Consider the following 57671-nt stretch of genomic DNA (forward strand, 5'->3'; position numbering starts at 1 on the left):
GCCGCCGCCTCAGAAGATAAAGCTTTAGCTGAAAAAGACCTATTACCTGATTTCAAAATCTCAGCGGCTTATGGTGTAAGACAAGGTCATAATCTGGATGGCTCAGATCGGAGTGACATGTTGTCACTGCAAGTCGGGATTAACGTGCCGTTATTTGCCGATCGAAAACAAAAAATGGCCATTTCACAAAAAAACAGTGAATTAAAACAACAACAATTCGCTTATCAGGATAGCTGGAACCAGGTTCAATCTGAGATTGCTAACTACATTACCCAGTATCAACAGGCGCGTCAGCAATACAGCTTATTGGATACAGGCATCCTGCCTCAGGCCAGACAAACCATAGCGTCCATGTTATCGGGGTATCAAGTGAATAAAGTCGACTTTCTTAACCTAGTTCGAGCACAAATCACACTTTATGACTACGAAACACAATTATGGCTTAGCGTAAAAACCGCAAAAACGGCATTAGCGAATCTCGAGGCCAGTGTAGGTAAGGACACTTTTTATGAATAAAACAACGTCTATATTTATCAGTTTAATCAGCGGCTTACTGATTGGCACTGGCGGTTTAATGGCATATCAGCACTTGACCAGCCCACCAGCCGTGACAGCAGAAACCACACAAAAACCGGCCAAACCACTGTATTACCGTAATCCAATGAACCCGGAAGTCACCTCGCCTGTTCCTGCTAAAGACCATATGGGAATGGACTATATACCGGTTTATGAAGACGAGGCCTCTGCACCAGAAAAAGCTGGTACGGTTAAAATTGATCCAGTCACCGAACAGAATATCGGTGTTCGTACCGCAACGGCGAAACTTTCCAGCTTATCTCACCTTATTCGTACAGTCGGTAAGGTGACCTATGATGAAGAGCGCATATCTAAACTTCACCCCAAAACCGAGGGATGGGTTGAAAAGCTTTTTGTTGATAAGACCGGTACTCAGGTCAATAAAAACACGATGTTATTGAGTGTCTATTCGCCACAACTGGTCACCAGCTCACAGGAATATCTGCTGGCGATCAGCAGTGCAAAAACGCTGGAAAACAGTCCTTTCGATGATATCCGTCGCAGTGCGGAGCAAATGGTCGTTTCAGCACGGGAACGTCTGGCATTGCTGGATGTGCCAGAGCATCAGATTCGCGATATGGTGAAAACCGGCAATATCCCCAAGGCGCTTCATATCCATTCCCCATTCACAGGTACAGTGATAAATATCGGCGCACGTGAGGGTCAATATGTCACACCACAAACCGAGTTATATATGCTGGCTGATCTCAGTAAAGTCTGGGTGATCGCACAGGTCTATGAGTCGGATCTGCCTTGGGTCAGTGAGAATGATACGGTTGACATGCAATTAACTGCCATTCCAGGAAAAACCTTTAAAGGCACACTTTCTTATATATATCCCTATGCTGAAGCTGCAACCAGAACCATTAAAGTGCGTATGGCATTTGATAATCCGGATTTGCTATTAAAACCGGACATGTTTGCCAATGTCACCATTCATACCAAAAATCAGCCTGAAGCCATTACGGTACCGACTGAAGCCATCATTCGATCAGGTGATAAAGAGCAGGTATTTATTATGAGAGCAGCGGGTCAGTTCGAGCCGCGTAAGGTCACTACCGGATTAAGTGCCGATGGCAGGACGCAAATCCTGAACGGAGTGAATGTGGGTGATGAGGTCGTAACGTCTAGTCAGTTTTTGATTGATTCTGAGTCTAAACTTAATGAAACGACGGAGAAAATGCGGGCAATTGACGCACCCGCCTCTGAAGAAATGCAAGATCATCAACAAAACATGCTCGAACAGGACATGCCTGCACCCGCATCATCTTCGTCAATGAACATGCCAGAGATGGAGCATCATAACCATGATTAAGTCCATCATCGATCTGGCATTACGTGAAAAGCTACTGGTTTTACTGGCAGCAAGCTTTCTGGTCGTCGCCGGTATCTGGAGTCTGAAAAATGTTTCTCTGGATGCTATTCCGGATCTATCTGATGTTCAGGTGATTGTCTTTACACAATATCCGGGACAAGCACCACAAGTCGTTGAGGATCAAGTGACATATCCTTTAACGACAGCCATGTTAGCCGTGCCTAAAGCGAAGTCTGTACGCGGCTATTCCTTTTTTGGTCTGTCGTTTGTTTACATTATTTTTGAAGACAATACTGATATGTATTGGGCTAGGTCACGGGTACTGGAATATCTGAATTATGTCAGTAACCGCCTGCCAGAAGCTGTATCGCCAAGTCTTGGACCCGATGCAACAGGGGTTGGCTGGGTGTATGAATATGCTTTAGTCGATACAAGTGGTCGTCATGACTTAGCACAACTACGTTCCATACAGGACTGGTATTTACGTTATCCACTGCAAACCGTAGATGGCGTGGCAGAAGTGGCTTCGATCGGCGGTTATGTCAAACAATATCAAATCGAAGTGGATCCCAATGCCCTGCTGAATTACCACATTCCATTATCCAAAGTGAAAACAGCCATCCAGCGTTCGAATAGTGATGTTGGGGGTAAATTAATTGAAATGGCAGAAACCGAATATATGGTGCGTGGATTGGGTTACATCCAGTCACTTGATGATATTCGCTCAATTGCCGTCAGTGTGACTGAAGATGGCACCCCAATTCGTCTGGCCGATATTGCTAATATTCACTACGGGCCTGACTTACGTCGTGGACTTGCCGAGCTGAATGGTGAAGGTGAAGTCGCCGGCGGTATTGTGGTCATGCGTTATGGCGAAAATGCACTCAGCACCATTAATAATGTGAAGAAGAAGCTTAAGGAACTGGAAAAAAGTCTGCCAGAAGGTGTTGAAATACAGGCGGTTTATGACCGCAGTGATTTGATTCATCGTGGTGTGAATAATCTGAAACATAAGCTGCTGGAAGAATCGCTGATTGTCAGCTTGATTTGTATTGTTTTTCTGTTCCATGCCCGCTCTGCACTGGTCGCGATTGTTACCTTACCTATTGGCATATTGATGGCATTTATTGTGATGCACTGGCAAGGCATTAATGCCAATATCATGTCACTTGGCGGCATTGCGATTGCGATAGGTGCGATGATTGATGGTGCCATCGTGATGATTGAAAATGCACACAAACATCTGGAAAAAGCCGCAACTGACTTAGGCAGAAAACTCTCTTCTTCTGAACGCTGGCAAGCAATAGCGGATGCTTCTAAAGAAGTAGGACCGGCTTTATTTTTCTCGCTTCTGATTATCACGGTGTCCTTTCTGCCGGTATTCACACTTCAGGCTCAGGAAGGTCGTTTATTCAGCCCATTGGCTTTCACCAAAACCTATGCGATGGCAGCAGCAGCTCTGTTGGCCATTAGTTTAGTACCCGTTCTAATGGGCTTACTCATTCGCGGTAATATTCTTGCCGAAGAAAAAAACCCTTTAAATCGCTTATTACATGGACTGCATCGGCCGGTGCTGAAGTTTTGCATTCGTTACCGCTTTGCCGTACTGCTCATCACAGCACTGCTGTTAGCTGTGAGTATTATTCCGATACAACGAACAGGTAGCGAGTTTATGCCACCACTCGATGAGGGTGATATTTTGTATATGCCGACGACCTACCCCGGCCTGTCCATCTCTAAAGCTCGGGAGTTAGTTCAGCAAACGGATAAGATTCTCACTACCTTTCCCGAAGTGGCGTCGGTATTTGGCAAAGCAGGTCGCGCTGAAACCGCCACAGATCCTGCCCCGTTATCCATGTTCGAAACGACCATTCGTTTAAAACCCCGTGAACAATGGCCTGATCCGGCGAAAACCACGCGTGAGCTGATGAATGAGATGGATGACGCCATCCAGTTTCCAGGCCTGACCAACAGCTGGACAATGCCCATTAAAACACGGCTGGACATGTTATCTACCGGCATTAAAACCCCCGTCGGTATTAAAATCAGTGGCCCCAGTTTAACCGAGCTCAATACACTGACGGCCCAAGTTGAACAGTTGGTTAAGACCTTACCGGAAACCTTATCTGCGTTTGGAGATAAAGCCACGGGGGGATATTTTGTTGATATCAACATCAACAGAGATGAAATTGCGCGTTATGGATTGCATATTGCCGATGTACAAGATGTTATCCAGACAGCCATCGGCGGCATGAATGTGACATCTACGGTTGAAGGCCTGGAGCGTTACCCTGTCAATTTGCGTTATCCACGGGATATGCGTGACAACTTGAATGAGCTTAAACGCACCCTGATATCAGCACCAACAGGCGCCCAGATTCCATTATCACAACTGGCCGATTTAAGTCTTAAACGAGGTGCGCCGGTCATCAAGACAGAAAACTCGCGGCCCAATGCCTGGGTATATATTGATATCAAATCCGATGATATTGGCGGTTATGTCGAAAAAGCACGTCAATTGATTGATGAGAGGGTATCGCTGCCACCGGGTTATACCCTCAGCTGGTCGGGACAATTTGAGTATATGCAACGTGCCGCAGAGCGTCTCAAGTTGGTGATTCCTTTGACGCTTTTACTCATCTTTTTATTGTTATATCTCAACTTTCGTAATATTCGCTCCCCGCTCGTCGTCATGCTGTCGATTCCGTTTGCCAGTATTGGCGGTCTATGGCTGCTGTATTGGTTGGGGTTTAACTTCTCTGTTGCCGTTGCCGTCGGCTTTATTGCACTGGCTGGGGTTGCCGCGGAGATCGGCGTGTTAATTCTGACCTTTATCGATCAGAAAATTGATGCAGTGAGACAACAGAACTCACAACAAAAACTAAGCAAAGAGGCTATCTGGCAAGCCGTTTTTTCAGGAAGCGCAGAAAGAGTCAGACCCGTTGCCATGACCGCCACAGCAATCACCGCGGGCTTACTGCCTATTTTATGGAGCAATGGCACTGGCAGTGATGTGATGCAGCGTATTGCCGCGCCAATGGTCGGTGGAATGATTTCCGTTACGCTATTAGCCCTGTTTGTTTTACCGCTAATTTATGGTCTGGTATTGCAGTTTATCGAGAGCAGAAAGTAGATGTGTCATCGCCCACCGCATCAGACGTTAAATGCCGCCAATATTGCACAGGGTTTGCTTTCGCCGCCTGCGGCACAGTTACCCGCCAGACGTTTAAGACTGTCACGGGCTTGCTGCATTTCGGCTATTTTGGCATCCAACTCATGTAATCGTCGCATGGCGAGCTGGTAGGCACGATGATGGTCTTGTGTCGAGTCGAGCCCGATCAACTCTTTAATTTCACGCAAAGTAAACCCGGCTTCCTGGGCTTTGCGAATGAATTTAAGGCGGCGAAGGTCCTGCATGCCATATCGGCGAATACCTCCGCTAGCTTCTGGTATATCAAGCAAACCTTGACGTTGATAATAACGGACGGTTTCCACCGTCACATCGACTTGTTTAGCGAATTGTCCAATGGTCCAACTGTCTTTTTTCATAAGGCTCTTGACTCTGTACTATGGTACGTACTCTATAGTCTAAACAACTCAATGATCATAATCACCACAGTGATAAACCATTGGGTGAATAACAGCGATATCATGTTGATAAAGCAAACTATTTCAGGAGAAGACAATGACGACTGATCCCGTATGCGGTATGCAGGTTGATGGAAAAACGGCGAAATACCAAACCAGCCATAAGCATAAAAATTACGTCTTTTGTTCTCAACACTGCTTAAATAATTTTAAGGCTGACCCACAGTTTTATCTTAATAAACCTGAAACAGATTCAGCTAAAAGCTGTTGCAGTGGCAAACATGATCATCAGCCTAATCACGATCATCACCCGCATGCTCAATCCGGCGCTAAAGGCGACTATATTTGCCCTATGTGTGAAGGTGTACGTAATGATGGTCCGGGCAGCTGCCCGAAATGTGGCATGGCTTTAGAACCTGAAAATCCTGTTTCTTCCAGTCAAAAAACCCAATACACCTGCCCTATGCATCCAGAAATCCAACAAGATGAGCCGGGGGATTGTCCAATCTGTGGTATGGCACTGGAAGCAACAACAGTTGAAGTCGAACCAGATAACAGCGAATACAAAGACATGCTGAAACGCTTCATCGTTGGTGGTTTATTAGCGTTACCTGTGTTTTTTATTGCCATGTTACTAGAGATGGCACCATCACTGTTTCCAGTAGATACCAGTATCCGACAATGGCATTGGGCAGAATTCATACTCGCCACACCTGTTGTTTTCTGGGCTGGGTGGCCATTTCTAGTTCGTGCCGTGCAATCGGTGAAAACGGGTCACTTAAATATGTTCACCCTTATCGGACTCGGCGTCAGTGTCGCCTGGACATATAGTGTCATTGCATTACTCTTTCCCGGCGTATTTCCAGCCAGTATGCAACACGACGGTGTGGTAGCCGTTTACTTTGAAGCCGCAGCAGTCATCACGGTGTTGGTATTACTGGGGCAAGTATTGGAATTACGTGCTCGCAGCCAAACCAATACTGCCATCAAACTATTAATGGGCTTGGCCCCGAAAACTGCACGTAAAGTCACAGATTGTGGCCATGAAAAAGATATTCCACTGGATCAGGTCAAAGTCGGTGACAAATTACGTATCCGTCCCGGTGAGAAAATTCCTGTCGATGGCTTGGTCATCGAAGGTGAAAGTCACATTGATGAATCTATGGTCACAGGCGAACCCATGCCTGTGAATAAAAAAGTCGATGACAAATTAGTCGGTGGTACGGTCAATGGCACTGGAAGTCTGTTAATGCAGGCTGAAAAAGTGGGTAGTGACACCCTACTCTCACAAATCGTGAAAATGGTGGCTGAAGCACAACGTTCTCGTGCCCCGATACAAAAACTGGTTGATAAAGTTGCGGCTTATTTTGTCCCTATCGTTATCGCGGTGGCCATTATGACGTTTATTATCTGGTTTGTAGCCGGCCCCGATCCAAAACTGGCACATGCGTTAATCAATGCCGTGGCGGTATTAATTATTGCCTGCCCTTGTGCCCTAGGCTTAGCTACACCCATGTCAATTATGGTGGGTACTGGCCGTGGTGCCGCTCATGGTGTGTTAATCAAAAATGCAGAAGCATTAGAAAGCATGGAAAAAATCGACACGCTTGTGGTCGATAAAACCGGCACCTTAACGCAAGGTAAACCGGAGCTTTCTACCATTGAAGCCACTGAGGGCTTTGAAAAAAATGCTTTATTGCAGTGGGCTGCCAGCCTGGAGCAACATAGCGAACACCCGCTGGCAACTGCATTAATTGCAGCAGCAAAAAAACAAAATCTCTCACTTGCCGAAGCTAAACAATTCCAGTCTCATACAGGTCAGGGAATCAGTGGCAGCGTTGACGGTAAATCTATTTTGTTTGGCAATAAAGCCTTAATGCAAGCGAATAAAATTGATGTCAGCGCTATCGAAGCTCGGGCAGACAAATTACGCCAGCAAGGCGATAGCGTCATGTTATTAGCTGTCGATAATACCGTTGCCGGCTTAGTGGCAGTGGCTGATCCTATCAAGGAAACAAGCAAGGCAGCGATTGATGCTCTACACAAAGAAGGTATCCGTATTGTGATGCTCACCGGTGACAATCATGTCACAGCCAATGCCGTGGCAAAACAATTGAACATTGATGAAGTCCATGCCGATGTACAACCAGAACAGAAAAATCAGCATATTAAAGACTTGCAACATCAGGGGCGTATTGTCGCCATGGCGGGAGATGGCATTAACGATGCGCCAGCACTTGCTCAGGCAAACATCGGGATCGCGATGGGAACAGGCACCGATGTCGCCGTCGAAAGCGCAGGTATGACATTAGTGAAAGGTGACTTAACCGGTATTCATCAGGCCTTAGTCCTCAGTCGGGCGACCATGAAAAATATCCGACAAAATCTGTTCTTTGCTTTTATCTATAACTCGCTGGGTGTGCCTGTGGCCGCTGGGATTTTATATCCTTTCTTTGGATTATTGCTCTCGCCAATGGTGGCAGCCGCCGCAATGAGCCTCAGTTCAGTGTCAGTCATTGGTAACGCCTTACGCCTACGTAGGCTGAAGTTATAAGCTGATCAAATAGTTAAATTCAAACTCACTACAAGCAGAGTCAAAACAGCATTGGTCTGTTGACTCTGCTTTTTTATCTCATGCACGACCAATCCTCTCTTACCGTGCTTTCTCATGTTAATCTCTGCGGTGTAGATAAGCTTAATAACAATAAAACCATATAACTCAGCACCTATGGAGAGAACTATGCGATTAGAATCACTCGCCTTACATCACGGCTATGAATCTGAACCCACCACCAAGTCGGCTGCCGTTCCGATTTACCAGACAACTTCTTACACTTTTGATAATACTCAGCATGGTGCAGATCTATTTGATCTGAAAGTCCCCGGTAATATTTACACACGTATCATGAACCCAACCAATGACGTGCTGGAAAAACGTCTGGCTGAAATGGAAGGTGGTATTGCTGGTCTGGCGGTAGCATCCGGTATGTCAGCTATTACTTATGCCATTCAGGCTATCGCTGAAGCAGGTGACAACATTGTTAGCAGCACCCAGCTTTACGGCGGCAGCTACAATTTGTTCGCCCATACCTTCCCACGACAAGGTATTACAGTGCGCATGGCATCGTTTGATGACTATGACAAAATCGAAAGCCTGATTGACGATAAAACCAAAGCCTTATTCTGTGAATCTATCGGTAACCCTGCCGGTAATATTGTTGATATACAACGTTGGGCAGAGATTGCTCACCGACATGGTGTGCCATTAATTGTTGATAATACGGTCGCCACACCTTACCTATGTCGTGTCTTTGACCATGGTGCGGATATCGTGGTGCATTCATTAACGAAATATATCGGCGGTCATGGCACAACGGTTGGCGGCATGATTGTCGATTCAGGCCGCTTTGACTGGGTAGCCAATAAAGAACGTTTCCCGATGCTAAACGAACCGGATCCTTCCTACCATGGCGTGATCTACACGGAGGCGTTAGGACCTGCCGCCTATATTGGTCGTTGTCGTGTTATTCCTCTGCGTAATACGGGTTCAGCCTCGTCTCCTCACAGTGCATTTTTATTAATGCAAGGTCTGGAAACCTTAGGCTTGCGTATGGAACGTCACTGTGAGAATGCATTGAAAGTGGCTAACTATTTACAACAGCACCCTAAAGTGGAATGGGTGAACTACGCCGCCTTGGAGAACAGCCCCTATCACGAAGTCTGTCAGAAAATCACCAAAGGTCAGGCCTCAGGCATTCTCAGCTTCGGTATCACTGGTGGCAAAGAAGCGGGTGCCCGCTTTATTGATGCCTTGCAGATGATTTTACGCTTGGTCAATATTGGTGATGCAAAATCACTGGCCTGCCACCCCGCAACCACTACACATCGACAATTAAGTCCGGAAGAGCTGGCAACCGCAGGCGTATCAGAAGACTTAGTGCGGATTTCGGTGGGTATTGAGCATATTGACGATATTATTGCCGACATTGCTCAAGCACTGGAAAAAGCATAAAAACAGTCTTGATTGATCTATCTCAACCTGATCTCACGGTCAGGTTGAGAAGATTCATTTCCTCTACCACCTCCCAAGACTTATAATGGCACCTCTTCAAACTGAGTACGTTCTCCGTGTCATCACCCAATTCCCATCAAAAAACGGCTGAACGTTCACCTCACAAACGTTTACACCCAAGAAATCATCATAATCAGGGGTATGACTTTCCGAGCTTGATAGCGAGCCACCCAACATTAACACCATTTGTTTTTAACAATGCTTTTGGCAATCTGTCTATCGACTATAGCCATGCTGAAGCCGTCAAGCACTTAAATGCAGCTTTATTGACATACCATTATCAAATCCAAGGCTGGGATATCCCCGAAGGAGCTCTCTGCCCACCGATTCCAGGGCGTGTTGACTACATCCATCACATTGCCGATTTATTAGGCGTTTCAGACCAAAATAACAATATCCGCATGCTGGATATCGGTATTGGCGCCAGTGGCATTTATTCACTGCTAGCCAGTCACTGTTATGATTGGCAATGTGTGGGAAGTGATATCAATCAGACCTCGCTGAATAATGTCGCTACCATACTCAATAAAAACAAAACCTTAGAGAGGCTTGTAACACTTCGTCATCAGCCAAACCCACATCAGATATTTGAAGGCATTATCAATCAAGGTGAGATGTTCGATGTCAGCGTATGTAACCCACCTTTCCATGCTTCTGCTGAGGAAGCATCAAAAGCGCATCAACAGAAACAACATAATTTGAAGCTGAAAACCAATACAAACTCACTGAATTTTGGTGGTTCAGCAGCAGAATTATGGTGCAATGGCGGTGAGAAATTGTTTCTCAAAAAGATGATTCGTGAGAGTCAGGTGTTTGCTGAACAATGTCGCTGGTTTACCAGTCTAGTGTCAAAAATTGAAAACCTGACCCCATCAATCAAGTTAATCAAAAAACTGGGCGCCTCAGACATAAAGCAAATAGACATGCATCAAGGTAACAAAATCACACGCATCCTGGCATGGACGTTTCAGTAAAACGGCCAACTGTAGCTAACGAACCTTCACCAGGTTGCGGCCAGCGGCTTTCGCCTGGTACATGGCCTCATCAACTTTGTTTATCGCGTCGTCAACACTATAGGCAGGATCAAGGGATGTCACACCAATAGAGGCCGTAACCTGTAATGTGTTACCTTCTTTATCGTAAATAATTTGCTGTTGTGCAATCATGCTGCGAATGCGCTCGGCAACCCGTTCAGCTTGTTCTAATGTGGTATTGGGCATGCAAATCAGGAACTCTTCTCCACCATAGCGATAAAGCTGATCGTAAGGTCGCAATACCTGCTGTAAACACGCTACTGTTTTAATTAATACGTCATCGCCCACGGAGTGACCATAGTTATCATTCACCTGCTTAAAATGGTCCAGATCAAGCATAGCCAATGCACTGGGTTGCAGGCTTCGCTTTGCCATAGCATGTTCTTTATTTAACTCAGCCTGCATACCGGCACGGGTCTGAGCCCCCGTTAAAGGATCTAAGTTTTGTACCAAGTTGGCGAATTCATGACGTAATGCTTGGAATTGTGTGCGCATTTTTTCCAGGTCATGGTTAAATTCATCAAACATAGTGACTGGTATCGCTTGTTCAGACACAACAAGTTCGATAAGTTGTTTAGCGCTTTTATGCATATTCTCATGGGCATGCCCTAACGACACAAAGGTGGGATGGTCCTGAATCAGCTCGACATGAGATGTGTAGAACCACTCACCAAACTCACACAATTTATAAGCATCGTTTCTTAGATCTTTTTCATCAGGTGGCACGCGAGACACTAAGACTCGTAAAAGATCTTGGTACCATTTCTGATGACTTTCTATCGCTTTATCAATCTCATCAATAACAAAGCGTAATTGTTGGTGAATCACCGCGGCCATGCCTGCCCATCCAAATTGGAAATAAATATGGAGTCATCGATGTTTGACCCTCTTTTGACTATTCCATATTAGTGTTTGCTAAACAAGCCTTATTTGATTTATCCAATCATGACGCGTTTAATGCGTTCAGCCGCTGCTACCAGCAAAGACTCGTCTCGTGTATAGGCAAAACGGCAATGTGACTCTGCTTGATAATGACCAAAATCTAAGCCTGGTGTGATAGCCACACCAGCTTGTTTAAGCAGGAACTGAGATAAGGCCATACTATCGGGTATCTGCTCACTCAGTAGTGCTGAACAATCTGCGTAAAGATAAAAAGCCCCCTGCGGTGTGACGGGTATGGAGAAGCCAATATCTTTTAATAATGGCAGCAAGGTATTGCGGCGTCGCTCGAAAGCCTGGCGACGCTGTTCCAGTATCGATAAAGTATCAGTCTGGAAAGCCGCCAGTGCAGCATATTGCGACATGGTAGCGGGTGCAAGAAACAAGTTCTGGGCTAACTTATCCATCACCTCTGTGTACCCTTCCGGCACCACTAACCAACCCAGGCGCCATCCAGTCATGCCAAAGAATTTGGAAAAGCTGTTCACCACGAAGACTTGATCACTCACTGATAATGCAGTCGGGGCATGAAAACCATCGTAAGTGAGACCATGATAGATTTCATCCACAACCAGATGCCCGGATTTTTTGGCTACAGCTGCTGCTAATCCACTAAGTTCTTGTTGAGTTAATACCGTACCGGTTGGGTTAGATGGCGAAGCGACTAAAGCCATCGCCGTGTTATCATCCCAATATTGTTCAATATGCTGAGCCGTAAGTTGATATTGGTGATTTGCATCAACAGGAATACTGTTGACGCGTCCTTCAACAAATCTGGCAAAGTGTTTATTGCAGGGATAACCGGGATCCGCCAACAAGACTTGCTTCTGTTTCTCGAGTAACGCCCCCATCACTAGAAGTAATGCACCAGACGCGCCTGGCGTAACAATAATACGCTCAGCGTTTACCTTTACCTGATACTGCTGTTCATACCAGCCAGCAATCGCTTCTCTTAATTCAGGTAAACCACATGCGGGTGTGTAATGTGTTTTGCCTTGCTTTAAGGCATTCATTCCAGCTTCGATAATCGGTTGAGGTGTTTCAAAATCAGGCTCACCGACTTCCATATGAATGATATTCTGCCCCGCCGCTTCCAGCTGTTTAGCCTGAGCCAAAATATCCATAACATGGAAAGGAGAAATAGCGTTTGCGCGACTGGCGACTTTTTTGGTCATGCCGTATCCGTTTGAGTTTTAAGGTGAAATAACAGGCGGCTAGTTTAACAAATCCAGATGCTTTAACAGCAGCTATTGAAAAGGCTTGCCAATGCACATACATAGGCGTACTAATCAACTGTTGAAAAAGATAGACAGGTGCGCGTTTCAGTGCCATGCTCTCTGGTTTTTAATCAGACTGATGTCGAAACGAACAGAAAAAGTAATAATTTTTTATTGTTTAATAATCAATTATCAGCACACCTGTAAATCGACGTTGATTTTAATTTTGCACAAGCTGGGCGCATCTGGTATAGATTCGCCCTTGGTTTTAGAAAGTATGAGGTTTCAAGATGGAAAACACTCAAGTCGACACTAAGATTGCTCCTTATCAGGAGAAAGCAGGCGAAGAGTACATGAACGACGCTCAGATTGAGCATTTTCGCCATATTTTAGAAAACTGGAGAGCACAGCTTCGTGCTGAGGTCGACCGTACGGTTCATCATATGCAGGATGAAGCAGCCAACTTCCCTGACCCGAATGATCGTGCTACTCAGGAAGAAGAGTTCACGCTTGAACTTCGCACGCGTGACCGTGAACGTAAATTAATCAAGAAGATTGATGAGTCACTGGTTGATTTGGACAAAGGTGATTACGGTTATTGCGAATCTTGCGGTACTGAAATTGGCATTCGTCGTTTAGAAGCCCGTCCTACAGCAACGCTATGCATTGACTGTAAAACTCTGGATGAAATCAGAGAGAAAAACCGTATCTGATTCGTCTGATATTAAGGCGTTGTTCTAGGCATCAGGATTGATGCTCCAAGACCTCATACGCAAAAAAAAGCCCCGTTAACCGGGGCTTTTTTGTCTCTAGTCTTTTTTAGGTTCATAGGTATAAAGTAAATCTACCCCACTTTCTGTGCCTGACTCGGCTTTTAACGACCATATTTTACTAAGTTGATAACGCAGCTCGACACTACTGACGGAATCGAACACACCAATACCGTAACTCAGATAAAGTTTTGGTGATAAATACTTACCAATGGTCAGTGCTGCATTTTCCTTGCTGTCACCAGTAATAGAAAACTCATCCAGACCAAAGGTATTGGCAATATCATCCCCTATCATCGCCCCATTTTGCAGGCCAATTCCCGTTGCTGCGGAAGCGAGTAAGGCGGCATCGGTTGCACTTGCTTGTTCTATGGGTTTGCCCAAAATCAAATACGATAAAATATTATCCTGACTCATATCTGGGTCAGAGAACAAGGTCGCCTGAGGTGAGCTGACATTACCTTCGATGTATAAACCAGCGGTGACCTCTTTTCCTTGCCTGACGGCTTTAATATCCAGTTCAGGATTATCAATGGGACCAGAAAAGCGGATTTTGCCATTATCCACTTTTAACAACTGACCATAAGCGACATAACTGCCGTCTTTAATCGTAATCTGACCATTGCCGATTAATACATCACTCGGATTACCTGAAACGTGCAGATCGCCAGTTAATCGTCCTTGGAAACCCAACGCTTTTAGCTGAACCCTATCTCCCAGACTGACGGTGAGATCTACCTGCGTTTGTGATTCGGGCTGCTCTTCTGTGGTGTTATTTGAAATAACACGGACATCCGCACTCGGGCTCACTGATGAATTAAACCGGGTGGGTTCAATTAATGCTCTTGGAATAGCCACTTTACCGGTAACCTTGGTCAGCTCGGGGGTAACCAGAATAGTCATATCAGGTTCAGCAATGACTAACGCTTCGGGGGTATTCATCACTTCCAGTTGCTTACCACTGACGTTCGCCTTGAGCTCCCAACCGGTTTCATTTAAGGCATAGCTACCGGTAGCATTCAGTTTACCTTCACCTGAATCGGCCGTTAATGTCATATCCACCTTATTCAGATTACCGTTAATCTCAGCCTGAATATTCTTTAATAGGATGCCGGCATCAATAATACTGACCTCACCCTGTTCTAACTGTGCCTTACCTAAAATTTCAGGCTGAGCAATGGTGCCGCCGATATCGATATTGAGCTTAAACTTTCCCTTAAGCCCTTCTATCGCCGGATGCGTTAATTGCAGAGCAGCCAGGCTTTCTATATTCGTTCTTACTTCACCTGTTAAAGCTGCCTGGCTGGCATCAGCCATTAAGACATCGATACTTGCCGTTTCAACATGGGCGTTGATAGCGGACACACCATCGATTTGCGGCTCCAGATTAAGTGTTGCTGTGGTGTGCGTTTTATCTAATTGGTACTCAATAAAAGTATTTTTCAATACAATAGCTTGTTTCTGATTGAGCTCAGACTGATTCAGTTGAACAGAGGCATTTTCCAGTTGAATTTTGCCATTCCCGGTTATGACATTATGGTTATCTCCTGCGAGTGCAAACTGCCCTTTGAGCTGGCCTTTTATTTGCTCTAACTCAGCAGAAAATTGTTCAAATAAACTCAATGGTAATTCTGCAAAGTCACCTGAGGTTTGCCATTGATCCTGAGAGTGACTGGCTGCAATACATAAATTGCCTTTCTCAGACTGCCAGCAATGACGAGGAATATCTTGCTGTTTCGCATTCAGCATTAACTTGCCTTGTTGAGTCAGATGCCAAACACCTGCCTGGTCATTACCAAAGTCAAACTGGCGGAATTGTCCTGTCCAAGTGGATTGATTTAGCTGCCCATCAGCAGCGACATCAATATTTATCGCTTTCGATGCCAGGTTCAGTTGTATCTGATGTGATTGCTGTTTCCCCGTGACATCAAGATCAACCCGATCAATCAACAGCTCTGATAAGGTCAGTCCTGTGAGCGTAACGCGGCTATCAATATTGGCATTCGCTTGCAGAGTGAAGTCAATATCCCCATTAATAGCTTCGACTTTTGTCGTATCAAAAGCTAACGACTTTCCGTCAACATTAGCAAGAATACGTGGTTGCTCAAGACTGCCTGTCAAACTGCCTGAGCCATTAAGACGTCCTTTCAGGGTCGGGTAAAAATCTTGTAAGTCAGGTGAGTTCAGTGTCCAGTTAACGTTCATCAGATCTTGCTGAAGCTTTCCTTTCACTGAAAGTGTGGATTCTGCCGATCTCGCAGAAAAATGTTCAATCAACACATCGTTGGCCTTAGAGCTGAGTTTTGCTTCAATAGCCAAAGGTTTCTGTCTTAAAGAACCTGATAATTCTAAAGTATCCAGTACCACATTCAGCTGATTATCTGTTTGACTAACGATAAGTGGTGCCTGACCAGATAACGATCCAGGCCATTCTGGCAAAATAATGCCCGGATTAAATTGATTTACCGTCAAATGACCATCCACTAGTGATTCACCAGCCCAGGCGAGTCTGCCCTGATAATCAATTTCGCCTTTACCTAATTGAATATGTAACTGACTTTGCTCAAAACCAATATCTGTTTTGCCATCACCGCTGGCATTGATTGTCATCGCGACATCATTCACCGTTAGATCGGTTTCTGAGCGTAACGTCATTGTGTCGGTATTGCCCAACAAGCTTAACTGGCCTTGTTTTATATAAACGGCCACTTCAGATAATGATGCTGGCAGTCTTAAATGCTGCCAATTTGCAGCGAGATCATAATTTATCGGACTTGATGACCAGTCAACTTGGCCGTGAGTAGTTATCTTACCGTCAAAGCCGTCAATATTCAGTTGCTTGAGCGAGGCGGATGTGTCATTTCCCTGTATCATAGCCATCAGTGTTACAGGTGCATTTTCATAGGTCACTACAGTGTTAATACTGGCCTGATAATCCTTCATCGACCCTGTGATATTGACTTCTCCATGCTCGCTTTTGACCAGAACCTTATCCCCTTGTAATGGCCACTGTAGTTGCTGCCATAGGGCCTTAAGATCAAAGGCTATGTCAGGGGTGTCCGTATTGACCTTGCCTGACAGCGTGATTATTTTTTCGTTATCTGGCTGTGCTTTTGCTTGAATATACCATTCAGCCATATCTTCACTGTCAGCACTCACATCAATATCGATAGCCGGTATATCCGCTCGTTTCACCGTCGCTTGCAGCGAACTTTTCAGCCTTGTCAGCGTACCTTCGGCGTGTAGGTTGACATTATCAAGCTGCAATTCCTGTTCAGGCACCAGCTTACTGACATCAATGGCTTGTGCTGATGTTGTCAAAATCCAGCTCAGAGAAGAGGTCAGATCATTAACGACCAGTGTTTGTTCTGATCTGAGTGGTTGCTGAATCTGTTGAGTCAGTACAAGTTGCTGTTGGTTACCCGTTATTTGACCGTTTATCGTCAACTTTTCAGGCAAAACCTTCAACAAATCGACATGGTAATTCAGATTAACAGCATGCCGACCAGCTAAGCCAATACGACCATCAAGCTGGAACTGCCCATCTTGCTGCGATAGCGATAAGGTCTGTATCACCAATTCATCAGATATCGTTTCTGCTTTGAGTTGAGCCTCTTCAACTAAGGTCGTTTTTGCTGAGGCATTATCTAACGTCACATCTCGGATGATAAGTTGGTCCAGCGTGATTCGAACTGGTAAGACAATATCCGGTAAGATAATCTCAGCATTTACATCACTGGCTTTCTCAACCTGCTCAACCGGGCTTATCGTTATCCCCTGGACAGCTAATCGTTGGATATGTAAATGGCGCTTAACTAATTCAGCAGGCCTCCAACTAAATTGCAGTTGTTCAATAGCAATAGCTGTTGCCTGTTCTGGCTGATACTCAATATCTGACAAAACAAGCTCGCCAAATAATTCGCCTTTGGCTTCACCCACTTTTAAAGCCGGAACCATTTTGTTAACGATATTGAGTGTAGTATTCAGACCCGACTGGGTGGTGAGCAACCAGACCATCCCTGCAAGGAAAGCCACAAAGACAAAAATGATGGCGAAAACAATTTTCTTGCGCATGATTATAAATCCGGCCCAATCACAATATGCAGAGCAATCGGTTCATCTTTCTCTGACAGGCCTTTCGCCAAATCAACCCGAATCAATCCTACTGGGGAGCGCCAGCGAATACCGACACCCAGACTATATTCAATGGGATCACTAAAACTATTAAACGCATTACCAAAATCAGAAAAAACAGCCGCCCCCCAATCCTTTAGAAACATATGCTCAAGTTCGACACTACCCACAGCCAGATAGCGTCCACCAACCACATCACCTTCTGAATTCTCAGGCCCCAGTGACTGGTAATCGAACCCTCTGATACTGTTGTCACCGCCAGTAAAGAAACGTAGAGAGCTGGGTAATCGTTCAAAGTCACTCACTTCGGTTGCCCCAATTGAGCCCCGGGTGATAAAGCGACTGTTCTCACCAAAAGCCTGAATCAGTTTGCCTCTGACCACAATCTGACCAAAGGTAATATCAGATAATAATGATTCAGATGCACCAGAGAGTGTCAGGGATAAACGCGCACCATGTTTTGTATAAATGGTATTGTCAGCCCAGGTACGGCTCCAGGATATGCCGGGAATAAGTAAAAAAGTCGACTCACTTTCATCGGAAATATCAAAATCTTCTTGTAAGAATTTAATTGAGCCGGTTTCATCCCAGCCCCATCTTTCACGTTTATAGTAGCTACCAACCGCAAAGGATTCACTTTCACTGGTGTCGGTATCTTGCTGTTTATATTCTGTATTGAAGCCAACAGTATTAATCGTTTCACTCCAGAATGGCATCACATAATCTGCACTTAATGTATTGGTGACTTGGGATAAACGTGCATCGGCTTGTAATCGGTGTCCACGTTTATTCACATAACGATTTTCCCAGCCAAGACTTAATCTTGCTCCAGTATCAGTGCCATAACCAAGACCAGCCGTATACAATTGTTTTGGTTTTTCTTCCAATGAGATATCGATGGGTACTTGTCCATCTTGTCTTTCAGCGCGCTGGGTACGAACTGACACAGAATCAAAGTAACCACTATTAGTGAGATTTTTTCTCAGTGTTAATGCTTTGTTATCCAAATAGGGTTCACCTTCCTTATAAGGTAATAACCTGTCTAATAATGGCTCGCCAACAACGGTATCCGGGAATAAGGTCTTACCAAAGCGATAACGCACACCAGAGTCATAATGCAGATAAACATTGGCGATATGATTTGGTACATCGACTTCAACTGATGCTTGGGTCAACTTTCCATCAAAATAGCCCCGGCTCATAGCCAAGGTTAATATTGATTTTTTCGCGGCTTCATACTGTTGGTGATTGAGTTGCTGATCTTTTTGAAGTGGGAACGCTTTCTTTAGTTTTATAAACTCTGCATCCTCTGCAGCTTCGCCATTAAACGCGATGTCAACCAATGCCAGCTTAACCGGTTCACCTAAATCGATGGTGTAAGTAGCTTGCCAATTGTCTTTATCGAGCGAGAGTTCACTGCTGATTTCTGGCTGGTAATAACCAAATACAGTTAACATCGTGCGTAATTCTTCAGGTGCCGATTTATGTAATTTTTCCAGATAACGTTTATTCAGGCGTTCACTTTCTTTTTGTTTTTCGATAGAGAGCCCGTTGAGCAGGGTCTTTGCCATTGAAGCATCCACACCATTGATTTTTACAGTTAATTTAATGGGATCAGCAAGAAGTACTGAACTGAAGAACAGTAAGAAAATAAAGAATAGTCTGTGAATAAAGGCTATTGCAGGCAAAGTAATCTCGTGCTGGAAGTAAAAATGATGGACAACTATTATGACAGCAATAATTGCTTGTCATTCACTAACAAAGAGGTGTTTTATTTATTTTGGATAAATTTTTGACGGTAAACACTTGGTGCGCAACCGAAGAAACCAGTGAATCGACGACTAAAGTGGCTCAGGTCACTAAAACCAAAACTATAACAGGCATCGGTCACACTTTTGCCGGACTGAATTGCCTCAGCAGCGGCTTTTAAACGAATTTGTTGTTGAAACTCACCCGGCGTACAACCCAACTGCTTTTTAAACTCAACGTATAAACGGCTGCGACTCATACACGCTTTACGGCATAGCTGGTCAACATCCAGTGGATTGGCGATATTTTGCTCAAGATAGTGAATCGCTGCGGTGACACCTGTAGCATCTGGGGACTGTTGACAATAACTTAATAAAACATCACGCCCCTGCTCCCTGAGCAGTCTGATCACTAACTCTGTCACACTCAGATCCAACATGATTTCTTTGTCTGGATCGTTACGTGTATATAAGGAAACCATTTTTTCCAGCAAATACTGGGTATCACCTGTGTGATGCTTATGGATGATTTTAGGTTGATATTCCCATTCGTGATTCGGGGCATCCAGCACAATAAGATCACGCATTCGTTCGGACAACCGTTCAATTCTGTCTTTGGATATTTCAATGGTCAGACAGGTGGTTGGTGCAGTCTCATTGGCATCAGGAAAATCAATTTCTACGTGTTCACCTGGCGGGACAACATAAGATTCATGCGGAAGAAAAAGTTCGCCATCGTTATTGTGCGGACTATGCATGACTTTGCGTCCACTCACCATGCCACAGTAGAGTAATTGTTGTGCTTCAAGGCCCACTCTGCTGGCTGCGCGATACGTGTCATAAATGCTCAGTTCTGACTCCGGGCCAGCGAACTGAACTTTATTTTCCGTCAATAATTGTCGTTTTTCACGCCGTTTTACCAGCGAGAGTTTCTCAATTTTCATTAGGATATCTTATACCAAATTACAAAATATTTTTGGAATGGTTCTGGACTCTCAGTCAAGTGATTGAGATTTTCAGTCAAACACACTTGCCAGTCATGGAATTATCCTGTATCTTTATGTTCATACTATAACCATAAGCAAAGAGAGAAAGACTATGATCTATGCAAAACCCGGTACTGAAGGCGCTGTCGTCAGTTTTGAATCGCGTTATGAAAACTTTATTGGGGGCAAATGGGTTGCGCCCGTAAAAGGTCAATATTTTACGAATACCACACCTGTAACAGGTGAAGTCATCTGTGAGATTCCAGAATCGACTGCAGAAGATATTGATTTGGCATTAGATGCTGCGCATGCAGCGAAAGATGCCTGGGGGAAAACGTCTGTTCAACAACGTTCCAACATTCTGTTAAAAATCGCCGATCGCATTGAAGAAAACCTTGAAATGCTCGCCGTGGCTGAAACCTGGGACAACGGTAAAGCTGTCCGTGAAACACTAAATGCTGATATTCCACTCGCCGCTGATCACTTCCGTTATTTTGCCGGCTGTATTCGTGCTCAAGAAGGCACCATGGGGGAAATCGACGAAACGACCGTGGCCTATCACTTCCACGAACCTCTGGGTGTGGTTGGTCAAATTATTCCGTGGAACTTCCCACTGTTAATGGCTGCATGGAAACTGGCGCCAGCATTAGCTGCTGGCAACTGCATCGTCATGAAACCAGCAGAATCAACCCCTGTTTCCATTCTTAAATTGATGGAAGTGATTGGTGATTTATTACCTCCAGGCGTACTGAATATCGTTAACGGTATGGGCCGCGTTGCTGGTGAAGCATTAGCTTCAAGCACACGTATTGCCAAAATTGCTTTCACAGGTTCAACACCGGTTGGCTCGCATATCATGAAACGTGCAGCGGAAAACATTATTCCATCAACAACTGAATTAGGTGGTAAATCACCGAACATCTTCTTCGAAGATATTATGCAGCAAGAAGAAGACTACATTAATAAGTGTGCTGAAGGTTTAGTACTGGCCTTCTTTAACCAGGGTGAAGTCTGCACATGCCCATCTCGTGCTGTTATTCAAGAAAGCATCTATGACGATTTCATCAAGATTGTTATGGATCGTGCTAAGAAGATTAAGCGTGGTAATCCATTAGATACTGAAGTTCAGGTCGGTGCTCAGGCTTCACAAATGCAATTTGATAAGATTCTGAGCTATGTAGATATTGGTCGTCAGGAAGGCGCTGAAGTATTAATGGGTGGCGCTGTAGAGCAACTGGGTGCCGAATTTGAGAATGGCTACTACATCCAGCCTACATTGATGAAAGGCCACAACAAGATGCGTATCTTCCAGGAAGAAATCTTTGGCCCGGTTGTCTCTGTGACCACATTCAAAGATGAAGCGGAAGCACTAGAAATCGCTAACGACACAGAGTTTGGTCTTGGTGCAGGTTTATGGACCCGAGATATGAATCTGGCTTATCGCATGGGGCGTGGCATCCAGGCGGGTCGTGTATGGACTAACTGCTACCACATGTACCCTGCTCACGCGGCATTCGGTGGTTATAAAAAATCTGGCGTTGGTCGTGAAACCCACAAAATGGTGCTTGAGCATTATCAACAAACGAAAAACTTGTTGGTTAGCTACAGCACCAGCCCGCTCGGTTTCTTCTAGAAGCCTTACCACTCCCAAAAACTCTCCCTCGATAAATATTGAGGGAGAGTTTTTTATGTCTGCTTAACACACATTGATAATCATTGTATTGTGTTAATTTAGCTAAAGAATACTTATAAAGGTGTCGCATATGGCTCAAGATAATATCGAATCAACCTTACATGAAGACCGTCAGTTTCCACCCAGTGAAGCCTTTCTAAAAACGGCATCATTACTTTCAGAACAACTTGATGCGTTATACAAAAAAGCGGAACAGGATCATGAAACCTTCTGGGCTGACATAGCAAGACAGGAAATTGATTGGAAACAAGCTTTTACTCAAACACTGGACGACAGTAATGCACCTCATTACCGCTGGTTTGCCGATGGCAAACTTAATGTCTCCTATAACTGCCTTGATCGTCAGCTTGAAAAAAATGCCGAAAAAACGGCGGTTATTTTTGAGGGTGAAAAAGGTGATGTAGAACATATCAGTTATCGCGAACTCCACCGTCGCGTGAGTATCTTTGCCAATGCATTGAAAGCACAAGGTATTGGTAAAGGTGACCGCGTCATTATCTACATGCCAATGATCACTGAAGCTGTAATCGCTATGCAGGCTTGCGCACGTATTGGCGCCATTCACTCCGTGGTGTTCGGTGGCTTTTCTGCGTCATCATTAAAAGACCGCATCGAAGATACCCAAGCGAAATTGGTCATCACAGCGGATGGTGGTTTCCGTGGTGGTAAAACAGTTGAACTGAAAAAAACAGCCGATCAAGCCTTAGCATCAGGCTGTGACACTGTTGAAAAAGTCATTGTCTACCAAAGAACAAAACATGACGTTTCCATGCAAGCAGGCAGAGATATCTGGTGGTCAGATGCTATCGCAGACCAACCTGCTGAGTGTGAACCGGAATGGATGGATGCGGCAGATCCATTGTTTCTTCTCTACACGTCAGGCTCTACAGGTAAACCTAAAGGTATTCAACATAGCTGTGGTGGCTACCTATTAAATGCGATCACCACGATGCGCTGGGTCTTTGATATCCAGGACTCAGATGTTTTCTGGTGCACGGCAGATGTAGGCTGGATTACAGGCCACACTTATGTCGCGTATGGCCCGCTTGCCACCGGCGCAACACAAGTTATCTATGAAGGTGTTCCTACTGTGCCTGATGCCGGCCGTTTCTGGGATATCTGTCAACGTCATGGCGTCACTATATTCTACACAGCCCCCACCGCTATTCGTGCATTAATGAAAGTGGGTGATGACATTCCAAAAAGCTATGATTTATCAAAACTACGCTTATTGGGTACAGTCGGCGAACCCATCAATCCTGAAGCCTGGATGTGGTATTACAACGTTATTGGTCAAGGGCGTTGCCCGATTGTTGATACCTGGTGGCAGACAGAAACCGGCGCGCATATGATTGCACCTATACCAGGTGTCACTCATGCAAAACCAGGCTCTTGTACTCGTCCTCTTCCAGGTATTGATGCCGCTATCGTCAATGATGAAGGCGAAGAAATTACCACTGCCAATCAGGGTGGCTATCTGGTGATCCGTAAACCATGGCCATCGATGATTCAAACCATCTGGGGCGATGATCAGCGCTATAAAGATACCTACTGGCCTTATTTCGGTGGTAAGTATTACTTAGCCGGTGATAGCGCCAGACGAGATAATAACGGCTTTTTCTGGATCATGGGCCGTATTGATGACGTACTGAATGTATCTGGTCACCGCCTGGGTACCATGGAAATTGAATCTGCCCTTGTTGCTCATCCGCGTGTGGCAGAAGCTGCCGTAGTTGGTCGTCCTCATGATGTGAAAGGTGAAGCTGTATTTGCCTACGTTGTGTTAAAAGGAGATCGTCCTGAAGGTGGTGAGGATAAAGAGCTGACAAAAGAACTGCGTAATTGGGTCGGTGAACAAATTGGCCCTATCGCTAAACCAGATGATATTCGTTATTCAGATAATTTACCTAAGACCCGCTCAGGTAAAATCATGCGTCGTTTACTTCGTACTATTGCCAAAGGTGAAGAAATTACGCAAGACACCTCCACTCTGGAAAATGAGTCTATCCTGTTACAACTGCAAGGTAAGGCTTGATGGCACAACAGGACGCTCGTTCTGAGTCTCAGCGATTAGATAAATGGTTATGGGCCGCGCGTTTTTATAAAACGCGTGGTCTCGCCGTTGAAGCCATCTCAGGTGGCAAAGTCCACGTCAATGGACAACGTGTTAAACCCAGTCGAACAGTTCGTATTGAAGACACGCTGACCATTTCCAAACCACCCTATGAATTTGAAGTGATTATTCAGGGGTTAAATCTGCAACGTCGCCCCGCTTCCGAAGCGGAACAGCTTTATGAAGAAACACCTCAAAGCCGTGATAAACGCGAATTATTGCGTGAACAAATAAAAAACGAACCGTTGGGTTTCCGACAACAGAAAGGTCGGCCCAGTAAACGTGATCGTCGTAATATCATCAAATTTACCCGTGACTCTTGATAGTTATGTCAGAACAAGACTTCATCCTTAGCTCGATAATAAAAACACAGAAAGATGTGTTTAAATTAGCGATAGAAATGCAAAAAAGAGCGTCTGAAGTCGGGTTTGACTGGCCCAATCCTGATGGCGTATTAGACAAAATCCATGAAGAAATTGATGAGCTAGGTCAGGAAATCAAACATCATTCTGACAAATCAGTGCTTTTAGCTGAACTAGGTGACATCTTATTTGCCTGCTGTAACCTGGCAAGACATTTGGATATTGATCCTGCAGAAGCACTCAACAGTAGCAACACCAAGTTTTACCGACGCTTTAATTATGTGGAAACAGCGGTTACAGCTCAGGGTAAACAGTTTGAAGATTTTTCGCTGGAAGAGTTAGATAGTCTATGGAACTCAGCTAAACAATTAGAGCGATCTGAAGATTAAGACTAGCCGCCCGTGACGCTCATATGCCGAAAAATAATTGGCTGAGCCTTGATATCAAAATCATGACCTTTCGGTTTAATGTCCATGGAATCAACAATCGCCTGTTTCAATGCCTGCATATCGCCAGGATACCGCCGTATGACTTCACGTAAATCCATGGAGTGCTCCTGCCCCAAACACAGCAGCAAACGACCTTCTGTCGTCACCCTGACACGATTACAGCTATCACAGAAGTTATGACTGTGTGGTGAGATAAAACCAATTTTGCTTGTCGTGCCAGCTACCTGATAATAACGTGATGGACCGCCAGTAGAAGCGATACTGGCTTGTAAATCAAATACGGTTTTTAACGTGGCTAATACCTCATCGCTGGAACAATAACTCTCTTCACGAGCATGCGAGACATGACCTAAAGGCATTTCTTCAATGTAGGAAATATCCAGATCGTTATCAATAGCAAACTGGGCTAAATCAATGATTTCATCTTCATTGCGCCCTTTCATGATGACAGCGTTTAATTTAATACGTTTGAAGTTGGCTTTTTTTGCTGCGGCGATGCCCGTCAGAACCGTGTCCAGATCACCAGTTCTTGTTAATGCCTTAAATTTTTCAGCATTTAAAGAGTCAAGACTGATATTGATACGATCTAAGCCCGAATCGGCTAAGGTCTGGGCATACTTTTCCAGCTTGGAGCCATTGGTGGTTAATGTCAGCTCTTTAAGCGAGGTCGAAGCTTTAAGCTGACCTAGTTCATTAAAGAGCCAATCCACATCACGTCTTACCAGCGGTTCACCACCGGTAATACGTACTTTTTCCACACCAAGTTCACAGAAAGCGCGCAACAGAAAAACGATTTCTTCCAGGCTAAGCAATTGTTGCCGAGGCATGAAAGTCATTTCTTCATCCATGCAATACACACAACGAAAGTCACATCTATCCGTAATAGACATACGCACATACGTCACCTTACGTCCAAAGCGATCAATCAATTGTGTGGGTAATTTAGCCATGTTGTTTATGTACTCTTTTTGCTCTCTTTATCGACCTGACATGATGTTTCACATGTAGATAATCCAAACATCCCGTAAGCAAGACAACGACCAGTGAATGCGTTTATTAATAAACCAACACCCAACAGCCACCACCAATTACCGTCATAGATGGCGTAGGCTATTATAGCTGTGCCGACAATAATTCGACACCAACGATCCCAATTAGCCAGATTTTTCTTCACCATTCCACCATAAAAATAAACCCCGCAGTGCGGGGTTTATTAGAAAGTAAATGAACCAGATAGTTCAATTAGTCATCGCCAGAGAAGGCACCAATTAATTGCAGCAAGCTGACAAACAAGTTGTAGATACTGACATACAGTGTGATGGTCGCCATGATGTAGTTGGTTTCACCACCATTAACGATTTGGCTTGTTTCGAAAAGAATCAGACCCGCCATCAATAATACAAACATCGCTGACACAGCTAAAGACAGACCTGGCATTTCAAAGAAGAACGCGGCTAAACTGGCTAGAAAAGCAACCAGAATACCGACGAATAAGAAGCCGCCCATAAAGCTGAAGTCTTTTTCACTTTTTACAGCATAAGCCGATAAAGCGATAAAGATAATGCCTGTACCACCAAGAGCTTGCATCACAATTTGTGGACCATTAGGTAAACCTAAGTAGGCATTGACAATCGGACCTAGCGTTAAGCCCATAAAACCTGTCAGAGCAAAAACAGATACGATGCCCCAAGCACTGTTACGAAGTTTAGTAGTTAAGAAAAGTAATCCAAAATACCCAACCAAAGTAATGATGATGCCAGGATGTGGCAGGTTGAGTGCCATTGATACTCCAGCAGTCATGGCACTAAATAATAGTGTCATGGCTAATAAACTATAGGTATTACGTAATAGTTTATTGGTTTGAACCGCAGACTGCTGCGAACGAACAACAGTTGATTCAGCGTTATAATTCATCAGTTTTCTCCGTGTTTTTTCCAGTTGATGAAAAGCTTACATTAATGACACCTATCCTACTCGATAAGTTCTAAATGGCAATAGATATTATCTATCTACAAATAATTTTATTTTTACGGTTGTGTTACCGAACCATTATCTGTATTATTTCGCCTCTCTGGAGAGTTGACAGAGCGGTTGAATGTACCGGTCTTGAAAACCGGCGTGGTTTAACGACCACCCAGGGTTCGAATCCCTGACTCTCCGCCATACATTAAAAGCCCCTTTTCGAAGGGGCTTTTTTGTTTCAGCTCAATGCTTTCAGGAATCCACTCTAATTTAGTATGGATGGTTTTCCCGGGATATAGCCTCCGGCCTTAACTTTTAGCTGTCCAGCAATAGAAACTGCCTTTAAATCTTCAAAATTACAGCTTATCTCCTACTTATTCTGCTAAACCTGATATAGATCAGTTATACAAACAAATCAGATTGACCGACTCTGTTACGAACAATTAAGCTTGAACTAAGTTACTAGCTCGAGTCCAGTATGATTGATACATCGGAACTACCCACTTCCATCCCCTCCCTGAAATTAAAGTGTGTCGCTATCGATACCTACAAAGAAAACGTCGCTTATTTACATCGGAACTGTGGACTTTATCGTAGCGAAGGCTTTCAGGCGTTGAGTAAAATAGAAATCCACACGGCTAATAGCACTCAGCCTGTTATCGCTGTTCTCAACGTCGTTGATGATGCTTCTATTACTAATATCGATGAATTAGGTCTAAGTGAGCAAGTCTATGAACAATTAGGCATCCCGGAAGGCTCAGAAGTCTTTATTAATCATGCTACCCCGCCCGAGTCACTGAAATCTGTTCATAAAAAAATAGCCGGTGAAAAACTCGATTATCAGCAGTATTTACATATTATTCAGGACATCGTGAATAACCGTTATTCGAAAATCGAAACAGCGGCGTTTATCGTAGGTTGTGCTGAAACAGGCATGGAGCGCGATGAAATATTGCATCTGACCCATGCCATGGTAGATACCGGTGAACGGATCGACTGGGGCGAAGATCTGGTCTGTGATAAACACTGTATTGGTGGTATCCCTGGCAATCGTACCACTATGTTACTCGTGCCCATCATTGCTGCTCACGGCATGTTGATGCCTAAAACATCCAGCCGGGCGATCACTTCACCTGCTGGTACCGCAGATACCATGGAAGTCTTAGCCAACGTCGATCTGTCTCTGCGACGTTTGCATGAAATCGTTAGTCAACAACGTGCCTTCCTGGCATGGGGCGGTACGGCAAAACTTGCGCCGGCTGATGATGTGTTGATTTCCGTTGAACGCCCGCTATCTATGGACTCAACCGGGCAAATGATCGCCTCGATACTTTCTAAGAAAATTGCTGCAGGCGCCACACATTTACTGATTGATATACCGATTGGGCCTTCAGCAAAAGTACATACCCATATGGAAGCGCTTAAGTTACGCAAACTGTTTGAGTATGTGGGTGACAATATGGGATTACATTTAGAAGTGGTCATCACCGATGGCAGCCAACCAATAGGTAGAGGCATCGGTCCTGTTTTAGAAACGCAGGATGTGATGAAAATTCTTGGGAATGAACCTAACGCGCCCATCGATTTAAAAGAGAAAGCCTTACAGTTGGCCGGCAGAATTATCGAATTTGATCCCGATGTCAGAGGCGGTCAAGGTTACGCTGTTGCCAGAGATATTCTTGAATCAGGCCGAGCACTCACAAAAATGAATGCCATTATCAATGCTCAGGGACGCAACAACACCCCCATACAGGTTGGCAAGCTCCAGTGTGATATTTGTGCACAAGACACAGGCATCGTAAAAGCGATTGATAATCTGAAAATTGCCTCCATTGCTCGCTTGGCCGGTGCACCAATGGATAAAGGCGCAGGGATTTATTTACATAAAAAAGTCGGAGATAAAGTCAAAAAAGGTGAAGCATTATTCACCATTTATGCTGAGTTTAATGCTGATTTCACCTTTGCCAAAAATGCCGCACTCCTCGATAACAGCTACCAGATTGATAAACTATGAGCACAAAACTTCCCCTGCTAATTAGCTTTTCAGACTATCAGCAACAGGCCAAAGCCCTGGCTATGGTATGTGGAATACCATACGAAACCATTCAACTTCATCACTTTCCGGATGGTGAAAGCCAGTTAATCTTACCGGTCGACTTACCTGAAACAGTGATTGTTTGCAGAAGCCTCAACGAGCCCAACAGTAAATTGATTGAATTGATGCTAACGGCACAATCATTACGCCAAAATGGTGTAGAACGTATTATTCTGGTGGCACCTTATCTTTGCTATATGCGACAAGATAAAGCCTTTCATCCGGGAGAAGTCGTCAGCCAAAGCATTATTGGTCGATTCCTGGCCGGTTTATTTGATGCTGTGATTACAGTAGACACGCATTTGCATCGCATCTCTGAATTACGCGAAGCCATTCCTATAGAAAATGCTGTTAATATCAATGCTACTCAGCCGATGGCAGACTTTATCGAGACCCGTTTTAACAATCCACTGTTATTAGGGCCTGATGGCGAATCAGAGCAATGGGTAAAAGACATAGCGACACATTTTCGCTTTGATTATGCCGTAGCACAGAAACAACGTTTGGGTGATCATAAAGTGCTGGTCACTTTGCCTGAACGCGCCTATTCCGGACGCGATATTATTATTGTTGATGATGTGGCCAGTACCGGGAAAACACTGTTGGAAGCAGCTAAACAGCTGATGCCATATCAACCGGCCTCAGTCAGCGTTCTAGTTAGTCATGCCTTGTTTATGGATGATGCAATAGAACAACTCAACGCGGCAGGCATCCAACATATCTATAGTTGTGACAGTATTCCACATCCGACCAATACAGTGAGCTTAGCCAATTTGCTCGCCAACGCTTTACAGGACGTCTTACGCCACTAGCTTCAACACACCACATAAATGGAGGGTTAGAAATTGACATCGTTATTCCAAAAAGCCACGGACGATTTTTCCCTTCAGCCTGTTGATGACACTTTCCGTTTATTAAATGTTGATAGTAAAAATGGCCTGTCTGAAACCGATGTGCGGCAACGACAGATAGATTACGGTCTAAACCAAATCATCAATCAGGAAGAATCCACCCTGCAGCGGATTTTGAAACGCTTCTGGGGCCCTATTCCCTGGATGATTGAAATTGCCGCCATATTATCTGCAGTCGTTGGTAAGTGGGAAGACTTCATCATTATCAGCGTCCTACTTCTTATCAATGCCGGGCTCGACTTTTTCCAGGAACACCGTGCACTTAATGCCCTCAATGCCTTAAAAAGCCAGCTAGATACACAAGTGCGCGTATTACGTGATGGCAAGTTTCAATCAGTTCGCTCACAAGAACTCGTACCCGGCGATATTATTCGTCTGCGAATGGGAGATTTAGTCCCTGCTGATGTGCAATTAGTCACGGGTGACTATTTATCTATAGATGAATCCTCACTGACTGGCGAATCCTTACCTGTCAGCAAAAGAAGTACCGATGTTGCCTATGCCAACACCATCATTCGACAAGGCGAAATGGATGCCATTGTGGTCAATACCGGCCAGCAAACACGATTTAATAATGTTGTCAGTTTAGTTGCTTCGGCCTCCGAGAATGAACACAGCCACTTTCAAAAGATGGTGTTACAAATTGGTCACTTCTTGATTCTGTTATCTCTGGCAATGGTGACATTGATTGTTATCACAGGCTTATCACGCCATGAAGATATGCTTGAATTGGCCCGCTTTGCCTTGGTGTTATTAGTCGCTGCAATTCCGGTTGCTTTACCGGCCGTTTTGTCTGTCACCATGGCTGTGGGTGCTTATAAGTTGGCAAAACACAAAGCCATCGTCACCAAATTAACCGCTATTGAAGAGCTGGCTGGCGTCGATATTTTTTGTTCCGATAAAACAGGCACGCTGACCAAAAATGAAATGCAGGTGATGGACATTCTGCCATTCAATGGCACCCGTGAGGCAGCACTTATGCGAGCGGCCGTTTTAGCATCACGCTCAGAAAATACGGACCCCATCGAAATTCCATTATTTCGCTACATCAAAGATAATTTTGCAGACAGTGACTGGTCACAATGGCAACAAACCCACTTCACTTCATTTGACCCAAGCCGAAAATTTACCTCAGCATCGGTCAATAAAGCTGACGAAAAAATGGAGGTGTTTAAAGGTGCACCACAAGTGATTATGGCCATGGTCACTAACCTTACCGATAACGATATCACGTCACTCAATCAACAAATTAATCTTCTTGCCAGTAAAGGTTATCGCACATTAGCTGTGGCTCAACAGCGTGAGAATCAACCACATGAGTTCCTTGGCCTCATTCCGCTCATCGATCCGCCCCGGGATGACTCAAAGCAAGTGATTGATGAAATGCGAGAGCGAGGTGTCGAAGTAAAAATGATCACTGGCGATAATATCGCTATCGCTCGTGAAATTGGTCATATGCTTGGGTTAAACAAACGTGCGGTTCAGTCTAAACAAATCACTGGTAAATCTGGACAGGAAATTAAAGAGCTCGCATCCGGTCTGGCTCAGGCGATATATAAACGACTCAATCCCGACGTGTCCTTCAAACAGGCAAAACAGTTTGCTGATGAGGTAATGACCGATCTGGAAAGCATTTACGATACCAGCTTATTAGAAACAGAGTTTATTCACACACACGAGTCTGCTCTGCTCGACATGCTGGAATCCATCGAAATTTTTGCCGAGGTCTTGCCAGAAGATAAATACATGATCGTCGAAGCTTTACAAAAATCAGATCATATTGTTGGCATGACAGGTGATGGCGTGAATGATGCGCCGGCACTGAGAAAAGCAGATTGCGGTTTTGCCGTATCCAATGCCACAGATGCAGCAAGAGCAGCAGCAGATATTATTCTCACCGCACCGGGCCTATCCGTCATTAATCAGGCCATAGAACAGGCACGCTTTACCTTTGAACGCATGAAAAGCTACGCGACATTCCGTATCGCAGAAACGATTCGTATCATTTTGTTCATGACCTTGAGCATTCTGATATTCGAGTTTTACCCTATCACTGCCTTAATGATTATTTTATTGGCACTGCTCAATGATCTGCCTATTCTGACCATCGCTTACGATAATACCTATCAGTCGCCCACACCTGTGAGGTGGAATATGCATGAATTATTTATTATTTCATCTGCGCTTGGGCTTGCTGGTGTTTGTGCGTCTTTTTTACTGTATTTATTCCTGCGCGAACAGAATTTAGATAACGATACAATACAAACCCTTATCTTTCTGAAACTGCTTATTGCTGGTCACAGTACGATTTTTGTCACACGCAATAATGGTTGGTTCTGGCAAAAGCCGTGGCCATCTCCCCTATTATTAGCCGCGACATTGGGCACTGAAATTCTCGGTACATTGATGGCAGTCAACGGCATCTTTATTACCGCTGTAAGTTGGCAATATGCCGGATTTATGTGGTTATATGCCTTAGTCTGGTTTGTTATCGATAATGCCATCAAAATCGGTATTCAGCACTCGCTATTTAATCAGCCCCCAACTAAAACGAAACTCCCTGCATGAATATTATTCGTAAATGGCGCACACTCAGAGTACTGAAACACTATCCGATACCCTTTGATTTGTGGCTTGCAGTCACTAAGCATTTACCCCTCATACAGGCAAGATCCGTATCCGAACGTGCCCGCATACGTTTGTTGGCCACACTGTTTATTCATAAAAAGACATTTACCGGGGCTGCAGGGTTAACGGTCACACCAGAAATGGCCGTCACTGTTGCTGCCCAGGCCTGTGTAGCTATCTTGCATTTAGGACTCAATACTTACGATGGTTGGATAGAAGTCATTCTCTACCCGGGCGCATTTCAGATTAAACGTGATGTGACAGATGAAAATGGCGTCGTTCATAGACAAACACAGGGCTTAAGTGGCGAGTCATGGTCACGGGGTCCCGTTATTTTTTCCTGGCAAGACATCAAACATGACAGTCAGCAACCCTACCGAGGTCATCATGTTGTTATTCATGAATTCGCTCATAAATTAGATATGTTGTCTGGTCGGGCTAATGGTATGCCGCCATTACACCCGGATATGTCGTTACCGGAATGGACTGAGACATTAACTGCTGCCTGGCAGGGTTTATTACGTGACTTGGCGGCACATAAACACACTTATCTGGATCCTTATGCTGCGACTAATCCGGCTGAATTTTTTGCGGTATTGAGTGAATACTTTTTTACTATGCCAGAAGCGTTGAAACAACATAATGCCCTTTTATTTAAGCAGTTAGAGGCTTATTACCGACAATCACCACCCGATTTAGAAGAATTTCATAATAGACAACATGCATCAGCTAATGAATGAATAACAGAAACTGTTTCTAAAAGCGCTAGTCGTATATTTAACATGCTGACAAGGACGATGTTATGCAAGAAATTATTGGAACACTACTGTTAATGGCCGTTAACTTTAGTCAGTATGATATGCCAGAACAACACCCCTTAATTGAAGCCGTTAATCATCAGCAGTTAATAGATACTTTATGTGAGGGTAAAGAATGTAATGCTCTGGCTTATTATGACGATAAAAAAAATACGATTTTTTATGATGATAAGCTGACTAAAGATAGCATGATTGCTCAAGGATATATCGTTCATGAAATGGTGCATTTCCTTCAATATCAGCATGATGCCGTTATTGAAGAGCCAGACTGCAAACAACGAATGCTACTCGAACGTGAAGCCTACCAGGTTCAGCAACGTTTTTTACGTTCTCATCACATAATGACCTATGATGTGGATATGGCCATTCGTTTATTAAGTGGCGTTTGCAGTCGCTGATAATGAGATGACAGTTGTTATAAACAATTTGATAGGGATATACTCGGCTTTTTAAGAAATTAACCCTGTTATTTATAAATTGTATTAACTCCATACCAACGAGTTAATCGCTCATGTTTAAATAACGTTTTTCTACTCCAGTTACGGATGTCTATGTTTTCTAACAAACGGCTCTATTTATTAGGCATAGTCAGTATCAGCCTGGTGAGCATAGTTACCAGCACAGAAGCGTCGTTAGATTTGTTAGCAGGTGTCGAGGCCGGTATTGATACCGACACGGCGATGACAACACATGACCTGCAACAAACACAGAAAATTCTGTCGACAGAAACCATTGGTAAAAGCCACTTTTGGAAAAATGAAGTGACTGGCACAGCTTATGAAATCATCATTGACCATCATTACTCGTATGGTCACTACCCATGTCTGGCCTATGATCTTGTCATCAAAAAAGACGATCAAACTGAGACAAAATCATTGGATGCCTGCAAAAACAGCAATGGCCAATGGATATCCATCACCTCAGGTGCTACAGCTCTCTAAGGCGCTTTAGCGATAAATACACCACGTTTGGGAGCCTGATACCCTTCTATCGTTTTTGTCACATCATCAGGGTCGAGAAAGTCTTTCAGTGACTCAAATGTCATCCATTCAGTGCTACGTTGCTCATCGAGTGACGTGACATTTTCATCTACGCAACGCACCTCTTTAAAACCGCATTTTTTTAACCACACCATCATGGTCTCGCTACTGGGGATAAACCAGACATTTCGCATCTTGGCATAACGTGACTCTGGAATCAGACTCATGCCTTCAGGCCCATCAATAATCAGCGTTTCCAATACCAGCTCACCACCCGGCTTCAGACAATCACGTAACTCCATAAGATGAGTTAACGGGGAGCGCCGGTGATATAACACCCCCATGGAAAATACGGTATCAAACCAGGCCAGTTTTTCCGGCATATGCTCTATCCCGATAGGAACAACGAAGTGTTTATTATTGGCGATATAACGTTGCATGACATGATATTGCATGGTGAAAACCAGCGTTGGATCAATGCCCATGACAAACTCAGCCCCTTCGCCTAACATTCTCCAGCCGTGATAACCATTGCCACCACCCACATCTAATACGCGTCTACCAGCTAATGGGCTGATATGCGGTAATACTCTGTCCCATTTCCAGTCAGATCGCCACTCGGTATTAATCTCAATATCAAAAAAGCGATAAGGACCTTTACGCCATGGATGAAACGCTTTCAAACAAGTTTTCAGCGCGTCAATATCAACACCATTCAAATCTTTTTGCTGACCGATTCTGACTTCTGACTGTAACTCGACCTGACTGGGTGTGATAGCCGGTAATGCTGCAAGTGCGTCTTGCCACAAAGGCATTTTACCGTGCGTTTCTTCTGCTAATTTCTGATTGATTTGTTGTTCTAATGTCTGACGCCAGACTTGCAATCCAGCAGCATCAAGATATTCATATAAAGGCTGGTATATCACTTTATGGCAACCATCGAGACAAAGTTAAAACATTGATACCATTTTTCAGTAAAACCAAATCCGGCAGCACGTAAACGCTGCTGATGTTGTTCTAGTGACTCAGGTATTAACACATTTTCAAGGGCTGTTCTTTTCTGACTAATTTCCATATCGCTATACCCATTCGCCCGCTTGAAATCATGATGGGCATCAATATGAAACTGGTTAATGTTGGTATCAGCAAATGCCAGTTTCTCTGACAGAATTAATATGCCACCGGGTTTTAAACCCTTATAAATTTGATTGATTAATGTCTGGCGTTGCGCCAGAGGAATAAACTGTAAGGTGAAATTCATTACCACTACGGAAGCATTTTCAATGACCGTATCAGCGATATCTTCACAAACCAGTTGAACACCAATATCAGAGGTCTTGTCGGCCAGCAATATGTGATGTGCTTTTTCAATCATGGCAGGCGAGTTATCAACGGCAATAATCTGGCAATTCTGTTTTTTTATCCGCTGCCGCATCGATAAAGTCACGGCACCAAGTGAACAGCCCAAATCATAACAATGGCTATTATCTACAGCATATTTTGCCGCAAGAATACCAATGTTAGATATCAGTGTTGCATAGCCAGGTACCGAACGCTGAATCATATCAGGGAAGACATCGACCACTTTTTCATCAAAGCGGAAATCCACCATTTGTTCTAATGGTGCAGCGTAGATAGTGTCTTGCTTTTTCACCATCACTGTTCACCTTTTTTCTTGGCGACATTATCGCGAAGGTAAACGGGCATAGCCTGTTCCGCAGCTAAAGTATGACCATTTTCAATCTGCTTTACAGCCAGTTTTGCAATGGCAGCAGCTGTCGGTAACAGCTGATTATCCATGCCATGAACTTGACCGGAGAACTTTGTTGTCATTAACGCTTCATACTCTTTCCAACCGCTACCGGCAGCAAAAAAAGATGAATCATTGTCCAAGCAAATCAGCTCAGGCAAACATACTCTTTCCTCTCCTGTTAACTCAGCCAGACCATCAACAGATTGATATGTAGCGCTGTAGACTTCCTGCATACGTGCATCCATTGCAACGGCAATATAATCAGCACCATGTTCATCAATTGCACGCTGCGCGACGGCGGCTAAGGTTGAAACGGGTACGACTGGCAATTTAGACGCAAAAGCAATTCCCTGAGCGACACTGACACCAACGCGAACGCCGGTAAATGAACCAGGCCCGCGGCCAAAAGCAATACAATCCATATCAGCAAGGCCACAATCCGCCTGAGACAAAATCTCATCCAGCATACCTAGTATTTTTTCTGAATGACCTCGTTGAGTTAGAAGCGATTGTTCAAACAGTTCACCATTTTTTAAGATGGCGACAGAACACATTTCTGTGCAGGTATCGAGTGCGAGAATATTCATAGGTGCTTAATTAGCCGGTCATTTGAGTGTCACAATCGCGCATTATAATGCATACAATCAGATTCAACGGAGTAAATCATGGCTTTATTCATTGATGCGATTTATGTATTACGCGAAATTGGCAAACTGATATTTGTCATCGTCACCTCCCCGTTTGCCTTTGTTGCTGGCTTGTTGACGCTTATCGGAAGCAACTAGAATTTTCATTCAATTCAATCTGTTATAGCATAGCTATTGTCAAACTTTTCTGGAGGTTGGCAATGGCTATACAACATTTACAAGCATTGGAATTGGCCGCACAAGGCGATTGGAACGGTGCTCACAGACTCATTCAAAACTATGAAGATAGTTTTGCCTGCATGATTCATGGTTATCTTCATTATGTTGAAGGCGACAAAGGAAATGCTGCTTACTGGTACCAACGCGCGGGACGTTCTGTACCAGCAAACAGCTTATCTGAAGAATTTGACAGGCTTTATAACCTCGCCAAACAAATCTGACTTATTGTTTAATGCCTTCAATCGACAAAGTTAAATACACTACCTGGGACGACGGGCCTAACATATCAACATTGATGCCGTAGTCAGAAATAGTAAATTCAGTTTCACCAACAAAACCGGCACGGTAACCACCCCATGGATCGGCGCCTTCTCCTACTTTTTCGACAGGGAAGCTCAATTCATGGGTCACGCCGTGTAAGGTAAAGTCACCCGTGACCATTAAACTGCCATCATCCTGCTGTTTAAATGAAGTAGATTTGAAGCTGGCCTTAGGAAATTTATCCGTTTCCAGAAAGCGTTCACGTAGATGTTTATCACGCTCGGCAAAGTTGGTATCAACACTGGTCACATCAATATCTACATCCACTTTTGATGCTTCCGGTTTTTCTGCATCATAAGAAAACGTGCCAGAAAAATCATTAAAACGTCCACTCATCCAGCTGTAGCCTAAATGCTGAATACGGAAATCAATAAAAGCGTGGGCTTTTTCAGTATCAATCACATAATCTGCCGCATAAGCAGGCATTATCGCTGACAATCCTAATAGTGATGTTGCTAAAAGCGTCTGTCTCATTTTTTTCTCCTGGTTTTATTTGATGCCAAGCATCTGCTTGAGCGTTGAGTCTCTATCGATAAAGTGATGTTTAATTGCAGCCAGAGCATGAACTGTTGCCATCGCAATCAGAAAATACGCAGCCCATAAATGAATTGCCCCTGCCGGATCTACCCAAGCGGGTTTGTTTGAAATGAATGCGGGAATCGTGAACCAATCAAAAACAGAGAGGCCATCACCTTTCGCTGTGACCATGACATAGCCACTAATAACAATAATCAACGCCACGATATTCATGGCTTGATGTGTAATTTTTGCAACGAGATGTTGCCAATAAGGAATAGAGGAAATGGCGGCAAGAGGCTGACGAAACAGGCTCCATGCCCAGCGTGACACAATCAATACTGCCGTTACAACGCCAATGCCTTTATGCCACCAGGGAGCCTGATAATACCAATCATCGTAGTAACCAAGATCGACCATCCACAGGCCAGATGCAAACAGGCCAATAATAAAAACAGCGACTAGCCAATGAAGAAAAATCGATAAAAAGTCATAACGAGAACTCTGCTTCGATTTCATTAATGTCCCTATTAAAAATTGGTGATAGGCACATTGACCACGGTCAATTAAAAATGTTTCTCAAATAATAATATTTTTTATTAGCGCTGACGTCTTTTAGCTTTGACTTTGGTTTTTCCCGGTCTTGTATGCTGAGTGCGAAAACTTTGTACATTTTTTGCCTTACGCGTAACACGGCGGCCTTCACCATTTTCTCCGGTGCCAGCAGGCTGCCAACTGGGGATCAAATGTTTTTTGCCATTACCGATCAAATCCGCACGCCCCATGTTTTTTAATGCTTCACGTAACATCGGCCAGTTTTCAGGATCGTGATAACGAAGAAAAGCTTTGTGCAATCGACGTACTTTCAACCCTTTAGGCACCTCAATATCACCACCATTGCGTCGTACTTTATGCAAGGTGTTCTTGCCCGAGTGATACATGGCCGCAGCGGCTGACATTGGCGAAGGTAAATAGGCCTGAACCTGATCGGCTCTAAAACCATTGCGCTTCAACCAAAGTGCTAGATTCATCATATCCTTATCCGTTGTGCCTGGATGTGCAGCGATAAAATATGGAATCAAATACTGCTCTTTACCTGCTTCTTTCGAATATTTATCAAACATCTGTTTGAATTTATCGTAAGTGCCAATGCCGGGTTTCATCATTTGTTGCAGCGGACCTTCTTCAGTATGCTCTGGTGCAATTTTGAGATAGCCCCCCACATGATGCGTCACCAACTCTTTGACATACTCTGGTGATAAAACCGCCAGGTCATATCGCAAACCTGAAGCAATCAGAATCTTTTTAATGCCGGGTAACGATCTGGCGCGTTTGTAGAGACTAATCAAAGGCGTGTGATCTGTATTCAGATTTTTACACACCCCAGGGAATACACACGACAATCGACGACAACTGGCCTCAATTTGAGGATCATTACAGGCTAGACGATACATATTGGCCGTTGGACCACCCAAATCAGAAATCACACCGGTAAAACCGGGCGTCGTATCACGAATCGCTTCCACTTCTCTGATAATGGAGTCTTCAGAACGACTCTGAATAATTCGACCTTCATGTTCAGTAATAGAACAGAATGTACAACCACCGAAACAGCCACGCATAATATTGACGGAAAAACGGATCATATCGTAGGCCGGAATGGTCATCTTGCCATAACCACTATGCGGTACACGGCTATAGGGTAAGTCGAATACGGCATCCATTTCGGCTGTGGTTAACGGTATCGGCGGTGGGTTTAACCAGACATCCTGATTGCCATGTTGCTGTACTAAGGCCAGCGCATTACCGGGGTTAGTTTCCAGATGCAAAATACGTGAAGTATGTGCATAGGTAACCGGATCATCTTTCACTGCATTGTAGGCAGGCAAACGTATTACAGTACGTTCAGCATTTCGCGGTGAAACCCGATGAATTTTAATAACATTGGTATTTTCAGCCGGTTTATTTTGTTCTGTTTTGGCTTTTTCATCTGCACAACTTTCTTCAGTTTGCATCTGATAAGGATCAATAGGCGGATTGAGTTTCCCAGGCGTATCCACCAAAGTAGAATCTTTCTCCCACCAGCCCGGACGCTGTTCATGCTTTTTGGTATAGGCGGTGCCACGAATGTCGGTCAAATCACTGACAGGTTCACCTGCAGCGAGACGATGAGCAATTTCCACCACTTGTCTTTCGCCATTGCCGTAAACCAAAAGATCAGCTTTAGAATCCATAATGACACTGCGGCGGACTTTCTCAGACCAGTAGTCATAATGGGCAATACGGCGCAAGCTGGCTTCAATACCACCGATAATCACAGGCACGCCTTTATAGGCTTCCTGACAACGTTGGCTGTAAACCACGACGCTTCTATCAGGTCGTTTTCCGCCTGAACCACCTGCGGTGTATGCATCATTACTGCGTATCTTACGGTCAGAAGTATAACGGTTGACCATAGAATCCATATTGCCGCCAGTGACGCCAAAGAACAGATTCGGTTTACCTAGTTTGGTGAAATCGTCGGTGCTGGTCCAATCGGGCTGAGAAATAATACCAACACGAAAACCATGTGATTCTAATAAACGCCCTATCAGCGCCATACCAAAACTCGGATGGTCTACATAGGCGTCACCGGTCACAATGATAATGTCACAAGAGTCCCAGCCCAGCGCATCCATTTCCTCTCGGGTCATGGGTAATTCAGGCGCGATACCAAAACGGTGTGCCCAGAATTTACGGTAGGAAAACAGATCAGGCGCGGATTGCATGTGGACCCCAGAAGAATAAAAGCGATAAACGTCGATATTCTAGCAAATTCAGATGCATATCCGACAATTTTAATCAGGTTTTATTCCATGATTTTGACTTCTGTGCCCACACCGACAAATTTCAATAACTCATCAATTTCTTTATTTCTGAGTGCAATACAGCCTTGAGTCCAGTTCGCCATCTGATGAATCTCAAGTTTGTCTTTGGTTTCAACACCAATGCCATGAATACCGATCACACCACCGAGCGCAGTATTTTGTGGTGGAATACCGCCAAAAATATGTGCATCAAGAATTCTGCGATATTGCGATTTTTTAATATGCCCAGCTTTCAGACCATTGATCGCATCTCTGACACTGGGATAGTCAAGTTGTAAAAACAAATGGAATCGGTCACTGTCTTTAATATCAACGATATGATAAATACCCATTGGCGTGCGTCGATCGCCTTCCATCTGCTTTGCTTTTCTACCACCACTACCAATTGCGGCATGATATGAACGAATAACTTTATCGTTTTTTTCAATCAGTAATTTGTTTTCAGATCGTTTAATCACAATCTTGTATGCATCATCAGCCCAGCTCACTTGTTGATATAAAAACAGACTCAACAATACCGGCAAAACCCACTTGTTCATGAAACCTCTATACGCTAATGACTGACTGATAACCCCTCTCACACAAAGCCAATATTAAATCGCGAATAAACGATGAATAAAGTTTCTGTTTTGTCTGATGAGATTTTGTAATGATCGTGGTAAGTTAATTTGATACACCATTTCTAAACTATTGACTTGCTGGCGCAATTTTTTCAGATACGCATTTTCCACATTAAACTTGGTGGCTAAAGCAATGACATTGCCCTTATTCTCAACCGGCAGAATCATAGCACGCTGTTGAAAGCTCTCATTAATTCTTTCCATGGTTGAGTTAAACAAGGCACGTTCACTTCCCCACAGATTAATACTTAACACACCATTGTCTGTCAGAATGCCTGAACAGGCATCAAAAAAAGCCTGAACGCCAACACTGGCTGCCATGCCATTTTGATCATAGGCATCAACCAGAATCAGATCATAGCTAAAATCCGTTTGATAAAAACATTGATTGACATAAAGATAACCATCACCAAGGTTGATATTTAAGTTGGGGTTATCGACCGGGACCTGAAAAAATGACTGTGCCACTTCCACCACATCCTGACGATACTCAACTACATCAACATAGCAATCCGGAAAATGATGCAACAGGAACTTCACCAACGAGCCTCCACCCAGACCAATCACCAACACCCTTTGTGGATTAGGATTGAGTAATAAACACCCCATCATGGCCTGAGTGTAACTAAGCTCCAGATAATGCGGTTGATTAAGTCGCATGGAACTCTGTCGCGGAAAAGTACCGAAATGTAATGATCGTGTATTACCACTATCAACCACTTCAATTAAACCATCATCAGAAACTGCTTGATGGATAAGGTTTCCATCACCGTAAATTCGCATCACGTATCGTCCTTGGCGATAAAATGTTTGTGCAACCAGCCACGGACAATACCAAGCACATTCGTCTCAACGCCATAAAAGTTTGGACTGGTCGTCACAATTCTTCGTTGTTCATAGTTCATCGCCTGAGCTTTTATCATTTCAGCCCGACGTTGAATAGCATTAGTATTTTGTCGAGCAGGAAAGTCTGAAATCAGATCAAGAATGGCTTTCACTTTAATGGGTTCGACTTGATTCATACTGGCATCAATCCAAATAATGCCCACCTCGCCATTGGCCATGGAAAAGCTGTCATTGACCCACGCAACCGCCTCACCAAAGCCTATAAGAATAGTGGGGCCAGTCTGCTGCTTTTCAGCTAGATAACTTATTGCAGCTGCAATGCGAGCTTCATTTGTCACGACATAAGGAGCTTGCTCTGCGTCCTCTTTTTTCTCATCCCCTTCCGCTGCCGGAATCTCAGTGCCGGATTCGGATGGTGCTGCTGCGTTTTCATCAGCAGGCTGTTGCTGCGTCGTGTCTTCAGTAGTCGGCTCCGTCGCTGTTGTTTCTGCAGAATCCGTCTCTGGCTTTTTATCCGCATCTGAAGGCACAAGATAAATATTCGGTGTCAGCTCATAATGCATCGCCACTGTCATTGTAGACCAGCCGGCTTTAGTCAATCCGATTCTGAGTGTATGAATAACACCGTCACTATCAATATCCTGACCGCGCCCAGGCAGAATCAAGACTTTACCAGCGGCCTTACCCAGACTATCCGGCATATATGTCGCCGCTATTGGTTGCTCACTGACCGTTAGTGATACATACCCCTCAACATTCCCCTGCTCGCGCAGCATAATCGGAGAATTTTCTTCGGTGCTCGTTTCCTTTTCATCACCTTGGCTAGGCTCTTCTGCATCATCCGCAGCATAGGCCAGTAGCAGATAACTTCCCATCGTCAGCAAAGCGATAAATTTCAGCAGTTTTCGCAAGTCCAACTCCATCTCATGATTTCTCGCTCCAGTATAATCTCAGCCTATTGATTTCAAAAGCTGAAAAAAGAAAGCCGATACGGTAAAGTATCAGGTTTACATCACGTTTTTATTATTCGATTTAAGAGAGACAATCATGGCTGAATTCAAAATTGCCCCTTCAATCCTGTCTGCTGACTTTGCTCGTCTGGGTGAAGAAGTAGATAACGTTCTTGCTTCAGGTGCTGATATTGTGCACTTTGACGTAATGGATAACCACTATGTACCGAACCTGACTATTGGTCCATTAGTGTGTGATGCATTACGCAAACATGGTGTCACCCATGAAATCGACGTACATTTGATGGTGAAACCCGTCGACCGCATCATCCCTGACTTTGCTCAAGCTGGCGCCACCTTCATCACATTCCACCCGGAAGCCTCAGAACATATTGATCGTAGTCTGCAATTAGTGAAAAGCGAAGGCTGTAAAACCGGTTTGGTATTCAACCCGGCGACGCCTCTTTCACTGGCTGAACATGTTTTAGACAAAGTTGACCGTATTCTGCTGATGTCAGTTAACCCAGGTTTTGGTGGTCAGAAATTCATCCCACACACACTGGAAAAACTACGCCAAGCACGCAAAATGATCGATGAAAGCGGTTACGATATTGACTTAGAAATCGACGGTGGCGTTAACGTCAACAATATCCGTGAAATTGCTGAAGCAGGTGCGCGTACTTTTGTTGCAGGTTCTGCAGTATTTGGTGCGGCAAAAGACAGCGACCCTAACCGTTATGAAACAGTGATTGCAGCACTGCGTGAGGAATTAGCTAAAGCTAACGTCTAATTAATGAAGTTAGATTTACCTGAGGTTGTCTTTATTGACCTTGATGGCACGCTGGTTGACAGCGTGCCGGATCTAACTCATGCAACCAATCACATGCTCAGCAGTTTAGGATTAGCAAAAGCCAGCGAAAATGATGTCAGAAGTTGGGTAGGTAATGGTATTCCCCGGCTTGTTGAGCGAGCATTAACAGGTGACATGGAACAAAAAGCAGATGTCGGGCTATTTGAAAAAGCATTACCGCTGTTTTTAGATTATTATCAACAGTTCCCATGTGAAAAAAGCCAAGTCTACCCTGATGTATTTAAAGGGCTGAATTGGCTTAAAGATAAGCAGATTAAATTAGCATGTGTCACTAACAAGGACGAAACATTTACTCTGCCATTGCTTGAAAAGCTTGGTCTGAAAGATTATTTTGACCTTGTGGTATGTGGTGACACAACACCACATAAAAAACCACATCCAGCACCATTGCTGTATGGTGTTGATTACTTTCGGATTACCCCCGAAAAGGCATTAATGATCGGTGATTCCGTCAATGATGTAAAAGCAGCCAATGCTGCAGGATTTGCCATTATATGCGTGAGCTACGGTTACAATCATGGTCAGCCAATTTCTGCAGCTGCACCCGATACCGTAATAGATACTTTTGCAGAGCTGGAAAGCTTATTTTTAGAAAGAAGCAATGAAACAGTCAGAATTTGATCAACTTGCCACAGAAGGCTACAACCGCATCCCTCTCTCACGGGAAGTTTTAGCAGACTTAGATACACCATTAAGTGCTTATCTCAAATTGGCTGATGCGCCCTACTCCTACCTGTTTGAATCTGTTCAGGGTGGTGAAAAATGGGGTCGTTATTCGATGATTGGTCTGCCTTGCCGCACCATTGTCCGTGTTCGTGATAAGGACATTGTGGTAGAACAGGATGGGCAAGTTATTGAAACAGCACAAGCAAACGACCCTCTGGCGTGGATAGAACAATTCCAAACGCGTTATCGAGTGGCTGAAACCGATTCACTACCAAAATTTAATGGTGGTCTGGTTGGCTATTTCGGCTACGACACTGTACGTTACGTTGAATCCCGACTGAATAAAGCCCCTGAGTCTGACCCACTCGAATGCCCTGATATTTTGTTGATGGTATCGGATGAGTTAGTCGTTTTTGATAACCTCAGTGGTCGTCTGTATTTAATTGTTCATGCGGATCCAAACACAGAAAATGCTTACCGTATCGCGCAACAACGTCTGGATGAATTAACTCAGACGCTGCGCCAAACGGCGATGAACTTCCAACAGAATAAAGTTCACAAACAGGTCAACGAAGAAGACTTTCAATCAGGCTTTACCCAGCAAGGGTTTACTGATGCTGTTGAAAAGGCGAAGCAATACATTAATGATGGCGACATCATGCAAGTGGTTTTATCTCAGCGCCTGACCATTCCTTATAATGCACCACCGATTGATCTATACCGGGCGTTACGAACATTAAACCCTTCCCCATACATGTTCTACATGCATCTTGATGACTTTTATGTAGTCGGTTCATCACCAGAAATTTTAGTACGCATGGAAGATCAGGAAGTCACTGTCCGTCCGATTGCCGGCACTCGTCCTCGTGGCAAAAATGAAGAAGAAGATATTGCGCTAGAGCAGGATTTGTTATCTGATCCCAAGGAGCTGGCTGAACATCTGATGCTGATTGATTTAGGTCGAAACGACGTTGGCCGGGTCAGCAAAACAGGTACAGTTGAATTGACTGATAAAATGGTGATTGAGCGTTATTCTCACGTTATGCATATCGTCTCAAACGTCACCGGCCAGGTATTGGATGATATGTCAGCCATAGATGCGCTAAGAGCCACCTTCCCTGCAGGGACTGTCAGTGGTGCGCCTAAAGTGCGGGCAATGGAAATTATTGATGAATTAGAACCGGTAAAACGTGGCGTTTATGCCGGTGCGGTTGGTTATTTATCCTGGTCAGGCAATATGGATACCGCGATTGCCATACGTACTGCTGTCATAAAAAACGATCTGCTTCATATCCAAGCTGGTGCTGGTATTGTGTATGACTCAGTACCTGAAATGGAATGGAAAGAAACGATGAATAAAGCTCGTGCGATCTTTCGTGCTGTAGCCATGGCGGAAGCAGGATTGGAAGCCAATCCTCATGCAGAAAGCTAACCTAGGAATAGATACATGCTGTTAATGATTGATAATTATGACTCCTTTACCTATAACCTCGTGCAATATTTTGCTGAGCTGGGTGAAGAAGTGGCTGTTCATCGTAACGATAAAATCACTATTGCTGAAATTGAAGCAATGAATCCAGACAAAATTGTGTTGTCACCAGGACCTTGCACCCCAAATGAAGCGGGGATTTCCATGGAGGTAATCAAACACTTTGCGGGGAAAAAACCCATGCTGGGCGTATGTCTGGGTCATCAGGCAATTGGTCAAGTGTTCGGTGGCGAAGTCATTCATGCCAGCCAGATAATGCATGGAAAAACGTCTAAGGTCTATCACAACAACACCAGCGTGTTTAAAGGGCTTAATAACCCACTGGAAGCAACACGTTATCATTCATTAGTTGTGAGTAAATATAACTTGCCGGATTGTTTCAATATTACCGCCTGGACTCAGACTGATGACGGTGAGCTGGATGAGATCATGGGAATCGAGCATAAAACACTTCCTATTGAGGGGGTGCAGTTTCACCCTGAATCTATCCTGACCGAGCAAGGTCATGAATTATTGAATAATTTCCTGCAAAGATAAGGCCTTTTGATGGATATACAGGCAGCCATTAAACAGCTCATCCAGCGCCATGATTTCAGTCATGATGAAATGTCGGATGTGATGAATCAAATCATGACAGGTAATGCGACACCAGCACAGATTGGTGGCTTTTTGATTGGCCTGCAAATGAAAGGTGAAACCGTCACCGAAATTGCGGCGGCGGCTGAGGTCATGCGAAGCCTGGCAACACCCGTTCATATCAACGGCGAACATGTTGTCGATACCTGTGGCACAGGGGGTGATGGTGCCAGTACATTTAACGTTTCAACAGCGAGTGCTTTTGTTGCTGCTGCAGCGGGCTGTCAGGTTGCCAAACATGGAAATCGTTCCATCAGTAGCAGTTCGGGTAGTGCAGATGTTCTTGAAGCTGCGGGGGTTAACTTAGAGCTTAGTCCGGAACAGGTAAAACACTGTATAGAAACAGTGGGGGTTGGTTTCATGTTTGCTCAAAAACACCATGGCGCCATGAAGCATGCGATTGGTCCACGTCGTGAGATGGGCGTCAGAACCATTTTCAACCTGCTAGGTCCACTCACAAACCCTGCCCAAGCTGCTCATCAAGTGTTAGGTGTGTTTGATAAAAAGTGGGTTAAACCGATGGCTGAAGTGTTACAAAAACTCGGCAGCCAACATGTGTTAGTGGTGCATGCTGAAGATGGTCTTGATGAAATCAGTATTGGTGCTGAAACCCATATTGCTGAGCTCAAGAATGGTACGGTGACCACCTACACCATTAAGCCTGAAGATTTTGGTATGAAACAGCATTCTATTGAATCGCTAACCGTCAGCAATGCACAGGATAGTTTGGCTCTGATTAAAGAAGTCTTCGAAGGCAAACCCGGTCCAGCCCGTGATATTGTGGTCTTGAATGCCGGTGCCGCCATTTATGTGGCGGACATCTCCCCTTCCCTTGAAGAAGGTATCCATCTAGCGGCACGAGTTATTGACTCTGGTGCCGCCACGCAAAAATTAAATGCCCTAATTGTTACAAGCCGAACTTAAATTATGTCTGAAAATACACCCGATATTTTGCTAAAAATCCTGCAACGAAAACAGCAGGAAATTGCTGAACGTTCTGCAAAAATTCCATTAGCTATCATGCAACAATTAGCCGAACAGGCTAATCCGGTTCGTGGCTTTGTGGAATCTATCAGCAAAAAAATTCTTAATGACGAGCCTGCGGTCATTGCTGAAGTAAAAAAAGCTTCCCCCAGTAAAGGGCTGCTCAGAGAGAATTTTATTCCTGAAGATATTGCTGTCAGCTATGAAAAAGGTGGTGCTGCCTGTTTATCCGTCTTGACGGATCGTGATTTTTTTCAGGGACATGAAGTTTTTTTACAAGAAGCACGTAACGCCTGCTCACTGCCAGTGATTCGTAAGGACTTCATTATTGATCCATATCAGGTATTTGAAGCCAGAGCGATCAGTGCTGACTGTATTTTATTAATTGTCGCCGCACTGAATGACAATCAATTAGAAACGCTCAGCCAGTTGGCCATCCAGTTAGGTATGGATGTACTGGTAGAAGTGCATGATCTTGAAGAACTGGAACGTGCGTTAGTATTGAATCTACCTTTAATCGGTATCAACAACCGTGATCTTCGAACATTTGATACATCGCTGGATACAACCTTGTCTCTACTGCAACGTATTCCACAAGGCCATATCGTCATCACCGAAAGTGGTATTCATACCCGTGATGACGTGAAATTAATGCGTGACAATAACGTAAATGGTTTCCTGGTAGGTGAAGCCTTTATGCGTGCTGATGATCCAGGTGCTGAATTAGCCAAGCTTTTTTACTAAAGGTTTTTTATGACGATGTTCTTCATCATAGACGATCATCGTCTTACCCTTGGCCCATAACAAGCCATTGTCTTGTAACTCTTTGAGGACACGACCAACCATTTCACGTGAACATCCCACCATGCGGCTGATTTCCTGACGTGTGACTTTAATCTGCATACCATCAGGATGACGCATAGCATCTGGCTGAGCGGCTAACTCGTGCAAAGCAGCCTCAACCCTTCCTGCTACGTCAAGAAATGCCATATCAGTGGCTTTACGAGTTGTCGATAACAGACGTTTTGCCAATTGTTCTGCAATGGTAAACAACAGTGTTGGATAGCATTCTTTCAACTGTGTTTTTGAGAGATTCATGATCTGCTGGTAGGAAATCTCTTCAGTGCGCACATCGGTTCTGGCGCGCACCGTCACCATACGTTCACCGACATCTGAGAACATGCCTATCTCACCAATAAAGTCGCCCTGATTCAGGTAAGCAACGATAAGCTCCTCGCCTTCCTCATTTTCCATGCACACACTCACCGAACCTTCACGAATATAATAGAGCGTATGTGCCGGATCACCTGGACGAACAATGATATTCTTCGCCGGATAAGTTTTTGTGTGACAGCAGCGGAAAAACTCTGCTAATCCCTGTTCAATGGCCTTGTGTCTGTGATAGTCCATTTATTCATCCAAAAATGAGTCTGCGGGCAATAATACAGCATAAACGGGTATAATCCCTCAGCGATTTGATAAATATGTCAAATTTAAAGTGACTTATCAACTTTAGGAAACATTTTAATGAAAGCACGAGTGAAATGGGTCGAAGATGTTTTGTTTCTCGGCGAATCTGGAACAGGCCATACGGTAGTAATGGATGGACCTGAAGAAGCAGGCGGACATGGTACCGGCATGCGTCCGATGGAATTATTACTGATGGGTATGGCTGGATGTACAGCCTTTGATGTCATCGAAATTTTGAAAAAGTCTCAACAAGATATTCGTGACTGTGTGATTGAGGCGAATGGCGAAAGAAGCGAAGAAGCGCCTAAGGTTTACACCCATATCCATATTCATTACAAAATCACTGGTAAAAATGTAAAAGCCAACTTTGTTGAGCGTGCTATCAAAATGTCGACTGAGAAATATTGCTCAGCCACCATTATGTTGGCAAAAACAGCGACGGTGACACATGATTACGAAATCATTGAAGTTGAATAATCAAAAATTAAGAGTCACTCATGTCTGAAAACAAACTTGTACGACCAGGTAAAACCGGTGGCATGCGTCATATTGCTCTGTTTGTCGATGACCTTGCCGCTTGTGAATTTTTTTATACCGAATTACTTGGCATGCATGTCGAATGGAGGCCAGATGAGCAAAATGTGTATCTGAGTTCAGGTAATGACAATCTCGCATTACATCAGGCAGCAGAGCCACCCGCACCATCACACCAGCAAAAGCTGGATCATATCGGCTTTATTATTCCTAGCATGGACGAAGTTGATGCCTGGTTCGATTTTCTCAGTGCAAATAATGTCGAAATTCGTAACCCGCCACGTACGCACAGAGACGGTGCCAGAAGCTTTTATTGTTATGATCCGAGCGGTACTGTCGTGCAAATTATTTACCACCCACCCATCTCATAAAAATGAAAACCTATATATACAAAAGCCTTAAAAAAGAAGAGTTATATCTGTATATCACCAAAAAAGATGATTTTTCAGAGGTACCTCAAGAACTCTATAACTCAATGGGCAGAGAGCCTCAGTTTGTCATGGAGCTCGAATTATCTCCGGAAAAACCGCTTGCTCGTGAAAATGTCGTTACCGTTATCAAAAATCTGGAAACACAGGGCTTCCATGTTCAAATGCCACCTCGTCCAGAAAAACTAGGGGATTTTGTTAACCAGAAAAAGCAGCACCTTCACTAATTTCTGGCTAATTGGCTAAGCTCATACAGCATATCTAATGCCTGTTTTGGGCTTAGTTCATCCGGGCTGATTGCCCGCAGTTTTTTCTCAAGTTCTGAAGGCTCAGTATGCTGAGTAAATAAATCCTGCTGAGGCTGTTCGGCTAAGGTTTCAACTGAATAATGTGTCTGCTCAAGCTGCTTTAATTTTGCTTTGGCGGCATCAATCACATCGGCTGGCACACCAGCAAGCTGAGCAACTTGCAATCCATAACTCTGACTGGCAGCGCCCTCTTTCAGTTGATGAAGAAAAACAATTTTATCGCCATGTTCAATGGCATCAAGATGCACATTTCTAGCCTGTTCAAATAACTCGGGTAGCTGTGTCATTTCAAAATAATGGGTTGCGAATAAGGTATAGGCACCGATATCACGAATCAGTTTTTCTGCACATGACCAAGCCAGCGCCAACCCATCAAAAGTACTAGTCCCGCGCCCGATTTCATCCATCAACACCAAACTATGCTTTGTGGCATTGTTCAGAATATTCGCCGCTTCATTCATCTCAACCATAAACGTTGAACGCCCGGAAGCCAGATCATCAGACGCACCGATGCGGGTAAAAACCTGGTCCACAGGTCCGATAATCGCCTTAGTTGCTGGGACGTAACTTCCCATATGCGCCATTAAGACAATCAACGCTGTCTGTCGCATATAGGTCGACTTCCCGCCCATATTCGGCCCGGTAATAATTAATGTGGACTGCTCAGCCGTTAATTTCAGATCATTGGCGCAAAAAGGACGATCGTGACAGACTTCAACCACCGGATGTCGGCCTGCCTCGATATAAAGGCCGCTTTCATTCACAAATTGTGGCGCAACATAATCTAGCGTTTCAGCCCGCTCAGCCAAATTAGCTAAAACATCCAGCTCTGCCAAAGACATGGAACATTGTGATAAAGCGGATAACTCAGGCTCAACCTTATCAAATAACTCCTCATACAGTGCTTTTTCTAATGCCAATGCTTTTTCGTTAGCACTCAGCACTTGCTCTTCAAATTGCTTTAGCTCTGGCGTGATATAACGCTCAGCATTTTTTAATGTCTGGCGACGTACATATTCATTGGGTAATTCAATATCATGAGCTCTGCTCAACTCAATAAAATAACCATGCACTTTGTTATAACCGACTTTAAGCGTATTTACGCCCGTTCGCAGACGTTCTTGTCGCTCAAGTTCATCTAAAAAACCACTGGCATTTTTATGTAAATCACGCAGGCGATCCAATTCAGCGTGGTAACCGGCTTTTATAACGCCACCATCACGAATTAAAACGGGTGGTTCATCAATCATTGCCTGCTGCAATAACGCAAGTAATTCACTAAACGTGCCGAGTTGACGATCCAATTGTCTGAGATGGGTACTTTGCTTGGATTTTAATAAACGATGTAAATCAGGCAAGGTTTCTAAAAGACGCCTGATATGCATAAAGTCTCTTGGTCTGGCCGTGCGTAAAGCCATACGTGACAAAATACGCTCAATATCCCCCAATGACTTCATTAGAGCGTGACAGTCACTGAAACTGTGATGATCCAAAAATTCCTGAATCACTTGCTGTCTATCAAGTAATACCTTCTGATCACGAATGGGACGCATCAACCAGCGTCTCAATAAACGTGCGCCCATTGGGGTTGCTGTTTTATCCAGTACCGAGATAAGACTATTCTCAAGTCCACCCGACAGATTACGCTCAAGCTCAAGGTTTTTACGTGATTGAGGATCGAGTCGGATACTGTCTTTTGAATACTCGACCGTTAGCTGACGCAAATGAGGCAAAGCTGTTCGATGTGTTTCCTGCGCATAGTTCACCAGACAGCCAGCAGCACGAATTGCGATATCCAGTCCATCACAACCGAATCCTTTTAGATCAGTTGTATTGAACTGCTTACATAATCTTGTTTTAGCTGCCTTCAACTCAAAATGCCAGTCAGGTAGCTTACGGAGTTGTTTTTCAAACGCATCAAAACCGGCGGTTAATGTTTCACTCAATAAGATTTCTGCCGGTTGTAATCTGGCCAGTTCAGCTTTTAGCAAATCAGCATTATCTAATTCACTGATCATAAATCGACCACTGCTGATTTCTGCATAAGCCAGTCCATAATGGCCTTTTTCTTCACAGACGGCTAACAGCAAATTCTCATTACGACTATCTAACAGCGCTTCTTCTGTCAGTGTTCCTGGGGTGAGAACCCGAACCACCTGACGCTCAACCGGGCCCTTACTTGTCGCCGGGTCCCCTATTTGTTCACAAATAGCAACCGATTCACCTAATTTGATAAGCCGTGATAAATAGTTATCCGCAGCATGATATGGCACTCCAGCCATCGGAATCGGCGCACCATTACTGCTACCACGCGCGGTTAGTGTGATATCAAGCAATTCAGCGGCTTTGTGAGCATCGTCAAAAAACAACTCATAAAAGTCGCCCATGCGATAGAACAGTAAAAAGTCCGGATGTTCGGCTTTGATGCGCAGATACTGCTGCATCATTGGAGTATGATTTTGTCTTTGAGTCATTTTAATAGTTTATATCATGCAAAATATTTCTGACGCATCACTGCAAGCAAAAATCATTCAAGTCGCTGAAACCTTGAACAAAAACCATTTGATGCTAGCAACAGCGGAGTCCTGCACCGGTGGCTGGGTAGCGAAATGCTGTACGGATCTCGCTGGTAGTTCAAGCTGGTTTGAGCGTGGATTTGTCACCTACAGCAATCAGGCAAAACAAGATCAACTAGGCGTTCAAATAACCTCACTACAACAATTTGGCGCAGTGAGTCAGACCGTAGCCGAAGAAATGGCACTGGGCGCACTTAACAATTCATGTGCTGATATCAGTGTGGCATTAACAGGTATCGCTGGCCCCGATGGCGGCACAGAAACCAAACCTGTTGGTACTGTCTGGATAGGCTGGGCCCGAGAGTCTGACAAGGTTGTCAGCCAGCTTTTTCAGTTTGAAGGTGATAGAGAAAGCATCAGACGACAAGCTGTATTGAACGCCTTATCCGGAATCATTAAAAACGCTAGAGACTGACTGCTTTCTATGGGATAATCGAAGGATTTATTAAAAACAGCTTCAGAGGTAGTGCAATGGATGACGATAAGAAAAAAGCGCTAGGCGCCGCGCTTGGTCAAATTGAGAAGCAATTTGGTAAAGGCTCAGTAATGCGCCTTGGTGATAATGCCGCAGCTCGTGACGTATCAGCCGTATCTTCTGGTTCTATCGGATTAGACATTGCATTAGGAATAGGCGGATTGCCTCGTGGCAGGATTGTTGAAATTTACGGTCCTGAATCTTCAGGTAAAACCACTTTAACACTGCATGCTATCGCTGAAATGCAAAAGCTAGGTGGAACAGCTGCTTTTGTCGACGCTGAACATGCTCTGGATCCTGTTTATGCTGAGAAGCTAGGTGTCAATATTGATGACTTACTGGTATCTCAACCCGATACAGGCGAACAAGCGTTGGAAATCACCGATATGCTAGTCCGTTCAGGCGCTGTAGATATCGTTGTTGTTGACTCCGTTGCCGCACTGACGCCGAAAGCCGAAATTGAAGGCGATATGGGTGACAGCCACATGGGTCTTCAGGCTCGCTTAATGTCACAAGCCTTACGTAAGTTGACCGCCAACATTAAACGTTCAAATACATTGGTTATCTTTATTAACCAAATTCGTATGAAAATTGGCGTGATGTTCGGTAACCCTGAAACCACCACAGGTGGTAATGCACTTAAATTCTATGCCTCTGTGCGTTTAGATATCAGACGCATTGGCGCAATCAAAAAAGGTGACGAAATTCTGGGTAATGAAACCCGTGTCAAAGTCGTCAAAAATAAAGTGGCCCCACCATTTAAACAAGTTGAATTCGACATCATGTATGGTGAAGGAATCTCACGTGAAGGTGAATTGATCGACTTGGGTGTTCAACAAAATATTGTTGAAAAATCAGGTGCTTGGTATAGCTACAACGGCACACGTATTGGTCAGGGTAAAGACAATGTTCGTGGTTACTTAAAAGAAAACCCTGAAATGTCTGCTGAAATTGAAAGTAAAATACGTGAAACCATGCTGCCTAAAAAAACAGCCAAAAAAGATGACAGTGCTGTTGAGGACGATATCGAGGCGTGAAGCAATCAGCCAGTGCACGAGCCATAAGCTATTTAGCCAACCGCGAACATAGTGCTCATGAATTGGCACACAAGCTAGACAAAGCAGGTTTTGACGTAGAACAAATTGACGACGTTATTCAGCAGTTAAGAGAAGCTGGCCTGCAAAGTGATGTTCGGTTTGCTGAGAGTTTTATCCGATCCCGAGCCAATCGGGGTTATGGTGCTGTCCGCATCAGTATGGAATTGAAAGAACGTGGTGTTGCTGCCGACATCATCACTGAATGTATGAACCAGGCAGAAATAGATTGGTTTACGCTTGCCGCTGAAGTGCGTTGCAAGCGTTTTGGCGAGGAAATGCCCGATGATTATAAAAGCAAAGCAAAACAACAACGCTTTTTACAATATCGCGGTTTTACTCATGAACAAATAACGGAAAGTTTTAATTTAACCGACGATGAAAAGTAGCGCAGATATTCGCAAGTTGTTTCTCGACTTTTTCGCAAGTAAAGGTCATGAAGTCGTAGCAAGCAGTCCCCTTGTTCCTGCTAATGACCCCACCCTTCTTTTCACCAATGCTGGTATGGTGCAATTTAAGGAGACATTCTTAGGTCAAGAAACCCGTAAGTACACTCGCGCCGTGACGACACAACGTTGCGTACGTGCAGGTGGTAAACACAATGACTTAGAAAATGTCGGTTATACCGCTCGCCACCATACATTCTTTGAAATGCTGGGTAACTTTAGTTTTGGTGATTACTTCAAACGTGAAGCCATTCAATACGCCTGGGAATTTTTGACAGAAACATTAGCTCTTCCTGCTGAAAAACTATGGATCACGGTTTTTGAAGAAGATGATGAAGCGGCTGATATCTGGTTAAATGAAATTGGTGTGTCTGCTGAACGCTTTTCGCGAATCGGCGCAAAAGATAATTTCTGGTCAATGGGCGATACCGGACCATGCGGCCCCTGCTCTGAAATTTTCTATGATCATGGTGAAGATGTCGCTGGTGGTCCACCAGGTACACCTGAAGAAGATGGCGACCGTTATATCGAAATCTGGAATCTGGTCTTCATGCAATTCAACCGCTCGGCAGATGGTACATTAACACCACTGCCTAAGCCTTCTGTCGACACAGGCATGGGGCTTGAACGTCTGGCTGCAGTGTTGCAACATGTACATAACAACTACGAAATTGATCTGTTCCAACATCTGATCCAAGCGATTCAGAAACTCTCTGGTACCGAAGATCACACCAACTTCTCATTACGTGTCATTGCGGATCATATTCGCTCATGTTCATTCATGATTACTGATGGTGTCTACCCTTCTAATGAAGGTCGTGGTTATGTTTTACGTCGTATCATTCGCCGCGCCATTCGTCATGGTCATAAATTGGGTTTAAAAGACAACTTCTTTTATAAGCTTGTACAACCACTAGTTGATGAGATGGGTGAAGCTTTCCCTGAACTTGCTCAATCTCAGGAACTGGTTGAAAAAGCCCTGCAACAAGAAGAAACACGTTTTGCCGATACGCTGGATAATGGCTTAAAAATTCTGGATCAAGCCATTGAAGATATGGGCGATAAAGAGATCCCTGGTGAGACCGTTTTCTTACTTTACGACACTTATGGCTTCCCTATCGATCTGACCGCTGATATTGCACGTGAGCGCGGTCTGACTATTGATATCGCCGGATTTGAGCGTGCGATGGAAGCACAACGTAATCGTGCCCGCAGCGCGAGTCAGTTCTCTGGTGGTTTATCTGACCAGATTACCATTGACAGTAGCACAGAATTTTGTGGCTATGACCTCACTCAGCATGACAGTACTATCTTAGCCATCATCGTCAATGGTGAGCATGTTGATAGCATTTCTGAAGGTCAGGAAGGTTTAATCGTATTAGATAAAACACCGTTCTACGCCGAGTCAGGTGGTCAGGTAGGTGATCACGGTGAAATTAATGCGGATAATGCCAGCTTCACTGTTTCCGATACACGTAAACAATCTCAAGCGTTTACCCATATTGGTCGTTGCGAGCATGGCCGTTTTCAAGTTGGTCAACGTGTCACAGCACAGATCGATGAAAATAATCGTCTGGCAACGGCATTGAATCATTCTGCTACGCATCTATTACACGCAGCATTACGTAAAGTTCTGGGTGAGCATGTTATGCAAAAAGGCTCACTGGTGAATCCTCAACGTTTACGTTTTGACTTTTCACATTTTGAGCCAGTCACTCCAGCCCAACTTCGTGAAATCGAACGTTTAGTTAATCAACAAATTCGTCTCAACCACCCTGTTGAAACACGTTTAATGGCCATTGAAGAAGCCAAGAAAAGCGGCGCAATGGCATTGTTCGGTGAGAAATATGATGATGAAGTTCGTGTGTTAAGCATGAGTGATTTCTCTATCGAGTTATGCGGTGGCACGCATGTTAAGCAAACCGGTGATATCGGTATGTTAAAAATCACCTCAGAAGCTGGTATTGCATCAGGTGTCCGTCGTATCGAAGCGGTCACCGGTGAAAAAGCGATTGATTACATCGAACAAATGGAAACCACGCTGGCAGACGTATCAGACTTACTGAAAGCCAAACCCGCCAATGTGCAGGATAAAGCATCTCAGCTGGTTCAGCGTCAACGCGAGTTAGAAAAAGAACTGGAAGCATTGAAAGCGAAATTAGCCAGCAGCGCAGGTAATGATCTGGCTGACTCTGCAACAGAAATCAATGGCATTAAAGTACTCGCTTCTACCCTTGAGGGAGCGGATGGAAAATCGCTCAGAGATGCTGTTGATCAGTTAAAAAATAAGCTGGGCACAGCGGTAATTGCTCTAACAGCTGTCAATGATGAAAAAATTACAATTATTGCTGGCGTAACCAAGGATATTACCGATAAAATCCGCGCCGGAGATCTGGTTGGCCATATAGCTAGTCAGGTTGGAGGTAAAGGTGGCGGCCGTCCTGATATGGCTCAAGGCGGCGGTAATGAACCCCAGAATTTGGCAGCAGCGTTAGCATCTGTTCCAGACTGGGTTACTTCGAAGCTGGAAAACTAAGCATGTCTTTAATCGTTCAAAAATATGGT

The 57671-nt window shown here is 44.3% G+C and carries 52 protein-coding genes and 1 tRNA gene (2 of these 53 running past the window's edge); 33 read left to right on the forward strand and 20 right to left on the reverse strand.

The window, feature by feature from the left end; translation table 11 throughout:
• The 3 genes in view from AC13DA_RS12355 to AC13DA_RS12365 are tightly spaced (each overlapping or abutting the next) and all read left to right on the forward strand, a layout consistent with a single transcriptional unit that may run on beyond the window.
• Window positions 1–516 carry the end of a TolC family protein gene (locus AC13DA_RS12355; protein WP_284451985.1) on the forward strand. The gene continues 813 nt to the left of window position 1, outside the view, so 516 of the gene's 1329 nt are visible here — the last part of the coding sequence; its start codon lies beyond the left edge, outside the window; the stop codon is at window positions 514–516.
• Entirely contained in the window at window positions 509–1891 is a 1383-nt protein-coding gene (locus AC13DA_RS12360; protein WP_284451986.1) for an efflux RND transporter periplasmic adaptor subunit, read from the forward strand. Before AC13DA_RS12355 ends, AC13DA_RS12360 begins: the two co-directional genes overlap by 8 nt.
• Window positions 1884–5024: an efflux RND transporter permease subunit gene (locus AC13DA_RS12365; protein ID WP_284451987.1), complete on the forward strand. Its 3141-nt coding sequence runs from the start codon at window positions 1884–1886 to the stop codon at window positions 5022–5024. Before AC13DA_RS12360 ends, AC13DA_RS12365 begins: the two co-directional genes overlap by 8 nt.
• A 20-nt stretch (window positions 5025–5044) precedes the next feature.
• Here AC13DA_RS12365 and AC13DA_RS12370 read toward each other — a convergent pair whose 3' ends face one another.
• Window positions 5045–5440 carry a MerR family transcriptional regulator gene (locus tag AC13DA_RS12370; RefSeq protein ID WP_273181643.1) on the reverse strand — a complete coding sequence of 132 codons (396 nt, stop codon included), beginning with the start codon at window positions 5438–5440 and terminating at the stop codon, window positions 5045–5047.
• Window positions 5441–5576: 136 nt separating this feature from the next.
• Here AC13DA_RS12370 and AC13DA_RS12375 point away from each other — a divergent pair, with 136 nt between their 5' ends.
• From AC13DA_RS12375 to rlmF, 3 genes are all read left to right on the forward strand, one after another.
• Complete coding sequence (locus AC13DA_RS12375; RefSeq protein WP_284451988.1) at window positions 5577–8033, forward strand: heavy metal translocating P-type ATPase; 2457 nt, start codon at window positions 5577–5579, stop codon at window positions 8031–8033.
• 186 nt (window positions 8034–8219) lie between these two features.
• A complete protein-coding gene (locus AC13DA_RS12380) occupies window positions 8220–9491 on the forward strand; it encodes an O-acetylhomoserine aminocarboxypropyltransferase/cysteine synthase family protein (protein ID WP_482945955.1) in 1272 nt (423 codons plus the stop codon).
• Between the two features lie 116 nt (window positions 9492–9607).
• The gene (rlmF, locus tag AC13DA_RS12385) at window positions 9608–10525 is read left to right on the forward strand and encodes a 23S rRNA (adenine(1618)-N(6))-methyltransferase RlmF (RefSeq protein ID WP_284451990.1); all 918 of its coding nucleotides are present in this window, start codon (window positions 9608–9610) and stop codon (window positions 10523–10525) included.
• Window positions 10526–10540: 15 nt separating this feature from the next.
• On the opposite strand, the gene AC13DA_RS12390 is transcribed toward rlmF, so the two are convergent.
• Together AC13DA_RS12390 and AC13DA_RS12395 are read right to left on the reverse strand one after the other, a co-directional pair.
• Window positions 10541–11422 (reverse strand): diguanylate cyclase, encoded by an 882-nt coding sequence (locus AC13DA_RS12390; RefSeq protein WP_284451991.1) that lies wholly within the window; start codon window positions 11420–11422, stop codon window positions 10541–10543.
• Between the two features lie 98 nt (window positions 11423–11520).
• Window positions 11521–12699 (reverse strand): pyridoxal phosphate-dependent aminotransferase, encoded by a 1179-nt coding sequence (locus AC13DA_RS12395; RefSeq protein WP_007145365.1) that lies wholly within the window; start codon window positions 12697–12699, stop codon window positions 11521–11523.
• A gap of 332 nt (window positions 12700–13031) precedes the next feature.
• On the opposite strand from AC13DA_RS12395, the gene dksA reads away from it, so the two are divergent.
• Complete coding sequence (gene dksA, locus AC13DA_RS12400; protein ID WP_007145366.1) at window positions 13032–13454, forward strand: RNA polymerase-binding protein DksA; 423 nt, start codon at window positions 13032–13034, stop codon at window positions 13452–13454.
• 96 nt (window positions 13455–13550) lie between these two features.
• Here dksA and AC13DA_RS12405 read toward each other — a convergent pair whose 3' ends face one another.
• The 3 genes from AC13DA_RS12405 to AC13DA_RS12415 form a co-directional block, all read right to left on the reverse strand.
• Entirely contained in the window at window positions 13551–17585 is a 4035-nt protein-coding gene (locus AC13DA_RS12405; RefSeq protein ID WP_284451992.1) for a translocation/assembly module TamB domain-containing protein, read from the reverse strand.
• 2 nt (window positions 17586–17587) lie between these two features.
• Window positions 17588–19333, reverse strand: coding sequence for an autotransporter assembly complex protein TamA (locus AC13DA_RS12410; protein ID WP_284451993.1), 1746 nt, complete (start codon window positions 19331–19333; stop codon window positions 17588–17590).
• Window positions 19334–19416: 83 nt separating this feature from the next.
• Window positions 19417–20337: an AraC family transcriptional regulator gene (locus AC13DA_RS12415; RefSeq protein ID WP_007145369.1), complete on the reverse strand. Its 921-nt coding sequence runs from the start codon at window positions 20335–20337 to the stop codon at window positions 19417–19419.
• 154 nt (window positions 20338–20491) lie between these two features.
• Between AC13DA_RS12415 and exaC the strand changes: the two genes are divergently transcribed.
• The 4 genes from exaC (at window position 20492) to AC13DA_RS12435 (ending at window position 24936) form a co-directional block, all read left to right on the forward strand.
• Complete coding sequence (gene exaC / locus AC13DA_RS12420; protein WP_007145370.1) at window positions 20492–22012, forward strand: acetaldehyde dehydrogenase ExaC; 1521 nt, start codon at window positions 20492–20494, stop codon at window positions 22010–22012.
• Window positions 22013–22142: 130 nt separating this feature from the next.
• Window positions 22143–24107, forward strand: coding sequence for an acetate--CoA ligase (gene acs / locus AC13DA_RS12425; protein WP_284451994.1), 1965 nt, complete (start codon window positions 22143–22145; stop codon window positions 24105–24107).
• Window positions 24107–24508 (forward strand): RNA-binding S4 domain-containing protein, encoded by a 402-nt coding sequence (locus tag AC13DA_RS12430; protein ID WP_284451995.1) that lies wholly within the window; start codon window positions 24107–24109, stop codon window positions 24506–24508. Before acs ends, AC13DA_RS12430 begins: the two co-directional genes overlap by 1 nt.
• 5 nt (window positions 24509–24513) lie before the next feature.
• The gene (locus AC13DA_RS12435; RefSeq protein WP_284451996.1) at window positions 24514–24936 is read left to right on the forward strand and encodes a MazG nucleotide pyrophosphohydrolase domain-containing protein; all 423 of its coding nucleotides are present in this window, start codon (window positions 24514–24516) and stop codon (window positions 24934–24936) included.
• Between the two features lie 2 nt (window positions 24937–24938).
• Here the strand turns inward: AC13DA_RS12435 and moaA are convergent, their stop codons facing one another.
• The 3 genes from moaA to AC13DA_RS12450 all read right to left on the reverse strand — a co-directional run bounded on the left by moaA (window position 24939) and on the right by AC13DA_RS12450 (window position 26910).
• Window positions 24939–25946 (reverse strand): GTP 3',8-cyclase MoaA, encoded by a 1008-nt coding sequence (gene moaA / locus AC13DA_RS12440; protein WP_273181661.1) that lies wholly within the window; start codon window positions 25944–25946, stop codon window positions 24939–24941.
• 5 nt (window positions 25947–25951) lie between these two features.
• A complete protein-coding gene (locus AC13DA_RS12445) occupies window positions 25952–26173 on the reverse strand; it encodes a YgaP family membrane protein (protein ID WP_431522811.1) in 222 nt (73 codons plus the stop codon).
• A gap of 65 nt (window positions 26174–26238) precedes the next feature.
• Window positions 26239–26910, reverse strand: coding sequence for a Bax inhibitor-1/YccA family protein (locus AC13DA_RS12450; protein ID WP_007145375.1), 672 nt, complete (start codon window positions 26908–26910; stop codon window positions 26239–26241).
• A gap of 159 nt (window positions 26911–27069) precedes the next feature.
• Here AC13DA_RS12450 and AC13DA_RS12455 point away from each other — a divergent pair.
• The 7 genes from AC13DA_RS12455 (at window position 27070) to AC13DA_RS12485 (ending at window position 34351) form a co-directional block, all read left to right on the forward strand.
• Window positions 27070–27159 (forward strand) — tRNA-Ser (locus AC13DA_RS12455).
• A gap of 277 nt (window positions 27160–27436) precedes the next feature.
• Complete coding sequence (locus tag AC13DA_RS12460; RefSeq protein ID WP_284451997.1) at window positions 27437–28972, forward strand: thymidine phosphorylase family protein; 1536 nt, start codon at window positions 27437–27439, stop codon at window positions 28970–28972.
• Entirely contained in the window at window positions 28969–29865 is an 897-nt protein-coding gene (locus AC13DA_RS12465) for a ribose-phosphate diphosphokinase (RefSeq protein ID WP_284451998.1), read from the forward strand. The genes AC13DA_RS12460 and AC13DA_RS12465 overlap by 4 nt, the downstream gene beginning before the upstream one ends.
• A gap of 33 nt (window positions 29866–29898) precedes the next feature.
• Entirely contained in the window at window positions 29899–32532 is a 2634-nt protein-coding gene (locus AC13DA_RS12470) for a plasma-membrane proton-efflux P-type ATPase (RefSeq protein ID WP_284451999.1), read from the forward strand.
• Window positions 32529–33332, forward strand: a complete 804-nt coding sequence (locus AC13DA_RS12475; RefSeq protein ID WP_050797523.1) for a M90 family metallopeptidase — start codon at window positions 32529–32531, stop codon at window positions 33330–33332. The genes AC13DA_RS12470 and AC13DA_RS12475 overlap by 4 nt, the downstream gene beginning before the upstream one ends.
• A gap of 62 nt (window positions 33333–33394) precedes the next feature.
• Complete coding sequence (locus AC13DA_RS12480; protein WP_007145380.1) at window positions 33395–33808, forward strand: DUF6782 family putative metallopeptidase; 414 nt, start codon at window positions 33395–33397, stop codon at window positions 33806–33808.
• Window positions 33809–33961: 153 nt separating this feature from the next.
• A complete protein-coding gene (locus tag AC13DA_RS12485) occupies window positions 33962–34351 on the forward strand; it encodes a hypothetical protein (RefSeq protein WP_007145381.1) in 390 nt (129 codons plus the stop codon).
• On the opposite strand, the gene cmoB is transcribed toward AC13DA_RS12485, so the two are convergent.
• The 3 genes from cmoB to tsaB are packed head-to-tail and all read right to left on the reverse strand — an operon-like array spanning window position 34348 to window position 36730.
• The gene (cmoB, locus tag AC13DA_RS12490) at window positions 34348–35316 is read right to left on the reverse strand and encodes a tRNA 5-methoxyuridine(34)/uridine 5-oxyacetic acid(34) synthase CmoB (protein ID WP_284452000.1); all 969 of its coding nucleotides are present in this window, start codon (window positions 35314–35316) and stop codon (window positions 34348–34350) included. The genes AC13DA_RS12485 and cmoB overlap by 4 nt on opposite strands.
• A complete protein-coding gene (gene cmoA / locus AC13DA_RS12495; RefSeq protein WP_284452002.1) occupies window positions 35313–36047 on the reverse strand; it encodes a carboxy-S-adenosyl-L-methionine synthase CmoA in 735 nt (244 codons plus the stop codon). The genes cmoB and cmoA overlap by 4 nt, the downstream gene beginning before the upstream one ends.
• A complete protein-coding gene (tsaB, locus tag AC13DA_RS12500; protein ID WP_284452003.1) occupies window positions 36047–36730 on the reverse strand; it encodes a tRNA (adenosine(37)-N6)-threonylcarbamoyltransferase complex dimerization subunit type 1 TsaB in 684 nt (227 codons plus the stop codon). The genes cmoA and tsaB overlap by 1 nt, the downstream gene beginning before the upstream one ends.
• 260 nt (window positions 36731–36990) lie before the next feature.
• Here tsaB and AC13DA_RS12505 point away from each other — a divergent pair, with 260 nt between their 5' ends.
• Window positions 36991–37230, forward strand: coding sequence for a hypothetical protein (locus tag AC13DA_RS12505; RefSeq protein ID WP_284452004.1), 240 nt, complete (start codon window positions 36991–36993; stop codon window positions 37228–37230).
• Between the two features lies 1 nt (window position 37231).
• Here AC13DA_RS12505 and AC13DA_RS12510 read toward each other — a convergent pair whose 3' ends face one another.
• The 6 genes from AC13DA_RS12510 to AC13DA_RS12535 form a co-directional block, all read right to left on the reverse strand.
• Window positions 37232–37804, reverse strand: coding sequence for a YceI family protein (locus tag AC13DA_RS12510; protein ID WP_273181691.1), 573 nt, complete (start codon window positions 37802–37804; stop codon window positions 37232–37234).
• A gap of 15 nt (window positions 37805–37819) precedes the next feature.
• A complete protein-coding gene (locus tag AC13DA_RS12515; RefSeq protein ID WP_284452005.1) occupies window positions 37820–38365 on the reverse strand; it encodes a cytochrome b in 546 nt (181 codons plus the stop codon).
• 80 nt (window positions 38366–38445) lie between these two features.
• The gene (locus AC13DA_RS12520; protein WP_284452006.1) at window positions 38446–40614 is read right to left on the reverse strand and encodes a YgiQ family radical SAM protein; all 2169 of its coding nucleotides are present in this window, start codon (window positions 40612–40614) and stop codon (window positions 38446–38448) included.
• An 80-nt stretch (window positions 40615–40694) separates the two neighbouring features.
• A complete protein-coding gene (locus tag AC13DA_RS12525; protein ID WP_284452007.1) occupies window positions 40695–41252 on the reverse strand; it encodes a L,D-transpeptidase family protein in 558 nt (185 codons plus the stop codon).
• Between the two features lie 54 nt (window positions 41253–41306).
• Window positions 41307–42116: a spermine/spermidine synthase domain-containing protein gene (locus AC13DA_RS12530; RefSeq protein ID WP_007145391.1), complete on the reverse strand. Its 810-nt coding sequence runs from the start codon at window positions 42114–42116 to the stop codon at window positions 41307–41309.
• The gene (locus tag AC13DA_RS12535; RefSeq protein ID WP_284452008.1) at window positions 42116–43090 is read right to left on the reverse strand and encodes a DUF3530 family protein; all 975 of its coding nucleotides are present in this window, start codon (window positions 43088–43090) and stop codon (window positions 42116–42118) included. The genes AC13DA_RS12530 and AC13DA_RS12535 overlap by 1 nt, the downstream gene beginning before the upstream one ends.
• Before the next feature lie 136 nt (window positions 43091–43226).
• Here AC13DA_RS12535 and rpe point away from each other — a divergent pair, with 136 nt between their 5' ends.
• Genes rpe through trpC form a run of 6 tightly spaced genes read left to right on the forward strand, consistent with a single transcriptional unit; the run spans window position 43227 to window position 48519 of the window.
• A complete protein-coding gene (gene rpe, locus AC13DA_RS12540; RefSeq protein WP_007145393.1) occupies window positions 43227–43919 on the forward strand; it encodes a ribulose-phosphate 3-epimerase in 693 nt (230 codons plus the stop codon).
• A 3-nt stretch (window positions 43920–43922) separates the two neighbouring features.
• A complete protein-coding gene (locus tag AC13DA_RS12545; RefSeq protein ID WP_007145394.1) occupies window positions 43923–44621 on the forward strand; it encodes a phosphoglycolate phosphatase in 699 nt (232 codons plus the stop codon).
• Window positions 44602–46098 carry an anthranilate synthase component I gene (gene trpE / locus AC13DA_RS12550; protein ID WP_284452009.1) on the forward strand — a complete coding sequence of 499 codons (1497 nt, stop codon included), beginning with the start codon at window positions 44602–44604 and terminating at the stop codon, window positions 46096–46098. The genes AC13DA_RS12545 and trpE overlap by 20 nt, the downstream gene beginning before the upstream one ends.
• Before the next feature lie 15 nt (window positions 46099–46113).
• Window positions 46114–46692 (forward strand): anthranilate synthase component II, encoded by a 579-nt coding sequence (locus tag AC13DA_RS12555; protein WP_007145396.1) that lies wholly within the window; start codon window positions 46114–46116, stop codon window positions 46690–46692.
• A 9-nt stretch (window positions 46693–46701) separates the two neighbouring features.
• Complete coding sequence (gene trpD, locus AC13DA_RS12560) at window positions 46702–47715, forward strand: anthranilate phosphoribosyltransferase (protein WP_273181710.1); 1014 nt, start codon at window positions 46702–46704, stop codon at window positions 47713–47715.
• Between the two features lie 3 nt (window positions 47716–47718).
• Window positions 47719–48519, forward strand: coding sequence for an indole-3-glycerol phosphate synthase TrpC (gene trpC / locus AC13DA_RS12565; protein WP_273181713.1), 801 nt, complete (start codon window positions 47719–47721; stop codon window positions 48517–48519).
• On the opposite strand, the gene crp is transcribed toward trpC, so the two are convergent.
• On the reverse strand, window positions 48499–49185 hold the full coding sequence (gene crp, locus AC13DA_RS12570; RefSeq protein ID WP_273181716.1) for a cAMP-activated global transcriptional regulator CRP: 687 nt from the start codon (window positions 49183–49185) through the stop codon (window positions 48499–48501). The two genes, trpC and crp, sit on opposite strands and share 21 nt — an antisense overlap.
• Window positions 49186–49302: 117 nt before the next feature.
• Between crp and AC13DA_RS12575 the strand changes: the two genes are divergently transcribed.
• Genes AC13DA_RS12575 through AC13DA_RS12585 form a run of 3 tightly spaced genes read left to right on the forward strand, consistent with a single transcriptional unit; the run spans window position 49303 to window position 50434 of the window.
• The gene (locus tag AC13DA_RS12575) at window positions 49303–49722 is read left to right on the forward strand and encodes an OsmC family protein (protein WP_007145400.1); all 420 of its coding nucleotides are present in this window, start codon (window positions 49303–49305) and stop codon (window positions 49720–49722) included.
• A gap of 20 nt (window positions 49723–49742) precedes the next feature.
• Window positions 49743–50150: a VOC family protein gene (locus AC13DA_RS12580; protein ID WP_007145401.1), complete on the forward strand. Its 408-nt coding sequence runs from the start codon at window positions 49743–49745 to the stop codon at window positions 50148–50150.
• A gap of 2 nt (window positions 50151–50152) precedes the next feature.
• Window positions 50153–50434 (forward strand): YcgL domain-containing protein, encoded by a 282-nt coding sequence (locus AC13DA_RS12585; protein ID WP_007145402.1) that lies wholly within the window; start codon window positions 50153–50155, stop codon window positions 50432–50434.
• Here AC13DA_RS12585 and mutS read toward each other — a convergent pair.
• Window positions 50431–52989, reverse strand: coding sequence for a DNA mismatch repair protein MutS (gene mutS, locus AC13DA_RS12590; RefSeq protein ID WP_284452010.1), 2559 nt, complete (start codon window positions 52987–52989; stop codon window positions 50431–50433). The two genes, AC13DA_RS12585 and mutS, sit on opposite strands and share 4 nt — an antisense overlap.
• Before the next feature lie 16 nt (window positions 52990–53005).
• On the opposite strand from mutS, the gene AC13DA_RS12595 reads away from it, so the two are divergent.
• The 5 genes in view from AC13DA_RS12595 to AC13DA_RS12615 are tightly spaced (at most 56 nt apart) and all read left to right on the forward strand, a layout consistent with a single transcriptional unit that may run on beyond the window.
• A complete protein-coding gene (locus AC13DA_RS12595; RefSeq protein WP_330111169.1) occupies window positions 53006–53506 on the forward strand; it encodes a CinA family protein in 501 nt (166 codons plus the stop codon).
• A gap of 56 nt (window positions 53507–53562) precedes the next feature.
• Window positions 53563–54603, forward strand: a complete 1041-nt coding sequence (recA, locus tag AC13DA_RS12600) for a recombinase RecA (protein WP_273181727.1) — start codon at window positions 53563–53565, stop codon at window positions 54601–54603.
• Window positions 54600–55049: a regulatory protein RecX gene (locus AC13DA_RS12605; RefSeq protein ID WP_273181729.1), complete on the forward strand. Its 450-nt coding sequence runs from the start codon at window positions 54600–54602 to the stop codon at window positions 55047–55049. The genes recA and AC13DA_RS12605 overlap by 4 nt, the downstream gene beginning before the upstream one ends.
• Window positions 55039–57642, forward strand: coding sequence for an alanine--tRNA ligase (gene alaS, locus AC13DA_RS12610; RefSeq protein ID WP_273181731.1), 2604 nt, complete (start codon window positions 55039–55041; stop codon window positions 57640–57642). The genes AC13DA_RS12605 and alaS overlap by 11 nt, the downstream gene beginning before the upstream one ends.
• A 2-nt stretch (window positions 57643–57644) precedes the next feature.
• Window positions 57645–57671, forward strand: the start of a protein-coding gene (locus tag AC13DA_RS12615; protein ID WP_417542721.1) for an aspartate kinase. It continues 1197 nt past the right edge of the window; the window shows 27 of its 1224 coding nt (coding positions 1–27); its start codon is at window positions 57645–57647; its stop codon lies beyond the right edge, outside the window.

This window comes from Methylophaga sp. F-2 (genome assembly GCF_056859315.1).

What these genes read in the sequence shown, in the direction of transcription:
- AC13DA_RS12390 (WP_284451991.1), bottom strand. Translation starts at nt 11,422, where the DNA reads ATGGCCGCGGTGATTCACCAACAATTACGCTTTGTTATTGATGAGATT.
- cmoA (WP_284452002.1), bottom strand. Translation starts at nt 36,047, where the DNA reads ATGGTGAAAAAGCAAGACACTATCTACGCTGCACCATTAGAACAAATG.
- AC13DA_RS12575 (WP_007145400.1), top strand. Translation starts at nt 49,303, where the DNA reads ATGAAAGCACGAGTGAAATGGGTCGAAGATGTTTTGTTTCTCGGCGAA.
- AC13DA_RS12515 (WP_284452005.1), bottom strand. Translation starts at nt 38,365, where the DNA reads ATGAAATCGAAGCAGAGTTCTCGTTATGACTTTTTATCGATTTTTCTT.
- trpD (WP_273181710.1), top strand. Translation starts at nt 46,702, where the DNA reads ATGGATATACAGGCAGCCATTAAACAGCTCATCCAGCGCCATGATTTC.
- AC13DA_RS12405 (WP_284451992.1), bottom strand. Translation starts at nt 17,585, where the DNA reads ATGCGCAAGAAAATTGTTTTCGCCATCATTTTTGTCTTTGTGGCTTTC.
- AC13DA_RS12450 (WP_007145375.1), bottom strand. Translation starts at nt 26,910, where the DNA reads ATGAATTATAACGCTGAATCAACTGTTGTTCGTTCGCAGCAGTCTGCG.
- AC13DA_RS12545 (WP_007145394.1), top strand. Translation starts at nt 43,923, where the DNA reads ATGAAGTTAGATTTACCTGAGGTTGTCTTTATTGACCTTGATGGCACG.
- dksA (WP_007145366.1), top strand. Translation starts at nt 13,032, where the DNA reads ATGGAAAACACTCAAGTCGACACTAAGATTGCTCCTTATCAGGAGAAA.
- AC13DA_RS12525 (WP_284452007.1), bottom strand. Translation starts at nt 41,252, where the DNA reads ATGAACAAGTGGGTTTTGCCGGTATTGTTGAGTCTGTTTTTATATCAA.
- AC13DA_RS12580 (WP_007145401.1), top strand. Translation starts at nt 49,743, where the DNA reads ATGTCTGAAAACAAACTTGTACGACCAGGTAAAACCGGTGGCATGCGT.
- acs (WP_284451994.1), top strand. Translation starts at nt 22,143, where the DNA reads ATGGCTCAAGATAATATCGAATCAACCTTACATGAAGACCGTCAGTTT.
- AC13DA_RS12370 (WP_273181643.1), bottom strand. Translation starts at nt 5,440, where the DNA reads ATGAAAAAAGACAGTTGGACCATTGGACAATTCGCTAAACAAGTCGAT.
- AC13DA_RS12555 (WP_007145396.1), top strand. Translation starts at nt 46,114, where the DNA reads ATGCTGTTAATGATTGATAATTATGACTCCTTTACCTATAACCTCGTG.
- AC13DA_RS12445 (WP_431522811.1), bottom strand. Translation starts at nt 26,173, where the DNA reads ATGGTGAAGAAAAATCTGGCTAATTGGGATCGTTGGTGTCGAATTATT.
- AC13DA_RS12375 (WP_284451988.1), top strand. Translation starts at nt 5,577, where the DNA reads ATGACGACTGATCCCGTATGCGGTATGCAGGTTGATGGAAAAACGGCG.
- AC13DA_RS12430 (WP_284451995.1), top strand. Translation starts at nt 24,107, where the DNA reads ATGGCACAACAGGACGCTCGTTCTGAGTCTCAGCGATTAGATAAATGG.
- AC13DA_RS12360 (WP_284451986.1), top strand. Translation starts at nt 509, where the DNA reads ATGAATAAAACAACGTCTATATTTATCAGTTTAATCAGCGGCTTACTG.
- AC13DA_RS12435 (WP_284451996.1), top strand. Translation starts at nt 24,514, where the DNA reads ATGTCAGAACAAGACTTCATCCTTAGCTCGATAATAAAAACACAGAAA.
- AC13DA_RS12595 (WP_330111169.1), top strand. Translation starts at nt 53,006, where the DNA reads ATGCAAAATATTTCTGACGCATCACTGCAAGCAAAAATCATTCAAGTC.
- AC13DA_RS12520 (WP_284452006.1), bottom strand. Translation starts at nt 40,614, where the DNA reads ATGCAATCCGCGCCTGATCTGTTTTCCTACCGTAAATTCTGGGCACAC.
- AC13DA_RS12415 (WP_007145369.1), bottom strand. Translation starts at nt 20,337, where the DNA reads ATGAAAATTGAGAAACTCTCGCTGGTAAAACGGCGTGAAAAACGACAA.
- AC13DA_RS12395 (WP_007145365.1), bottom strand. Translation starts at nt 12,699, where the DNA reads ATGACCAAAAAAGTCGCCAGTCGCGCAAACGCTATTTCTCCTTTCCAT.
- trpE (WP_284452009.1), top strand. Translation starts at nt 44,602, where the DNA reads ATGAAACAGTCAGAATTTGATCAACTTGCCACAGAAGGCTACAACCGC.
- moaA (WP_273181661.1), bottom strand. Translation starts at nt 25,946, where the DNA reads ATGGCTAAATTACCCACACAATTGATTGATCGCTTTGGACGTAAGGTG.
- mutS (WP_284452010.1), bottom strand. Translation starts at nt 52,989, where the DNA reads ATGACTCAAAGACAAAATCATACTCCAATGATGCAGCAGTATCTGCGC.
- AC13DA_RS12475 (WP_050797523.1), top strand. Translation starts at nt 32,529, where the DNA reads ATGAATATTATTCGTAAATGGCGCACACTCAGAGTACTGAAACACTAT.
- AC13DA_RS12465 (WP_284451998.1), top strand. Translation starts at nt 28,969, where the DNA reads ATGAGCACAAAACTTCCCCTGCTAATTAGCTTTTCAGACTATCAGCAA.
- AC13DA_RS12460 (WP_284451997.1), top strand. Translation starts at nt 27,437, where the DNA reads ATGATTGATACATCGGAACTACCCACTTCCATCCCCTCCCTGAAATTA.
- AC13DA_RS12380 (WP_482945955.1), top strand. Translation starts at nt 8,220, where the DNA reads ATGCGATTAGAATCACTCGCCTTACATCACGGCTATGAATCTGAACCC.
- tsaB (WP_284452003.1), bottom strand. Translation starts at nt 36,730, where the DNA reads ATGAATATTCTCGCACTCGATACCTGCACAGAAATGTGTTCTGTCGCC.
- AC13DA_RS12365 (WP_284451987.1), top strand. Translation starts at nt 1,884, where the DNA reads ATGATTAAGTCCATCATCGATCTGGCATTACGTGAAAAGCTACTGGTT.
- AC13DA_RS12585 (WP_007145402.1), top strand. Translation starts at nt 50,153, where the DNA reads ATGAAAACCTATATATACAAAAGCCTTAAAAAAGAAGAGTTATATCTG.
- AC13DA_RS12530 (WP_007145391.1), bottom strand. Translation starts at nt 42,116, where the DNA reads ATGCGAATTTACGGTGATGGAAACCTTATCCATCAAGCAGTTTCTGAT.
- crp (WP_273181716.1), bottom strand. Translation starts at nt 49,185, where the DNA reads ATGGACTATCACAGACACAAGGCCATTGAACAGGGATTAGCAGAGTTT.
- AC13DA_RS12505 (WP_284452004.1), top strand. Translation starts at nt 36,991, where the DNA reads ATGGCTATACAACATTTACAAGCATTGGAATTGGCCGCACAAGGCGAT.
- recA (WP_273181727.1), top strand. Translation starts at nt 53,563, where the DNA reads ATGGATGACGATAAGAAAAAAGCGCTAGGCGCCGCGCTTGGTCAAATT.
- AC13DA_RS12480 (WP_007145380.1), top strand. Translation starts at nt 33,395, where the DNA reads ATGCAAGAAATTATTGGAACACTACTGTTAATGGCCGTTAACTTTAGT.
- AC13DA_RS12485 (WP_007145381.1), top strand. Translation starts at nt 33,962, where the DNA reads ATGTTTTCTAACAAACGGCTCTATTTATTAGGCATAGTCAGTATCAGC.
- rpe (WP_007145393.1), top strand. Translation starts at nt 43,227, where the DNA reads ATGGCTGAATTCAAAATTGCCCCTTCAATCCTGTCTGCTGACTTTGCT.
- exaC (WP_007145370.1), top strand. Translation starts at nt 20,492, where the DNA reads ATGATCTATGCAAAACCCGGTACTGAAGGCGCTGTCGTCAGTTTTGAA.
- AC13DA_RS12510 (WP_273181691.1), bottom strand. Translation starts at nt 37,804, where the DNA reads ATGAGACAGACGCTTTTAGCAACATCACTATTAGGATTGTCAGCGATA.
- alaS (WP_273181731.1), top strand. Translation starts at nt 55,039, where the DNA reads ATGAAAAGTAGCGCAGATATTCGCAAGTTGTTTCTCGACTTTTTCGCA.
- trpC (WP_273181713.1), top strand. Translation starts at nt 47,719, where the DNA reads ATGTCTGAAAATACACCCGATATTTTGCTAAAAATCCTGCAACGAAAA.